54 protein-coding genes are annotated in these 57,671 nt (G+C 52.2%); 31 read left to right on the top strand and 23 right to left on the bottom strand.

Annotated features, from left to right (window positions below; translation table 11 throughout):
* Together ELY33_RS05100 and epmB are read right to left on the bottom strand one after the other, a co-directional pair.
* On the bottom strand, positions 1–251 hold a 251-nt coding region (locus ELY33_RS05100), incomplete at its 3' end, for a helix-turn-helix domain-containing protein (RefSeq protein WP_167470044.1).
* A gap of 249 nt (positions 252–500) precedes the next feature.
* Entirely contained in the window at positions 501–1,523 is a 1,023-nt protein-coding gene (gene epmB, locus ELY33_RS05105) for an EF-P beta-lysylation protein EpmB (protein WP_126944913.1), read from the bottom strand.
* A 119-nt stretch (positions 1,524–1,642) separates the two neighbouring features.
* Between epmB and efp the strand changes: the two genes are divergently transcribed.
* Positions 1,643–2,209, top strand: coding sequence for an elongation factor P (efp, locus tag ELY33_RS05110; RefSeq protein ID WP_009721928.1), 567 nt, complete (start codon positions 1,643–1,645; stop codon positions 2,207–2,209).
* Between the two features lie 165 nt (positions 2,210–2,374).
* Positions 2,375–3,355, top strand: a complete 981-nt coding sequence (epmA, locus tag ELY33_RS05115; RefSeq protein WP_126944915.1) for an EF-P lysine aminoacylase EpmA — start codon at positions 2,375–2,377, stop codon at positions 3,353–3,355.
* Positions 3,356–3,450: 95 nt separating this feature from the next.
* Here the strand turns inward: epmA and asd are convergent, their stop codons facing one another.
* Genes asd through rsgA form a run of 3 tightly spaced genes read right to left on the bottom strand, consistent with a single transcriptional unit; the run spans position 3,451 to position 6,197 of the window.
* Entirely contained in the window at positions 3,451–4,287 is an 837-nt protein-coding gene (gene asd / locus ELY33_RS05120; RefSeq protein WP_126944918.1) for an archaetidylserine decarboxylase, read from the bottom strand.
* Between the two features lie 10 nt (positions 4,288–4,297).
* Positions 4,298–5,140 carry a sulfurtransferase gene (locus ELY33_RS05125; protein ID WP_126944921.1) on the bottom strand — a complete coding sequence of 281 codons (843 nt, stop codon included), beginning with the start codon at positions 5,138–5,140 and terminating at the stop codon, positions 4,298–4,300.
* Positions 5,141–5,177: 37 nt separating this feature from the next.
* Positions 5,178–6,197 (bottom strand): small ribosomal subunit biogenesis GTPase RsgA, encoded by a 1,020-nt coding sequence (gene rsgA, locus ELY33_RS05130; protein WP_126944924.1) that lies wholly within the window; start codon positions 6,195–6,197, stop codon positions 5,178–5,180.
* A 146-nt stretch (positions 6,198–6,343) separates the two neighbouring features.
* Here rsgA and orn point away from each other — a divergent pair, with 146 nt between their 5' ends.
* Positions 6,344–6,937, top strand: a complete 594-nt coding sequence (gene orn / locus ELY33_RS05135) for an oligoribonuclease (RefSeq protein WP_126944927.1) — start codon at positions 6,344–6,346, stop codon at positions 6,935–6,937.
* A 7-nt stretch (positions 6,938–6,944) separates the two neighbouring features.
* On the opposite strand, the gene queG is transcribed toward orn, so the two are convergent.
* Positions 6,945–8,063 carry a tRNA epoxyqueuosine(34) reductase QueG gene (gene queG / locus ELY33_RS05140; protein ID WP_126944930.1) on the bottom strand — a complete coding sequence of 373 codons (1,119 nt, stop codon included), beginning with the start codon at positions 8,061–8,063 and terminating at the stop codon, positions 6,945–6,947.
* Between the two features lie 94 nt (positions 8,064–8,157).
* Between queG and ELY33_RS05145 the strand changes: the two genes are divergently transcribed.
* The 11 genes from ELY33_RS05145 (at position 8,158) to ELY33_RS05195 (ending at position 21,396) form a co-directional block, all read left to right on the top strand.
* The gene (locus ELY33_RS05145) at positions 8,158–9,651 is read left to right on the top strand and encodes an NAD(P)H-hydrate dehydratase (protein ID WP_126944932.1); all 1,494 of its coding nucleotides are present in this window, start codon (positions 8,158–8,160) and stop codon (positions 9,649–9,651) included.
* An 11-nt stretch (positions 9,652–9,662) separates the two neighbouring features.
* Positions 9,663–10,160, top strand: a complete 498-nt coding sequence (tsaE, locus tag ELY33_RS05150; protein WP_126944935.1) for a tRNA (adenosine(37)-N6)-threonylcarbamoyltransferase complex ATPase subunit type 1 TsaE — start codon at positions 9,663–9,665, stop codon at positions 10,158–10,160.
* Positions 10,151–11,668, top strand: coding sequence for an N-acetylmuramoyl-L-alanine amidase (locus ELY33_RS05155; RefSeq protein WP_126944937.1), 1,518 nt, complete (start codon positions 10,151–10,153; stop codon positions 11,666–11,668). The genes tsaE and ELY33_RS05155 overlap by 10 nt, the downstream gene beginning before the upstream one ends.
* Positions 11,669–11,690: 22 nt before the next feature.
* Positions 11,691–13,631: a DNA mismatch repair endonuclease MutL gene (mutL, locus tag ELY33_RS05160; protein ID WP_422822283.1), complete on the top strand. Its 1,941-nt coding sequence runs from the start codon at positions 11,691–11,693 to the stop codon at positions 13,629–13,631.
* Positions 13,632–13,692: 61 nt separating this feature from the next.
* On the top strand, positions 13,693–14,631 hold the full coding sequence (gene miaA / locus ELY33_RS05165; protein WP_126944940.1) for a tRNA (adenosine(37)-N6)-dimethylallyltransferase MiaA: 939 nt from the start codon (positions 13,693–13,695) through the stop codon (positions 14,629–14,631).
* A gap of 151 nt (positions 14,632–14,782) precedes the next feature.
* Entirely contained in the window at positions 14,783–15,031 is a 249-nt protein-coding gene (gene hfq / locus ELY33_RS05170) for an RNA chaperone Hfq (protein ID WP_030072211.1), read from the top strand.
* 40 nt (positions 15,032–15,071) lie between these two features.
* Positions 15,072–16,382 (top strand): ribosome rescue GTPase HflX, encoded by a 1,311-nt coding sequence (hflX, locus tag ELY33_RS05175; protein WP_126944943.1) that lies wholly within the window; start codon positions 15,072–15,074, stop codon positions 16,380–16,382.
* 164 nt (positions 16,383–16,546) lie between these two features.
* Positions 16,547–17,827 (top strand): FtsH protease activity modulator HflK, encoded by a 1,281-nt coding sequence (gene hflK / locus ELY33_RS05180; protein WP_126944946.1) that lies wholly within the window; start codon positions 16,547–16,549, stop codon positions 17,825–17,827.
* A complete protein-coding gene (gene hflC / locus ELY33_RS05185; RefSeq protein ID WP_126944949.1) occupies positions 17,828–18,712 on the top strand; it encodes a protease modulator HflC in 885 nt (294 codons plus the stop codon).
* 195 nt (positions 18,713–18,907) lie between these two features.
* On the top strand, positions 18,908–20,101 hold the full coding sequence (locus ELY33_RS05190) for an ATP phosphoribosyltransferase regulatory subunit (protein ID WP_126944952.1): 1,194 nt from the start codon (positions 18,908–18,910) through the stop codon (positions 20,099–20,101).
* Positions 20,101–21,396 (top strand): adenylosuccinate synthase, encoded by a 1,296-nt coding sequence (locus tag ELY33_RS05195; RefSeq protein ID WP_126944955.1) that lies wholly within the window; start codon positions 20,101–20,103, stop codon positions 21,394–21,396. The genes ELY33_RS05190 and ELY33_RS05195 overlap by 1 nt, the downstream gene beginning before the upstream one ends.
* 134 nt (positions 21,397–21,530) lie before the next feature.
* On the opposite strand, the gene cobO is transcribed toward ELY33_RS05195, so the two are convergent.
* Positions 21,531–22,130 carry a cob(I)yrinic acid a,c-diamide adenosyltransferase gene (gene cobO / locus ELY33_RS05200; RefSeq protein ID WP_126944958.1) on the bottom strand — a complete coding sequence of 200 codons (600 nt, stop codon included), beginning with the start codon at positions 22,128–22,130 and terminating at the stop codon, positions 21,531–21,533.
* Positions 22,131–22,344: 214 nt separating this feature from the next.
* On the opposite strand from cobO, the gene ELY33_RS05205 reads away from it, so the two are divergent.
* From ELY33_RS05205 to ELY33_RS05220, 4 genes are all read left to right on the top strand, one after another.
* Complete coding sequence (locus ELY33_RS05205; RefSeq protein ID WP_126944961.1) at positions 22,345–22,830, top strand: YajQ family cyclic di-GMP-binding protein; 486 nt, start codon at positions 22,345–22,347, stop codon at positions 22,828–22,830.
* Positions 22,831–22,998: 168 nt separating this feature from the next.
* Entirely contained in the window at positions 22,999–25,629 is a 2,631-nt protein-coding gene (gene pepN / locus ELY33_RS05210) for an aminopeptidase N (RefSeq protein WP_126944964.1), read from the top strand.
* Positions 25,630–25,668: 39 nt separating this feature from the next.
* The gene (gene yegS, locus ELY33_RS05215) at positions 25,669–26,628 is read left to right on the top strand and encodes a lipid kinase YegS (RefSeq protein ID WP_126944967.1); all 960 of its coding nucleotides are present in this window, start codon (positions 25,669–25,671) and stop codon (positions 26,626–26,628) included.
* Between the two features lie 38 nt (positions 26,629–26,666).
* Entirely contained in the window at positions 26,667–27,473 is an 807-nt protein-coding gene (locus tag ELY33_RS05220; protein ID WP_126944970.1) for a hypothetical protein, read from the top strand.
* Positions 27,474–27,543: 70 nt separating this feature from the next.
* Here ELY33_RS05220 and ELY33_RS05225 read toward each other — a convergent pair whose 3' ends face one another.
* The gene (locus ELY33_RS05225; RefSeq protein ID WP_126944973.1) at positions 27,544–27,747 is read right to left on the bottom strand and encodes a cold-shock protein; all 204 of its coding nucleotides are present in this window, start codon (positions 27,745–27,747) and stop codon (positions 27,544–27,546) included.
* Between the two features lie 134 nt (positions 27,748–27,881).
* Here ELY33_RS05225 and ELY33_RS05230 point away from each other — a divergent pair, with 134 nt between their 5' ends.
* Positions 27,882–28,538 carry a LysE family translocator gene (locus tag ELY33_RS05230; protein ID WP_126944976.1) on the top strand — a complete coding sequence of 219 codons (657 nt, stop codon included), beginning with the start codon at positions 27,882–27,884 and terminating at the stop codon, positions 28,536–28,538.
* Positions 28,539–28,569: 31 nt separating this feature from the next.
* Here the strand turns inward: ELY33_RS05230 and ELY33_RS05235 are convergent, their stop codons facing one another.
* Positions 28,570–30,522, bottom strand: a complete 1,953-nt coding sequence (locus tag ELY33_RS05235; RefSeq protein ID WP_126944979.1) for a transglycosylase SLT domain-containing protein — start codon at positions 30,520–30,522, stop codon at positions 28,570–28,572.
* Between the two features lie 110 nt (positions 30,523–30,632).
* Here ELY33_RS05235 and ELY33_RS05240 point away from each other — a divergent pair, with 110 nt between their 5' ends.
* The 4 genes from ELY33_RS05240 (at position 30,633) to sixA (ending at position 34,694) form a co-directional block, all read left to right on the top strand.
* Complete coding sequence (locus ELY33_RS05240; protein ID WP_126944982.1) at positions 30,633–30,980, top strand: YkvA family protein; 348 nt, start codon at positions 30,633–30,635, stop codon at positions 30,978–30,980.
* A 102-nt stretch (positions 30,981–31,082) separates the two neighbouring features.
* On the top strand, positions 31,083–32,987 hold the full coding sequence (gene htpG / locus ELY33_RS05245; RefSeq protein ID WP_126944985.1) for a molecular chaperone HtpG: 1,905 nt from the start codon (positions 31,083–31,085) through the stop codon (positions 32,985–32,987).
* Between the two features lie 146 nt (positions 32,988–33,133).
* Positions 33,134–34,219 carry an NAD(P)H-dependent glycerol-3-phosphate dehydrogenase gene (locus ELY33_RS05250; protein ID WP_126944988.1) on the top strand — a complete coding sequence of 362 codons (1,086 nt, stop codon included), beginning with the start codon at positions 33,134–33,136 and terminating at the stop codon, positions 34,217–34,219.
* Positions 34,212–34,694 (top strand): phosphohistidine phosphatase SixA, encoded by a 483-nt coding sequence (gene sixA / locus ELY33_RS05255; RefSeq protein ID WP_126944991.1) that lies wholly within the window; start codon positions 34,212–34,214, stop codon positions 34,692–34,694. The genes ELY33_RS05250 and sixA overlap by 8 nt, the downstream gene beginning before the upstream one ends.
* 67 nt (positions 34,695–34,761) lie before the next feature.
* On the opposite strand, the gene gatB is transcribed toward sixA, so the two are convergent.
* The 3 genes from gatB to gatC all read right to left on the bottom strand — a co-directional run bounded on the left by gatB (position 34,762) and on the right by gatC (position 38,032).
* Positions 34,762–36,216 (bottom strand): Asp-tRNA(Asn)/Glu-tRNA(Gln) amidotransferase subunit GatB, encoded by a 1,455-nt coding sequence (gene gatB / locus ELY33_RS05260; RefSeq protein ID WP_126944994.1) that lies wholly within the window; start codon positions 36,214–36,216, stop codon positions 34,762–34,764.
* On the bottom strand, positions 36,216–37,676 hold the full coding sequence (gene gatA / locus ELY33_RS05265) for an Asp-tRNA(Asn)/Glu-tRNA(Gln) amidotransferase subunit GatA (protein ID WP_126944997.1): 1,461 nt from the start codon (positions 37,674–37,676) through the stop codon (positions 36,216–36,218). The genes gatB and gatA overlap by 1 nt, the downstream gene beginning before the upstream one ends.
* A 68-nt stretch (positions 37,677–37,744) precedes the next feature.
* Positions 37,745–38,032, bottom strand: a complete 288-nt coding sequence (gene gatC / locus ELY33_RS05270; protein ID WP_126945000.1) for an Asp-tRNA(Asn)/Glu-tRNA(Gln) amidotransferase subunit GatC — start codon at positions 38,030–38,032, stop codon at positions 37,745–37,747.
* Positions 38,033–38,261: 229 nt separating this feature from the next.
* On the opposite strand from gatC, the gene ELY33_RS05275 reads away from it, so the two are divergent.
* From ELY33_RS05275 to tldD, 7 genes are all read left to right on the top strand, one after another.
* The gene (locus ELY33_RS05275) at positions 38,262–39,299 is read left to right on the top strand and encodes a rod shape-determining protein (RefSeq protein WP_126945003.1); all 1,038 of its coding nucleotides are present in this window, start codon (positions 38,262–38,264) and stop codon (positions 39,297–39,299) included.
* A gap of 23 nt (positions 39,300–39,322) precedes the next feature.
* Positions 39,323–40,261, top strand: a complete 939-nt coding sequence (gene mreC, locus ELY33_RS05280) for a rod shape-determining protein MreC (protein WP_126945006.1) — start codon at positions 39,323–39,325, stop codon at positions 40,259–40,261.
* The gene (gene mreD, locus ELY33_RS05285) at positions 40,261–40,749 is read left to right on the top strand and encodes a rod shape-determining protein MreD (RefSeq protein ID WP_126945009.1); all 489 of its coding nucleotides are present in this window, start codon (positions 40,261–40,263) and stop codon (positions 40,747–40,749) included. The genes mreC and mreD overlap by 1 nt, the downstream gene beginning before the upstream one ends.
* A gap of 78 nt (positions 40,750–40,827) precedes the next feature.
* On the top strand, positions 40,828–41,451 hold the full coding sequence (locus ELY33_RS05290; protein WP_126945012.1) for a Maf family protein: 624 nt from the start codon (positions 40,828–40,830) through the stop codon (positions 41,449–41,451).
* Between the two features lie 59 nt (positions 41,452–41,510).
* Positions 41,511–42,974 carry a ribonuclease G gene (gene rng / locus ELY33_RS05295; RefSeq protein ID WP_126945015.1) on the top strand — a complete coding sequence of 488 codons (1,464 nt, stop codon included), beginning with the start codon at positions 41,511–41,513 and terminating at the stop codon, positions 42,972–42,974.
* Between the two features lie 38 nt (positions 42,975–43,012).
* Positions 43,013–46,915, top strand: coding sequence for a YhdP family phospholipid transporter (locus ELY33_RS05300; RefSeq protein ID WP_126945018.1), 3,903 nt, complete (start codon positions 43,013–43,015; stop codon positions 46,913–46,915).
* A complete protein-coding gene (gene tldD / locus ELY33_RS05305; protein ID WP_126945021.1) occupies positions 46,915–48,369 on the top strand; it encodes a metalloprotease TldD in 1,455 nt (484 codons plus the stop codon). The genes ELY33_RS05300 and tldD overlap by 1 nt, the downstream gene beginning before the upstream one ends.
* A gap of 10 nt (positions 48,370–48,379) precedes the next feature.
* Here the strand turns inward: tldD and yjgA are convergent, their stop codons facing one another.
* Positions 48,380–48,901 (bottom strand): ribosome biogenesis factor YjgA, encoded by a 522-nt coding sequence (yjgA, locus tag ELY33_RS05310; RefSeq protein ID WP_126945024.1) that lies wholly within the window; start codon positions 48,899–48,901, stop codon positions 48,380–48,382.
* A gap of 97 nt (positions 48,902–48,998) precedes the next feature.
* On the opposite strand from yjgA, the gene pmbA reads away from it, so the two are divergent.
* Positions 48,999–50,339, top strand: a complete 1,341-nt coding sequence (gene pmbA, locus ELY33_RS05315; RefSeq protein ID WP_126945027.1) for a metalloprotease PmbA — start codon at positions 48,999–49,001, stop codon at positions 50,337–50,339.
* 46 nt (positions 50,340–50,385) lie between these two features.
* Here the strand turns inward: pmbA and ELY33_RS05320 are convergent, their stop codons facing one another.
* The 10 genes from ELY33_RS05320 to ELY33_RS05365 form a co-directional block, all read right to left on the bottom strand.
* Positions 50,386–50,655 carry an HPr family phosphocarrier protein gene (locus tag ELY33_RS05320; RefSeq protein ID WP_126945030.1) on the bottom strand — a complete coding sequence of 90 codons (270 nt, stop codon included), beginning with the start codon at positions 50,653–50,655 and terminating at the stop codon, positions 50,386–50,388.
* Positions 50,656–50,716: 61 nt separating this feature from the next.
* Positions 50,717–51,628, bottom strand: a complete 912-nt coding sequence (gene rapZ, locus ELY33_RS05325; RefSeq protein ID WP_126945032.1) for an RNase adapter RapZ — start codon at positions 51,626–51,628, stop codon at positions 50,717–50,719.
* Between the two features lie 75 nt (positions 51,629–51,703).
* On the bottom strand, positions 51,704–52,174 hold the full coding sequence (gene ptsN, locus ELY33_RS05330; protein WP_126945035.1) for a PTS IIA-like nitrogen regulatory protein PtsN: 471 nt from the start codon (positions 52,172–52,174) through the stop codon (positions 51,704–51,706).
* A 4-nt stretch (positions 52,175–52,178) separates the two neighbouring features.
* Positions 52,179–52,487 (bottom strand): ribosome hibernation-promoting factor, HPF/YfiA family, encoded by a 309-nt coding sequence (hpf, locus tag ELY33_RS05335; RefSeq protein ID WP_027335376.1) that lies wholly within the window; start codon positions 52,485–52,487, stop codon positions 52,179–52,181.
* Between the two features lie 98 nt (positions 52,488–52,585).
* Complete coding sequence (locus tag ELY33_RS05340) at positions 52,586–54,016, bottom strand: RNA polymerase factor sigma-54 (protein ID WP_126945037.1); 1,431 nt, start codon at positions 54,014–54,016, stop codon at positions 52,586–52,588.
* Between the two features lie 105 nt (positions 54,017–54,121).
* A complete protein-coding gene (lptB, locus tag ELY33_RS05345; protein WP_126945477.1) occupies positions 54,122–54,847 on the bottom strand; it encodes an LPS export ABC transporter ATP-binding protein in 726 nt (241 codons plus the stop codon).
* 79 nt (positions 54,848–54,926) lie between these two features.
* Entirely contained in the window at positions 54,927–55,430 is a 504-nt protein-coding gene (gene lptA / locus ELY33_RS05350) for a lipopolysaccharide transport periplasmic protein LptA (RefSeq protein WP_126945040.1), read from the bottom strand.
* The gene (gene lptC, locus ELY33_RS05355) at positions 55,427–56,011 is read right to left on the bottom strand and encodes an LPS export ABC transporter periplasmic protein LptC (protein WP_126945043.1); all 585 of its coding nucleotides are present in this window, start codon (positions 56,009–56,011) and stop codon (positions 55,427–55,429) included. Before lptC ends, lptA begins: the two co-directional genes overlap by 4 nt.
* Complete coding sequence (locus ELY33_RS05360) at positions 56,011–56,553, bottom strand: KdsC family phosphatase (RefSeq protein WP_126945046.1); 543 nt, start codon at positions 56,551–56,553, stop codon at positions 56,011–56,013. The genes lptC and ELY33_RS05360 overlap by 1 nt, the downstream gene beginning before the upstream one ends.
* Before the next feature lie 32 nt (positions 56,554–56,585).
* Entirely contained in the window at positions 56,586–57,572 is a 987-nt protein-coding gene (locus ELY33_RS05365) for a KpsF/GutQ family sugar-phosphate isomerase (protein WP_126945049.1), read from the bottom strand.
* Between the last annotated feature and the right edge of the window lie 99 nt (positions 57,573–57,671).

The following is a 57,671-nucleotide window of genomic DNA, read 5'->3' on the forward strand; positions in this document are numbered from 1 at the left end:
CGCAAGCACTGTTGCAGCGGCACCGAACTGACGTCGGCCAGAAAGGCCGTGTCCGGCTGCTTCTTTAACTGCGTTAAGAACGCGCNGGCGTCGTTATAGCCAACCTTTTCCTGGCGCTCGTAGAACGCATCGGTGCGGTAGCGTAGCACCGCATTCCAAACAAACCGCACGCACCCAAACGTCCGCGCCAGCAGGGCGGCCTGCTCGGGCGTTGGATAGAAGCGGTATTTGAAAGCGCGTTCGGTTTTCATATCTTACAAATTAGCCTAATTTATGTAAGAAAGCAATGCACAAGGCGTCCTGCGGACGCCGCGCTATTCATCGCCACCCAATGCAGTGGCTTGGATGGAGTATTCCGCGCTTGTCGATAAAGGGGTTGCGTTTTAAACGTTTTCGGAGCTGCTTTGGTTTCTCTTAGCCATGAATTGCAACCTGCTGGTGCGTTGTTAAACCCGGCGCACCAACATGAAATGTGAATATCAGCGACCAACCGAGTGAGCTCACAGCGGCGTCTTGCTGGCCTTGCCGGGTATCTCTCTGACGAGCCGAGGCATCAAGAAACCAGGCAAATGTTCAAGCAACTGTTTAACAAGCGCTTTGGCTTCATCATCGGGGACGTCAAAATGGGCGGCACCTTGTACTGGATCGACTACATGTAGGTAGTAAGGCAGCACCCCCGCTTCAAACAGGCGTTCAGACAGGGTGGCCAGCGTACTCACGCTATCGTTTATTCCACGCAGTAACACGCTTTGGTTCAGCAAGGTGGCACCCGCTTGTTTTAAGCGTGTACAGGCATCGATGACCGCTTGGTCGATCTCGTTTGGGTGGTTGATATGAAGCACCACCACTTTCTGCAAACGCGTCGCCGCTAGCCAGCCAAGAAACGCACTATCAATCCGGTCGGGGATCACTACGGGCAAACGGGTATGGATGCGCAGCCGCTTAAGGTGCGGAATGCCTTCAAGCTGTTCCACAAGCCAGGCTAGTTGCTTGTCGCTGGCGGCCAGCGGATCACCGCCAGAAAGAATCGCTTCGTGAAGGTTGGTGTCGGCACGCAGGTAATCTAGCGCTTCTTGCCACTGTGCCCTGGACGGCGAACTCTCGCTGTAGGGAAAATGGCGGCGAAAGCAGTAGCGGCAGTTGATTGCGCAAGCGGGACTGGCAATTAACAGCACGCGGCCAGCGTACTTATGAATGAGCCCTTTAACGGGTTGGTGTTCCGCTTCTTCAAGTGGGTCGGTGACGTAACCTTGCGGTGTCGAGGCTTCATCGATGACCGGAAGTACTTGGCGGAGCAGCGGGTCATTGGGGTCGTTGGGTACAATGCGCGTAAGATAGGCGTCGGGAACACAGATCTCAAACAGCTGATGCCCAGTGGCAGCACCAGGTAACCAGCTTTCGTCCAAGCTCAAGCGCTTGCACAAGGTAGCCGGGTCGCGAATCGCTTGGGAAAGCTGCCGCTGCCATGAAGCGGAAGCCTGGGTAGACGGGCGCTTATCAGCGATAATAATGTTCTCCTGCAAAAAAGCCCTCCTTCGGGTTATCATGCGCGCACTTATTAAACGACGCTTACTACGACATTATCAACGGCGAGGCATAGCTTCGCGCATTACGTTACTGAAATAAAACACTGAGAGGCATCATGGCGAACTATTCTACCAATGAATTCAAGGGCGGTTTGAAAGTAATGCTCGACGGCGACCCTTGCTCGATCGTCGAAAACGAGCTGGTTAAGCCGGGTAAGGGGCAGGCATTTAATCGCGTTAAGCTACGTAACTTGATGACGGGCCGCGTTGGTGAGCGTACTTTCAAATCCGGTGACTCGCTGGAAGGTGCCGATGTCATGGATTTGGAGATGGAGTATCTCTACACCGACGGTGATATGTGGCATTTCATGAAGACCGATGGTTCCTTCGAGCAGTATGCCGTAGAAAAGAAAGCGTTGGGCGATACTGAAAAATGGCTCAAGGAACAGGTGCCTTACATTATTACTTTGTGGAACGATAAGGCGATATCCGTTACGCCGCCTAATTTTATTGAACTAGAAGTGGTTGAGACCGACCCAGGTTTGAAAGGCGATACTGCCCAAGGTGGTTCAAAGCCTGCAACGCTGTCGTCGGGTGCTGTTGTTCGCGTGCCGTTGTTTATCAACCAGGGTGAAGTGCTGAAAATTGATACGCGTTCTGGCGACTATGTTTCTAGGGCATAAGCGTTTCTTGAGCGTAAATGTTTCTAGGGCATAAGCGATTCTCGGTTTTAAGCGTAGCTTGAGTGACCGGTGGTTAGTTAGCCGTGCAGTATCTATTTTATAAAGCCACGAGGTAGCCATGCGTGGCTTTATAATATTGGAGAGACGTTTTCAGGAGAGACGTTAATGACGGCTAACTGGCAGCCAACGGCAAGCATTGAAACGTTGCGCGAGCGTGCACGTTTAATCGCTGGAGTACGTGCCTTTTTCGCTGCGCGTGGTGTGTTGGAGGTGGAGACACCGGTTTTAGGGCAGGGTGGAAGCACCGATGTGCACCTCATCTCGCTCTTTAGTATGGCGCGTACTGATAAAGGCCAGCGTAAACTGTGGCTGCAAACGTCGCCAGAATTTCATATGAAGCGCCTGCTGGCCGCAGGCAGCGGGCCAATCTTTCAACTCGCTAAAAGTTTCCGCGATGGTGAAATTGGCAGTCGACATAATATCGAATTCACCATGCTCGAGTGGTACCGCCCTGGATATAGCTTGGCACAGCTGATTGATGAGACGACCACGCTGGTGGCCAGCGTACTGCCTAGCTTTGTAGGCCCAGTGGTTCACTATCGCTACCGAGAGCTGTTTCATACTTATTTGGCACTTGACCCCTTTACGACGTCTATTGACACATTACGGGTTTTGGCTGCAGAGCGTGGCCAAATGTCTGCGTACGCGTTAGCGGATGAGGGGCGTGATACCTGTCTGGACCTATTAATGAGCATGGTGATTGAGCCAATGCTTGGTAAAAACGAACTAAGCGTTGTTGTGGATTATCCCGCCAGCCAGGCGGCTCTGGCGCGTCGCCATCAAGATGCCGACGGCGAGTGGGTCGCCTCTCGCTTCGAGCTTTATCTCAACGGTATTGAGCTGGCAAATGGCTATGACGAGCTGATTGATGCTGAGGAGCAGCGACTGCGTTTCAGTGAAGACAATGCCGACCGTCGCCGTTTAGGTCTGCCAGAAGTGGATTGTGATGAGCAACTGCTCGCCGCGCTGCATCATGGGATGCCGGAAAGCGCAGGGGTGGCGCTGGGCTTAGATCGTCTTATCCAACTGGCGCTGGGAAAAACACGCCTTGAAGAGGTGCTTACCTTTTCAACACCTAATTGCTGAGAAACCTCTGATTAACGATTGCGCTCGTTACGTTTGCCAGAGGTTTGCTTCTAACAATCACCGTTAGTTTGAGACGTGTGCGTTGGAGTTTGGATTTAAGGTGTTGAGCCGAGCGTTTGGCCCATCTGTACCTTGGCGCCTAGCGGGTTGTCTTCGAAAGCCACCGGCTTGGCAAAACACATCACGACCGTTGAGCCAAGCTTGAAACGGCCCATTTCAGCGCCTTTTTCAAGCGTGATGGGTTGTCCGAAGCGCATGCGCTGAGGGTGGCCCGACAGCGGCGTCACTTGGCCTGCCCAAACAGTTTCGATTGCTGCGACGATCATCGCACCTACCAATACCATGGCCATTGGGCCGTGCTCAGTATCAAAAATACACACCAAGCGTTCGTTGCGGGCAAATAGCCCTGGCACGTGGTTAGCGGTTGCCTGATTGACCGAGAAAAGCCGCCCTGGCACGTAGATCATCTCGCGTAACGTACCTGAATTCGGCATGTGTACGCGGTGGTAATCACGAGGGGAGAGGTAAATCGTCGCAAAACTGCCGCCCATAAATTCTTCGGCTAGCGCACTGTCGCCACCTAGCAGGGTTTGGGCAGAAAATGTATGGCCTTTTGCTTGTACTAACTGGCCTGCCTGTAAACGACCGAATTGTGACAATGTGCCATCAGCTGGGCTTAGCAGGCCTTCACCCAACGGGCGGGCATTGGCTTTTAACGCCCGCGTAAAGAAGTCGTTGAACGTTGCGTAAGCAGTGGGGTCCGGTTCCAGCGCTTGACTCATATCCACGTCAAAACGTTTGATAAACGTCTTAATCAACTTGTCTTTCACCGACGGGGTATCGCACTGGGCGAGTTTGCCGATTAAACGCGAAAGCGCATGGTGAGGCAGCGGGTATTGAATGAGGGAAAACGCTTTTTGGGAAAGGGTCACAGTAATATCTTCACTTCTCAATCGGTGTGTCGTCGCGGTTGCCCCATTCGCCCCAAGAGCCTGCATAGCCACGTATATTAAAGCCTAGCGCTTTGCCGACTAACCACGTGAAGCTGCTGCGATGATGGCTCTGGCAATGAGTGGCAATTTCCATTTCTGGCGTTAGGCCGAGCGCGCCTAGTTCGGTCATTAGCTCAGCATAATCGCGGATACGAAGTGCGCGGCTGCGGTCCATGGCGTCAAGCCAGTCCATATTGACCGCGCCGGGGATATGGCCAAGGTGCTTGTTGTTGCCTTTGTCACCATCAAATTCACCTTTGGATCGGGCATCCCACACAGCGAACTGTTTATCCTTGAGCTTTTGTTTGATTTCGTCGCAAGTAATTAGGGCATGCGGATTAAGAATTTCAGCTCGATATTCGCTTGATGTTGGGGCGGTAGGTTCGGTGCTTTCTTCTAAGCCGGCGTCCCTCCAGGCATGGATCCCGCCATTTAAGTAGGAATAACGCGTGTGGCCGATCAGCTCCAGTGTCCATAACAGCCTTGCCGCCCAACCACCGCCTTCATCATCATAAGCAACGACGTGAGTATCGCGGGTGAGGCCAAGTGCGCTGAACAGCTGCGAGAGAAATTCAGTGCTGGGCACATCATTGGGCACCGGTCCTTCGCCACGCATTAGGTAACGGAAATCAAGGTAAATAGCGCCCGGCACATGACCTTGGCGATAGCTATCACCATTGGCGGGTACATCGATAATCAGCAGTTGCGGATCATCCAGGTGCTCGTGAAGCTGCTCTGGTTCAACAACTAGTGGCAGTAGATTGGTTTCCGACGAGTGGCTGGTGGTGCTCATTTAAAGCTCCCTATTCCTAGACATTAACGTCATAAAATTAAGCAGTTAGGCTATCGAGAATGCGTCGATAGCTGGCAAAACGTTCTGGATGAATCTTGCCTGCCTCTACTGCTTCGAGTAAAGCACAGCCCGGTTCGTTTCTGTGACGACAATCTCGGAATCGGCAGTGGCCAATAAACGGATGAAACTCAATAAACCCATCGGTGACTTCCTGTTCATCAAGGTGGATCAGGCCAAATTCACGAATACCTGGCGAATCAATCAGCTCGCCGTCAGTCACTTCATCACTGCTCATCGCATAAAGTCGAGCGGTGGTAGTGGTGTGAGTACCCTTACGTGAGTCTTCTGACAATGCGCCAATTCGTAAGGTTTCATCGGGTAGCAGTAGATCAATCAGGGACGATTTGCCAACGCCGCTTTGGCCGACAAACACCGATGTTCTCCCTTCAAGCTGCTGGCGTAGTTCATCTAGGCCAGCTTCATGAGCAGTGGTGGTTCGAACCACGGTGTAGCCCAAGGACCGATAGCGCTCTAACAATTGCCCCAACTTACCACCGTCTGCTGGCAGCAAGTCGGTTTTATTGAGCACAAGCACGGGCGCAATGCCCGTGGCTTCAGCAGCAACTAAATATCGATCAATTAAATTGGGGTGAGGAGCGGGTTCAACCGCAAATACGATCAGTAATTGATCGATATTGGCTGCTACTGGTTTAAGCTGGCCCCGCGGATCTGGTCGCTTGAGCACGCTATCGCGCTCTTCGCGGGCCACCACCACGCCGGAACCCTCTTGACCAGCTCGCCAAATTACCCGGTCACCGGTAACTAAACCATCGAGGTTGGCACGAAGATGGCAGCGCACGGGTGTGCCGTCCGCATCGCGTACTTCTAATGTCCGCCCGAAATGAGCCATTACCCGGCCCGGTTGTTCGTCACCATATTCGCCAGCAGCAAGTTTTTCTGCGTCTTTCACATCGCGCTTTTCAGCACGTTGAGCACGTTCTGCCTGGACTTTATCGACTCGCCACTGTTGCTGGCGACTTAATTTACGTTTGCTCATGACCACCTGATGCTCGGTACAATAGTGGCATTGTACTCACCTGGGCAGTCTACTGTCCCGTGTTGGGTGCTGGTTAAGGCAATATAAGCCACACTTTTACTCTAATCGCCGTATTAAGTGGCGGTAATGGATGAGGAATGAATGTAATGAGCGAACAAACTGTTGATAACGCCACACCGCGAGATGATTTGTTGGTATGGATAGATTTGGAAATGACCGGCCTTGACCCTAATAAAGAGCGCATCATAGAGGTGGCAACACTGATTACCGATGCTGATTTGAACGTAGTGGCGGAAGGGCCGGTGATTGCTGTGAAACAGCCCGATAGCCAGTTAGCACAAATGGACGATTGGAACCAAAAAACCCATGGTGAAAGCGGGCTGGTTGCTCGTGTCAAAGCGAGTACCGCGACTACCGCTGATGCCGAGCAGCAAACGCTCGATTTTCTGCGCAGTTATGTGGTTGCTGGGTCATCGCCTATGTGTGGCAATAGTATTCACCAGGATCGGCGTTTTTTAGAGCGTGAAATGCCGGCCCTGTGGGCATTTTTCCATTACCGTAATTTGGATGTGTCGTCGGTTAAGGAGTTGGCAAAGCGTTGGAACCCGGGCGCGTTAGCAGGATTTAAAAAGCAAAATGTCCACTTAGCGATGGATGATATTAAGGAGTCGATTGCTGAGTTGGCTCATTATCGCAGCACGTTTTTGCGCCTTGAGACGGCAAAAGATGAAGAGGAATAGGCTTCCTTTATTCCGAGATAAGCGAAGTTTCAATGCGTGCTTCCTGCTTAAGGCGCTGTTCAGCCAGTGCCCAAGCAACGTGCTCACGCACTAAGCTACTTGGGTAGGCTCTTCGTGACCACAAGGCTGCCTCAACGGCGCGACTCCAGGGAGCATTGCCCAGGCCAATGGCGAGATTGCGCAGCCAGCGTTCGTAGCCAATGCGCCGAATAGGACTGCCTGCAGTTTTGTCCAGAAACTCGTCTTCGCCCCAGGCAAACAGGTGAATAAGTTCAGCGCGGTCAAGGTCATGGCGCGGCGCAAAGTCATCTTCCTGGGTAATGCGGGTGAAGCGGGTGAAAGGGCACACCAGCTGGCAGTCGTCGCAACCGTAGATACGATTACCCATGGCGCGGCGAAACTCAGTCGGTATCGCGCCATGTAGTTCAATGGTGAGATAAGAAATGCATTTGCGAGAGTCGACGACCTTATCGTCTACAATGGCGCCGGTTGGGCAGGCGGTGCGGCAAGCGCTACAACTGCCACAGTGCTCCTGAGTAAACGGCTCGTCAACAGGAAGCGGCAGGTCGGTATACAGCTCGCCGAGGAAAAAAAGCGACCCAGCCTTGGGATTAAGCAACATGGCATTTTTACCAAACCAGCCAAGGCCTGCTTTTTGCGCTAGGGCGCGCTCCATCACGGGGGCAGAGTCTACAAATGCGCGATAACCAAAGGCGCCAACTTCTTGCTCAATATTTTTAGCTAGCTGCGCCAACCGCTTGCGCATTAATTTATGATAGTCGCGTCCTAGCGCGTAGCGTGAAACATAGGCGCGACTAGGTTGACCAAGTACTTTGGTGCTTTCTACTTCTGCAGGTAGATAATCCATGCGCACGCTGATGACTCGTTGGGTGCCAGGTTCGAGTTCTTCAGGGCGAGTGCGTTTGGTGCCATGTTTCGCCATAAAGCCCATGTCACCGTGGTAGCCGTTTTCCAGCCAGGCATCCAGATAGGTTTCATGCACCGCTAGCTGGGTGTCTGTAATGCCTACTTGCTGAAAACCTAGCTCCCGGCCCCAGGTCTTGATTAGGCTCGCAAGGCGCGTTAGGTCATCATCAGACAGTGAAAAGGTGGTGAAACTTTGCATGGTAAATCAACAGTAGCGCGTTAAGCGCGCTATGCTAACGCATAATTGGTAATCAACACACTAGCGCCCATCGTAACCAGATTAAGGAGAGATCGTGCCCACGTTAAGTACTTCCTCGCTACGCCCCCTTTATACGGCAGCTCAAGTGCGTGAGCTTGATCGGCGGACGATTGCTGGCGGCATTGAAAGTTTTGCCTTAATGCAGCGTGCGGCCTCTAGTGCATGGCATAGCTTCCGCTCCCGCTGGCCGCAAGCACGAAGTGTAACGGTGCTATGCGGCAGCGGTAATAACGGCGGTGATGGTCACGTGCTCGCGGCGTTGGCCATGCAGTCTGGGCTTAAAGTGCAGCGTATCTCACTTAGGCCCTTAGACGCGTTGACGGGGGATGTTGCGCGTGCGGCTGAGCTAGCGTCGGCAGCGGGCGTTGGCCTGGATGAGTGGCAGCCAAACACCACGCTGGTTGGCGAGGTAATCGTTGATGCTTTGCTGGGTACCGGGTTGTCAGGTGATGTTACCGGAGAAATAAAGCAGCTGATGGAGGCGATTAATGCGTCGCATCAGCCTGTGTTAGCGCTGGATATTCCCTCTGGGATCTCAGCTGATACAGGAGCTGTCATGGGGCTAGCCGTTGATGCTGCCTGCACAGTGACGTTTATAGGCGATAAAATTGGCCTTCATACTGGTGACGCGCCTGCGTATACCGGTGAAATTGACTTTCGTCCGCTGGGTGTTAAGGCGCAGGCATTTTTTGATATACCGCCAAGCGCATGGCGTTTGGACGATGGCCTTCTTGAGGAGTTTTTTGCGCCGCGCTCTCGCATTAGCCATAAAGGAGAGCTGGGGCATGTAGTGGTAATGGGGGGCGCGCCGGGGTTTGGTGGAGCGGCATTGCTTGCTTCTCAAGCGGCCGCCCGCTTAGGTGCCGGTAAAGTTAGCTTGGCAACGGCCGCCGAGCATGTGACTGCAAGTTTGATGCGCTGCCCTGAAGTAATGGCTCATGGTCTTCGCGGAGGTGCCGATGCAGGCCAGCTAACTTCCCAGGCGGATGTGATTGTCGTTGGGCCGGGGTTGGGGCAGGGGGCTTGGGGACAGGCGATATTGCAGAGCGCTTTGCAAACAGATGTGCCACTTATTGTTGATGCGGATGCGCTAAACCTATTAGCCAGTCGCTGGCCCGATGTACGTCGTGATAATTGGGTATTAACTCCTCACCCAGGTGAGGCAGCTCGGTTGTTGGGCTGCTCAGTTGCGGATATTCAAGCTGACCGCCCGGCGGCAGCCCGAGCCTTGCAGCGGGCGCGCGGCGGCGTGGTGATTTTAAAGGGTGCGGGTAGTTTAGTGGCTGGCCCTAGCGGGTTGGTTATATGCCCTTATGGCAACCCCGGCATGGCCAGTGGTGGTATGGGTGATGTGCTTAGCGGCATGCTAGGCACGCTGGTGGCTCAGAGCGACAATATAGAGCGTGGCGCATGGCTTGGGGTAATGGTGCATGCTCAGGCAGGCGATGAAGCGGCTAAAACAACGGGTGAACGTGGCCTGCTGGCAAGTGATCTGGCATCCTATGCACGAGTCTTAATTAACCCGTGAAGGCGGCCTACATGCAAGTGCAATTGAATGATGAAATGGCCCACGTTGCCTTCGGTGAGGCATTGGGGCAAGCGCTGCAAGGTCACGGGCGTGTTTATTTAGAGGGCGACTTAGGCGCAGGAAAGACAACATTAACCCGCGGCATATTGCGAGCCTACGGCTATCAAGGGGCGGTTAAAAGCCCTACTTACACGTTGGTAGAGCCCTATGAGCTGGGAGCGCAGCGAATTTATCATTTAGATCTGTATCGCTTAGCAGACCCAGAAGAGCTTGAGTTTATCGGCGGGCGAGATGTGCTTGCCGATGAAGCACTCTGTTTAATTGAGTGGCCGAGCCGAGGAGAAGGTTGGCTCCCCGCCCCTGATTTGCGAGTGGCGCTGGAAGTGATGGATTCTGGGCGTTTGGTTACGCTAAGCGCAGAAACGGACTTGGGTGAACGGGTGATCAGCGAGATGGTGAGTAAGTGTGGCAGTGAACAGCTTGAAAGTGGTGTCATTCAATGGCTATAAAAAGCGCACTAAACTACCTGGCACGCAACGTGTCCCTTGGCTGTGTTCTTGTGGTGGCTAGCGCTTCATCTCTGCAGGCGGCGACGGTAGAGAGTATGCGGCTATGGTCAGCTCCAGATCATGCGCGTTTGGTGTTTGATCTTACGGCAGCTGCGAACGCGAATGTGTTTTCACTTGAGAACCCGTCGCGGTTGGTGATTGACCTTGATGAAAGTCACTTAGATACCGATGTGTCTACGCTACCGCTGGACGGTAGTGCCATAGTTGAAGTGCGAACAGGTATTAGAGACGGCGGTGGTCTTCGCGTTGTTCTAGAGCTGAATCGTGAAATATCTCCGCGTCATTTTTCATTGCCGCCAAACGATCAGTATGGCCATCGTTTGGTTGTCGATCTTGAGTACCCGGGCGAAAGTGCGGTTGAAAACCCTATTGATCCCATCGAAGCGATGATTCGTGATCAAGAGATACTCGCTCAACGGGCAAACACGCAGGCCCAAGCTCAGGCTCAGGTACAGGCAGAAGTCCCGTCTCAGCCTCAAGAGCAGGTGGCCTACGAGGCACCACCGCCTCAGCCGCAGCGACCTGTCGAGGTTCAGCCCGCCCAACCGCATCCGCAGCGAGATATTATTATCGCGATTGATGCAGGGCATGGTGGGGAAGACCCAGGCGCGATTGGACCAGCAGGAACTCGAGAAAAAGACGTTGTATTGGAAATTTCTCGACGCTTGGCGGCAGAGGTAAATGGTACCCATGGCTTTAAAGCAATACTCATCAGGGATGGTGATTACTATTTGGGCCTTCGCCAGCGTACCCAGCTAGCTCGGGATCAGAAGGCTGATTTTTTTGTATCGATACATGCGGATGCCTTTACGAGTCCGAGGCCCCAGGGAAGCTCTGTTTATGCGCTTTCCCAGCGAGGTGCAACGTCTGAAACGGCCCAATGGCTTGCGGATAGCGAAAATCGCTCTGACCTGATTGGCGGCGTCGATGGCAACCTTTCCCTGCGCGACAAAGATCAAGTGCTGCGAGGTGTGTTGCTAGACCTCACGATGACGGCAACATTGAACGATTCGTTGTCTATCGGAGGGCAAGTGCTGGATCAATTAGGTCGCATCAATCGCCTTCATAAATCTCGCGTTGAGCAGGCTGGCTTTATGGTGCTGAAATCGCCGGATATTCCGTCACTACTTATTGAAGTTGGCTTTATCTCTAACCCTGATGAAGAGCGCCGCCTGCGCGACCCGGTTCATCAGCGTGGGTTGTCAGCGGCCATCTTTAACGGGTTGCGTGATCACTTTGAACGTAATCCGCCGCCAGCGAGCCTATTGGCCTGGCAGCGCGATAATCAGCGTCGCCCGAGCGGTAACGAATACCGTATCCAGTCGGGTGATACGCTGTCAGCTATTGCAGTACGCCATGGCGTGCCGGTGAACCAGCTTAAGCAAGCCAATGACATTAACGGTGACGTTATCCGAGTCGGTCAGGTGCTACGCATTCCACGTTCATGATCATAAGTTTCAGAGGTGACGGTTGTCTGAATTGATCTCTTCGCCAGCGCGTATTCATGTGCTTGACCCCCGGTTGGCGAACCAAATCGCCGCGGGGGAAGTTGTCGAGCGCCCTTCATCAGTGACCAAGGAGTTAATTGAGAACGCCATTGATGCTGGCAGTCAGCGAATTGAAATAGAGATAGAGCAAGGCGGTGCTAGGCTGATTAAAGTGCGGGATGATGGTATTGGCATTGGCGAACACGATCTGCCTTTGGCTCTTGCGCGCCACGCGACCAGTAAAATCAATAGCCTCGAAGATTTAGAAGGCGTGAGTTCACTGGGGTTTCGTGGCGAAGCATTGGCCTCGATTAGTTCTGTCTCCCGACTGGAGCTCATCTCTAATGCTGAAGAAGACCCTCGCCAAGGATGGAGAGTGGTTGCCGAGGGGCGGGGTATGGACGCGCGGGTAACGCCTGCGCCACACCCCCGCGGTACCAGTGTCGCAGTGCGGGATCTGTTTTTTAATACCCCTGCGCGGCGCAAATTTTTACGCACCGAAAAAACAGAGTTTGCCCATGTCGAAGAGGCTTTTCGCCGCCAGGCCTTGTCACGTTACGACATAGCCTGGGTGCTTCGACATAACCAGAAAGTGGTTCATCAATTACCACCAGGTGTGACGCCAGCTGCACGCGAGCGGCGCATCGCTTCTCTGTTGGGTAAAAACTTTATTGAGCATGCCCGCTACATTGAGCGAGAGGCGGGTGGGTTGCGTATCAGTGGTTGGGTCGGCTTGCCCACGCATTCACGCTCCCAGGCGGATCAGCAATACTTTTTTGTTAATGGTCGCGTCGTTCGCGACCGTTTAGTGGCTCATGCCGTTCGTCAGGCTTATCGGGACGTGTTGTATAACGGTCGCCACCCAGTGTTTGTGCTTTACCTGGAGCTCGACCCAGATGTTGTCGACGTCAACGTACACCCCACCAAGCATGAAGTACGGTTTCGTGATGGACGCATGGTGCATGACTTTCTTTACTCTAGCTTGCACCACTGTCTCGCTTCTTCTAAGCCTGATGAAGTAGCGCAGAGCACGTCTCATGAGCATGAAGGTGGTGCAGCCGGCGACACAGCTGATGCCACGGGCAATGCCGGTGAGGCCGAGGTACAAACGCCAGCGCCTCGCTGGCAACAGCAGGGCATGGCACTATCTGAATCCCCCGAGCGTCATCCTGGGGCAGAGCGAGTTCGTCGCTTTATGCAGGGCTACCAAGCGCTGCACCCAGATCATGAAGAATCACTGTTAACGCCGCAGCCGAGTGCGCCAAGCATCAGCGCATCAAAAGCAACAGAAGTGCGCGAAGCGCCGCTGGCAATGCCCGAGTATGATGCGACCACGGCGCCTCCGCTGGGCTTTGCGCTAGGGCAATTGCACGGTGTTTATATTTTGGCGCAAAACGCGCAGGGGTTGGTGCTGGTCGACATGCACGCCGCTCACGAGCGAATAGTTTATGAACGCATGAAAAATCAATTGGCTGCAGCGAATGGGATTGATACGCAACCGTTGCTGGTGCCCGTCTCCCTAGCGGCAAGCCGCGCTGAAGTGGCAACAGCGGAAAGCGAGCGCGACGCGATTTTAAAGCTTGGCGTTGAGCTAGATGTGGCGGGCCCTGAAACGTTGCTAGTGCGACAATTGCCAGCGCTCCTAGCCCAGGCAGATCCAGACGCTCTGATACGTCAAATGCTTGAAGAGCTGTCACGGTTCGGGCGAACCCACCAGGTAGAAGCGCGTATTCATGAGCTGCTATCGACCATGGCGTGCCATGGTAGTGTCCGAGCAAATAGGCGCTTAACCATTGATGAAATGAATGCCCTGCTGCGAGATATGGAGCGGACAGAGCGAAGCGATCAGTGCAACCATGGCCGCCCAACCTGGACGCAAATGAGCATGAAGGCACTCGACCGCTTGTTCTTGCGTGGTCAATAGCTGCGCGGTCAATAGCTGCGCGGTCTGTTAGTAAAAATAACGAAGGGAGTGCTGAGAACAGATGGTTGACACACGCCCCTGGGCGATCTTTTTAATGGGACCTACAGCAGCCGGTAAAACAGACACGGCGATGGCCCTTCATGAACGGCTAGGGCATGAGTTGATTAGCGTAGATTCCGCGATGGTATATCGCGGAATGGATATTGGTAGTGCCAAACCAAGTGCTGCGGAGCTTGCACGTGCACCGCATCGGCTTATTGATATTCGCGATCCGTCTGAGCCGTATTCGGCGGCTGATTTTCGTGAAGATGCGCTGCATGAGATGCGGCAAATCAGCGCGGCAGGCGGCGTGCCATTATTGGTCGGTGGGACGATGCTCTATTTCAAGCGTCTGGCAGAAGGCGTTGCTAACTTGCCTGCTGCCGATGCCACCGTACGCCAGCAGTTGGAAGCTATTAAGCAGAATGAAGGGTTAGCTGCGCTGCATCGAATGTTGGCTGAGGTAGATAGTGTTTCAGCGCAACGAATTCATCCCAATGATCCACAGCGCTTGATGCGTGCGCTTGAAGTGTATTATGTAAGTGGGCGTCCTATGAGCGAGCTATGGGCGGAACAGCAGCCTGAAATCTTTCCCTGGCGTGTGATGTCGATAGCGTTAGCACCAAGTGATCGCCAATGGCTACACAGCCGCATTGCTTTGCGCTTTAAAACAATGTTGGCTGAGGGCTTGATAGATGAAGTTGCCGCCCTCAAAAAACGTCCTGATATTCATTTTGACTTGCCAGCGATGAAGAGTGTTGGCTATCGTCAAGTATGGGAATATTTAGACAGTAAATACGACGAAAATGAATTAATTGAGCGTGGCGTGATAGCAACTCGGCAGCTCGCTAAGCGACAGCTTACGTGGCTAAGGAGTTGGCCATCGCTTATGTGGGTAGATTCGCAGCAGCCCGACGTGTTGGATAAGGTGCTGAAATTCGTGCGTGAAAGCAGTGCTTAGCGTAAGATAGTTAGTTCGTAAGCAAGTGTTTTCGAGTGGCTGGCTGGCTCTTTTGACAGCCCCAGGCCTTTCGGGCAACAAGATTGCGGCGCAGCACCAGTAGGGCGCGCCATTTATAACCAACCCCAACGACAGTTTTAGGGAGAGCAACATGTCCAAAGGGCAGTCCCTTCAAGACCCGTACCTGAACATTTTGCGCAAGGAGCGCATTCCGGTCTCTATTTTTCTGGTTAACGGCATTAAATTGCAGGGCCAGATTGAATCATTTGACCAGTTTGTCATTCTATTGCGCAATACCGTCAGTCAGATGGTTTATAAACACGCTATTTCTACGGTAGTGCCTTCGCGCAACGTGCGCTTGCCGGTACAAGATCCAGCCGCGCCTGACGCGGACATCTAACACCGCTGGATAGATAGCTAGAGAGTCCACGAGGTATTGATTGTTTTTTGAGCGCCCAGATGCCGGTGAAACGGCAGTTCTTGTTCACGTCGATTTTCATGACGAGCAAGCACGTGAAGACCCGGGTGAGTTCTTAGAGCTCGTGCGCTCTGCTGGCGCAGAGCCCGCGACATTACTCACCGCTAGCCGACAGCGTCCTGATTCCCGAACGTTTATCGGGTCAGGCAAGTTGGAGGAGTTGCGAGCATTGCTCGCGGCTCACCAAGCAGAACTGGTGATCTTCAACCACAGCTTAAGTCCCTCCCAAGAGCGCAATCTTGAGCATGAACTCAAGTGTCGAGTCCTTGACCGCACTGGTTTAATACTCGATATCTTCGCGCAACGGGCACGCACCCATGAGGGTAAGTTGCAGGTGGAGCTTGCCCAGCTTGAATATATGTCCACTCGTCTAGTACGCGGTTGGACCCACTTAGAACGCCAAAAGGGTGGCATCGGTTTACGCGGCCCTGGCGAAACGCAGCTAGAAACCGACCGTCGTTTGTTACGCGGGCGCATCAAGTCTATTCATAAGCGGCTGGATAAAGTACGCAGCCAACGTGATCAAAACCGTCGCGCTCGCTCGCGGGCTGAAATCCATAGCGTTTCATTAGTTGGCTACACCAATGCTGGTAAATCGACGCTGTTTAATGCGCTTACCAATGCCAAGGTTTATGCGGCTGACCAGCTATTTGCCACGCTTGACCCCACACTTCGTCGTCTTGAAATTGAAGACGTTGGCCCTGTTGTTATAGCCGATACGGTAGGCTTTATTCGCCATTTGCCACACAAATTGGTTGAAGCTTTCCGGGCGACGCTTCAGGAGGCCGCAGAAGCATCTCTACTGGTACATGTAATTGATGCTGCTGACCCTGATCGTGATGTTAACGTCGAACAAGTTGATCGTGTGCTTAAAGAGATAGGCGCTGATAGCGTGCCGGTTCTCAAAGTCATGAATAAAATCGACCGGTTAGACAGTGCGCCGCGCATTGAGCGCGACGGCCAGGGTGTGCCTGATGTTGTGTGGCTTTCTGCTCAACAGGGGCAGGGTCTTGATTTGCTTCATGAGGCGCTAACCGAGCGTTTAGCAAATGATGTTATCGGCTTTTCACTTACCCTATTTCCGGAACAGGGTAAACTTCGTGCTGGCCTGCATGAGTTGAATGCTGTTCGTAACGAATACTTTGATGAGCAAGGGCAGTCTGTTTTAGACGTGCGTTTGCCCAGACGCGACTTTAACCAGTTGATGGCTCAGCTTGGTGAGCGTGCCAATACCTACTTGCCTGTTGCATTACGCGAAATTGACGAATGGTAACCAATCGGACGCCGTGCGCATGTAGATCTGAGTATATGTAAGCCTAGATGTGTGTAACGTTCGGTAGAAGTATGGTACAAGATTTATATAGCAACAATATTAAAAGCACCGGCCTTGCTAACGGCAAGTCTAAGTGCAGGTGAACACCTTAGTGGAGAAGAAGTATGGCCTGGAATGAGCCCGGTGGTGGCAACCAGCACGACCCCTGGAGCGGTGGTGGCCGACGTGGTAACAACGACGGTGATCGCGGCGGAAATAATGGTGGAGGCAACAATGGTGGAGGTAACAATGGTGGCAAGAATCAAGGTCCTCCCGATCTCGACGAAGCACTAAAGAAATTCCAAGACAAGTTAAACGGAATGCTTGGTGGTGGTAGCAAAAAAGGCAATGGCGGTAACGGGAGTGGTAAAAGCGGCGGTGGTAAACCGCGTAACTCTTTTGCGCTTCCGGGGCTGCTTGTTATTGTTGCTTTAGCCATTTGGGCAGCGTCTGGTTTTTACTTGGTAGACCAGTCTGAACGCGGTGTTGTGCTGCGTTTTGGTGAGTATCAAGGCATCGTAGATCCTGGTCTACAGTGGAATCCACCGCTAATTGACGATGTTCGTATGGTGAATGTGACCCGTGTTAGGTCAGTTTCACAAACGCAGTCCATGCTGACGCGGGACGAAAACATTGTTGAAGTGGAAATTTCTGCTCAGTATCAAGTGGCCAACCCGCGAGACTTTGTATTGAACCTACGCGATCCCGAACTCTCTATCGAGAATGCGTTAGATTCAGCTTTACGTCACGTTGTTGGCGGCACTGACATGATTGATATTTTAACCTCTGGTCGTGAGATTCTTGGTAGCTCTGTGTCAAGCCGACTCCAATCCTATTTGGATGCCTATGGTGCCGGTATTCGTCTACAGACCATTAACATTGAGTCAACCTCAGCGCCAGCGCCGGTTATCGATGCGTTCGATGATGTTATTCGCGCCCGGGAAGATCGTCAGCGTACGATCAACGAAGGCATGGCTTATGCCAATGCCATTATCCCAGCCGCACAAGGTCAAGCGCAGCGTGTAGTTGAGCAGGGCCAAGGTTATCGAGAATCGGTTGTTGCTGAAGCGCAAGGTCAGGCTAACCGTTTTAACTCGCTGTTAACTGAGTACCGCAACGCGCCAGATATTATGCGTGAGCGTATGTACTTGGATGCGATCGAAGAAGTCTTTGGCAATACCTCCAAAGTTTTACTGGATGTAAGCGAAAATGCTCCCTTGATGTACTTGCCGTTGGATCAAATACGCGGCGCAAGCTCGAATAGTGGAAACACTTCTTCCAGTAATACCACTAATAGCAGTAGCGGTGAGTCAATCGATCCGCGAGCGTTGGATTCAATGCGGGGAAACCAAGGTAGTTCCCCATCCTCGTCATCCAGTAGTCCCATTCGCAGGGAGGGCCGCTAAATGATTAATAATCGATCCCTGCTAATCGTAGGTGGCTTGGCCGCTGTGGCTTGGCTAGCTAGTAATAGCTTGTATGTAGTGGATGAAACCGAGCGGGCTGTGAAACTCCGCTTTGGTGAAGTCATCGAAGAAAATATTCAGCCAGGGCTGCACGTCAAAGTCCCGATCGCACAAACGATCCGCAAGTTTGATACGCGTCTGCTGACACTTGACACTGACACCAGCCGTTACCTGACGCTTGAGCAGAAAGCGGTGATCGTTGACTCATATGTCAAATGGCAGGTGATCAATCCTACGCGTTACTACGAGGCGACAGCGGGCGACGAGTTAATGGCGATACGCCTGATTCAACCCCGTGTAGATGAAAGCTTACGTAATGAGTTTGGTCGCTTGAACCTTCAGGAAATTATCGCTGAACGACGCGATGACCTGATGACTGGGCCGACTGCTGACCTTGATTCGTTGATGCGTGAAGAGTTGGGTGTCGCTATTCGTGATATCCGTATCAAGCGTATCGACTTGCCAGAAGACGTTTCAGCAGCGGTATTCGAGCGGATGCGTTCAGAACGTGAGCGTGAAGCCCGTGAATGGCGTGCGCAAGGCCAGGAAGAAGCTGAGCGTATTCGCGCTAATGCGGATCGTCGTCGCCAAGTATTGCTTGCCCAGGCCAACGAGCGTTCTGAAACGCTGCGCGGTGAAGGTGACGCAGAAGCTGCCAGGATATTCTCTCAGGCCTATGGCCAGGATCAGGAATTCTTCGCCTTCTGGCGCAGCTTAAACGCCTATCGTGAAAGCTTTGCAAGTGATAACAATATGTTGGTTCTTGAGCCAGATAGCGATTTCTTCCGCTATCTGCGCAGTCCAACTCCTGTCAGCGCTGAGTAGTTGATTGTGCCCAGTCTCGCTAGGTTATGAAGGCCTAGCGGGGTTCATCTGGCGCGCAAACGTGATAGACTTAATTAACCGGGCGTCGCCCGGTTTTTTTGTGGCCCTTATTTCGCTAGCGCTTGCCTATGAACGCTAAAAACGCGTCATAATGTAGCTAGTTTTGGGCCTTCATTGTCTCGCAGGATTGTTCACATGACCATCGCTGACCGCTGGCTGTTGCCCGACGGCATGGATGAGGTGCTGCCGCCTCAGGCAAGCCGCATGGAAGAGCTGCGCCGTGCGCTGCTTGATCTCTACCATTGCTGGGGCTACGACCAAGTAATGCCACCACCGGTGGAGTTTTTAGACTCCTTGCTTACCGGTACCGGTACCGATCTAGATCTTCAGACGTTTAAAATAACTGACCAGCTAACGGGCCGAATGATGGGGGCATCTGCTGATGTGACACCTCAGGTGGCACGTATGGATGCTCACTCGCTAAAGCGCCAAGGGCCGGTTCGGTTGTGTTACTGCACGAATGTGCTGCGTGCCAAAGCCGACCAGCATCAGGGGGGGCGCAGCCCTGTGCAGGTCGGGGTCGAGTTGTTTGGTCACGCTGGTTTAGAGGCAGACGGTGAAATTATTCATTTGGCACTGGCCAGCTTAAAAGCAGCGGGTGCTGATGAAATTCATTTGGCGCTGGGTCACATTGGCATTTATCGTGGCCTAGTTGAGGCAGCCGCGCTTAGCGATGAGCAAGAGCGGGCGCTGTTTGAAGCACTGGCACTGAAGTCCCCTGGCCAATTAGCTGAGCTGGTTCATCGCAGTGTCAGTGATCCCGCTCTGGCCGATATGTTAATGGCGCTTGGTGAGCTGCACGGTGATGCAAGTGTATTAAGGCAAGCTCGAGAACGTTTTGCCGGTGCACCTGCACCGGTGATGGCGGCACTTGACCAGTTAGAAGCGCTTTATAAAGGTGTGTTGGCGCGTTTTGATGTTTCGCTTTATTTTGATTTGGCGGAGTTGCGTGGTTATCAGTACCACACCGGTATGATGTTTGCTGCCTATGTGCCTGGCTATGGTCATGCATTAGCCAAAGGCGGACGCTACGATGACACTGGCCGCGCTTTTGGTCGTGCACGACCGGCGACTGGTTTCTCTATGGACTTGAAACAATTAGCTACGCTGGCGTTAGTGTCACCCAGCCGGGGTGCTGTTTGGGCGCCTGCCCAAGAAGAAGAGTCGCTTAACGCTGCTATTGCCAAGCTGCGTGAGCAGGGGGAACGGGTGATACAAGCGCTGCCTGAGCAGCGTACTGGGCCGGCGGAACACAGTTGTGACCGCCGTCTTGAGTTTATTGACGGTCGTTGGCAGACAACGGCCCTGACACAAGAGACGAGTACATAATGGGTAAGAATGTCGTAGTCCTGGGTACCCAGTGGGGTGATGAAGGTAAAGGCAAGATTGTTGACCTGCTCACCGAGTCAGCTTCAGCAGTGGTGCGCTTTCAAGGCGGTCATAACGCAGGCCATACGTTGGTTATTGACGGTGTGAAAACCGTTCTTCACCTGATTCCCTCCGGTGTGCTGCGTCCAGGGAAAACCTGTGTGATCGGCAATGGCGTTGTGTTATCGCCTGAAGCACTGATGAAAGAGATCCGTGAGCTTGAAGAAAAGGGTGTGCCGGTACGTGAGCGCCTGCGTTTGTCACCCGCTTGCCCGTTGATCCTGCCCTACCATGTGCGTTTGGATCAAGCGCGCGAGAAAGCGCGCGGTATTGCTAAGATCGGTACCACTGGCCGTGGCATCGGGCCTGCTTACGAGGATAAGGTTGCACGCCGTGGTTTACGTTTAGGCGATATGCTTCACCGCGAGCGGTTTGCCTCGAAGCTTGGTGAGGTACTGGACTACCACAACTTCGTACTGGTCAACTATCACGGTGAACCTCCAGTCGACTTCCAGGAAGTATTGGATACAGCGATGCAGATGGCCGAAGAGCTACGGCCAATGGTCACCGACACTGTCAGTATGGTCCACGATCTTCGCAAAGCCGGTGAGAACATTCTATTTGAAGGTGCTCAAGGCTCGCTGTTGGATATTGATCACGGTACTTACCCCTACGTCACTAGTTCCAATACCACGGCTGGCGGAACGGCTACCGGCTCAGGTGTTGGCCCGCTTTACCTAGATTACGTATTGGGTATCACCAAGGCTTACACTACTCGCGTTGGCTCTGGCCCATTCCCGACAGAGTTGTTTGACGACCATGGCCGTCATCTAGCCGAGCGTGGACATGAGTTCGGTGCAACCACTGGCCGCCCGCGCCGTTGTGGCTGGTTTGATGCCGTAGCGTTGCGTCATGCGGTACAGATCAACTCGGTCTCTGGTATCTGCTTAACTAAGCTTGATGTTCTAGATGGCCTGGAAAATATCCGTGTCTGCGTGGGCTATCGCAGTAAAGATGGCGATGTTTTGGATAATCCAGTGGATTCAGAAGGCTATGAAGCAGTTGAGCCGCTTTACCAGGATCTACCAGGCTGGAAAGAATCTACCTTGGGTGTTAAACGGGTTGAAGATTTGCCGGCTAACGCACGTGCTTACATTAGCTTCTTAGAAGAGCAGGTAGGTATCAGCATCGACATTATTTCAACAGGCCCTGACCGTGTTGAGACTATTGTGTTGCGTAACCCGTTTGACGGCTAAACCTGCATGTTTAGTTAGACCATGCCAGTGTAAGTGGATGGCTGAAAAAAACTAGGTGGCTAAAAAAAGAGGGGCGATCAATTCGCCCCTCTTTTTATTTCGAATTCCTTAGCGAACGAACCATCATATCGGCACTAAAAATCGATACCGCGACGTGCCTGCAGGCCATTGTTAAAAGCGTGTCTCACTTCTTGCATCTCTGTCACGGTATCCGCCATTGCCATCAAGTCGCGATGAGCATTGCGTCCGGTAATAATCACCGTTTGTTCTTGCGGGCGGTTGCTAAGTGCTTGCTTAACCGTATCAATATCTAAGTAACCGAACTTCAACATGTAGGTGATTTCATCCAGTACCACTAAATAGGTGTCTGGATCTGCAAGCATTTTCTCAGCCTCCTGCCATACTTCTTGGCAAGCCTGGGTGTCAGCGTCGCGGTTCTGAGTGTCCCAGGTAAAGCCTGTGGCCATGATGGCAACGCTGAGATTTGAGTCTTCTTCCAATCGATTGCGTTCACCGCACTCCCATAATCCCTTAATAAATTGTACGACACCGACTTTGTAACCATAGCCAAGGGAACGGGTGACAGTACCCCATGCAGCGGTGGTTTTACCCTTACCATTTCCCGTATTTATCAGTAATAGCCCACGCTGTTCGGTAGCGTTAGCAACTTTCTCATCAACGCGGGCTTTTAGTTTTTCCATCGACGCTTTGTGACGTGCATCGCGATCGTTCATGGTAAGTATCCATCGGCAGGGAGTTAATTCAGTAGCGACTAGGGTAATCCATCCAGCAACAATTTAACATTACTAAGATTAGTTCTTGTATAGCTAGTTATAGGTGTTGTCCAGGTTTTTGGGCCGCCGTGTCGAGACACATTATGTAAGAAATTGGCCGGTTGGGGGCTAGCTGCTCTAGAATAGTGGGTCATGTCTTACTAGGAATCATGTCATGCCCTCATTTGATATTGTGTCAGAGTTTGATCAGCACGAAGCGTCCAATGCTGTCGACCAAGCAAACCGTGAAGTGCAGTCACGCTTTGATTTTAAAGGTGTCGACGCCAGCTTCGCGCTTGAAGGAGAGAAAGTTCAGCTTGAAGCTGAGGTTGATTTCCAGTTAAAGCAAATGATTGATGTGTTGCGCAGTCGACTGATCGCACGAGGTATCGATGCCCGCTGTATGGATATTCAAGACCCCATGTTGTCGGGTGTGAAGGCCCGTCAGGAAGTCGTTCTAAAGCAAGGGCTTGACCAGGCAGAAGCCAAAGATGTGGTGAAGCGTATCAAAGCCAGTAAGCTGAAGGTACAGGCTCAAATTCAAGGCGAAAAAGTGCGCGTTACGGGTAAGAAGCGCGATGATCTACAAAGCGTGATGGCGCTATTACGTGGCGAAGAGGGCCCCGAACTACCGCTACAGTTCGATAACTTCCGTGATTAATTTTCTCCGATTAACCGTAATAGGAAATTGACAGCAGTAGGAAATTAACAGCAGTAGGAAATTAACAGCAGTAGGAAATTAACAGCAGTAGGAAATTGACAGTAATGAATGGCGCAGCGTGCATCGCTGCCTCATTAAATAATTTATAAGCTCAAGGAGTCACGCACTATGTCTGATCCGCAGCCGGTTTATTTAAGCGACTATCAGCCGCCCGCCTATCAAGTTACCCATACCGAGCTGACGTTTGATCTTGACCCTGCCGCAACCCGTGTTAAAGCACATCTGCAAATAGAGCGTCATCCAGGTGCTGATGCAAAGGCGCCGTTAGTGCTTAACGGAGAGCATCTAACGCTGATATCACTGGCCATAGATGGCAACCTTCTGTCTGAGGCTGCGTATCAGCTAACAGATGAGGCGCTGCGTATAGCAGATGTGCCAGAGGCGTTTACCCTGGAAAGTGAGGTAGAGCTTGCTCCCAGCAGCAACACCGCATTAGAAGGGCTTTACCAATCTAACGGCATGTATTGCACCCAGTGCGAAGCAGAAGGCTTTCGGCGGATTACTTACTACCCCGATCGTCCTGATGTGATGGCCACCTTTAAAGTAACGGTGATTGGTAACGCCACCAGTGAACCAGTGCTACTTTCCAATGGCAATCCTGTTGATCAGGGTGCGCTGGAAAATGGCCGCCACTTTGCGACGTGGGAAGATCCCCATCCGAAACCCTGCTATCTATTTGCTTTAGTCGCTGGTGACTTGCATAAGGTGGAAGATTATTTCGAGACCACGAGCGGTCGCAATGTGACGCTACAACTCTGGGTAGAGCAAGAAAACTTAGATAAGACCGAGCATGCGATGGCCTCTCTCAAGCGCGCCATGATATGGGACGAGCAGACTTACGGTCGTGAATACGATCTTGATCTGTTTATGATTGTGGCGGTGAATGACTTTAATATGGGGGCAATGGAAAACAAAGGGCTTAATATATTTAATTCCGCTGCGGTACTCACTCATCCGAATACCGCGACAGATGCCGCCTTTCAAAATGTGGAAGGTATCGTTGCCCATGAATACTTCCACAACTGGTCGGGCAATCGAGTGACCTGCCGTGACTGGTTCCAGCTCTCTTTAAAAGAAGGGTTTACCGTATTTCGCGACCAGTGTTTTTCCGCGGATACCAACTCGGCCCCCGTTAAGCGCATCCAAGACGTCTCGTTTTTCCGCACGGCTCAGTTTGCCGAAGACGCTGGGCCTACGGCGCACCCGATTCGGCCAGACCACTTTATTGAGATCACCAACTTCTACACCCTGACAATTTACGAAAAAGGCGCAGAAGTTGTCCGCATGCTGCGTAATTTGCTGGGTTGGGAAGACTTCCGTCGTGGTTCCGATCTTTATTTTGAGCGTTTTGATGGGCAGGCAGTGACCATCGAAGACTTTGTTGGCTGCATGGCTGAGGTGTCCGGTGCGGACCTTAGCCAATTTATGCGGTGGTACTCTCAGGCCGGCACCCCCGAAATTGATGCGCACGGCGAATACGATTACGCTCACGGAGAATATTGCCTTACCCTGCGTCAGCGTACCCCCGCGACCCCCGGACAATCAGATAAATTGCCGCTGCACATTCCCGTGCGCATGGGGCTGGTGGGAACTAAGTCGGGGCAGGACCTGACATTAACAATGTCAGGTGAGAAGCTTGGTAAAGACGCTGTCATTCATCTCACTGAAGATGAACAGACGTTTATCTTTACTGATGTTGCTGAAGCGCCTGTTCCTTCACTACTGCGCGATTTCTCCGCGCCCGTAAAACTTCACTTTCCCTATTCACGGGAAGACCTTGCGTTTTTGCTGACTCATGACAGCGATGGGTTTAATCGTTGGGATGCGGGACAGCGGCTTGCTATGCTGGCGTTAGACGATCTGATCGCGGCGCATCGTAATGGTGTTGAAAAGGTCATGGACAGCCGTGTTGTTGAAGCATTTAGAACACTGCTTACTGGTTCTATGAGCGACAAAGCAGTGCTTGCTGAAATGCTGACCCTACCCTCTGAAGCCTATGTTGCCGAGCAGCAGCCTATTGTTGATGTGGATGCGATACACGCCGCCCGGGAATTTGTGCGTCAGTCGTTAGCCGTTGCGCTGCGTGATGAATTTGTCGCCGTGTATAAAGCGAACCAGAGCGAAGCGCCCTACGCGCCGACGCCTGAGCAGATTGCCCAGCGTAGCCTCAAGAACGTTGCATTAACCTATTTAATGTCGATTGAGGACAATGAGGGTATTGAGCTTAGCGAAATCCAGTTCGCAGCAGAACATAACATGACGGATGTTCGGCATGCGCTCACCTTATTGGTACATAGCGATCGTGATGATATTGCATCACCTGCATTGAAAACCTTTGGTGAAAAATGGGCACACGACCCATTGGTCATGGATCAGTGGTTTACCATCCAGGTATCTCGCCCCCAGTCAGACGTCCTAGAACGTGTTCAATATCTAATGCAGCATCCTGCATTTTCAATTAAAAATCCTAATAAAGTGCGCGCGCTGATAGGTGCATTCGCTCAGAATCGGGTTAATTTCCACCGCTTAGACGGTAAGGGGTACGCGCTGTTAGCCGATGTGGTGATTGAGCTAAATCGCCTAAACCCTGAAATAGCCGCAAGGCTAGTAACACCGTTAACGCGTTGGAAGCGTTTCGATGAAGAGCGTCAACAGTTAATGCGCGATGAGCTCGTACGTATTAAGCGGGAACCACTGTCGTCCAATGTATTCGAAGTTGTTGAGAAAGCGCTGGCATAAGGTATGCCAGCGAATTAACCATGGATAGGGAATGCGCCGGTGACAGACACACAGCAGCACTATTTACTGGTTATTAATGGTAAGTCTGCCGGTAATCCGGCGCTACGCGACGCGGTTGAAGAGCAGCGTAAGACAGGGATGTCGATAACCGTCCGTTCGACCTGGGAAGGGGGCGATGCCGTTGAGTTTGCTGCCCAGGCAGTCGAGCTGGGTGCTACGCGGGTCATTGCCTGTGGTGGTGATGGCACTGTTAATGAGGTGGTTAACGGGCTTATGCGGATTGCTCATGACCAGCGCCCTGCATTAGGCATTGTGCCGTTGGGCAGTGCCAATGATTTTGCTACCTCCCTTGGCTTACCGCTAGAACCAGGGCCTGCACTCGAGGCCGCAGGGCGTTTATCTCCCTCACCGATTGATGTGATCAGAATGACCGCTCTGTTAGGCTCGGAAGAAGTGGTTAGCTATTACGTCAACATGACAACCTGCGGTTTTGGCGCTGAAATTACCTCATCAACACCCAAAACACTGAAACGCATGTTAGGCGGCGGCGCGTATTCCCTGATGGGGGCTTTAAAAGCATGGCGGCACCGTAGCTATCGCGGCACGTTGCACTGGGGAGACCAGGAGCAAGAAGCGTCGCTTTTACTTCTTGCGTTGGGCAATGGTCGCCAATCCGGTGGGGGGCAAGTGTTAGCGCCAAAAGCAAAGCTCGACGATGGTCGTTTGGATGTGTTGTTGGTCAAGGATTTTTCATCAGCAGCAGAGTTGCCGACGTTACTGAATGAACTACAGCAGTTTCCAGCAGAAGGGCGCTATGTGCGCTATTTTACTTCCACCCAGCTGTCGGTGACGACTCAGCCAGATGATGAGCCTTGGCCATTAACCTTAGACGGAGAGGCGCGTCGCTATGAGCGGTTTTGCGTCGAAGTAGTGCCGCTTGCCTTGAAAGTGCTGCTACCGAAAGGATGTTCACTGCTGACGGCCAATGATCGCCAGTAATCGTTTTTACTTTGAATCACTGTTAAGGAGAAAATCCAATGGTAAATCGCTTTTGGATGCCGCTACTGGCCAGCCTCGCGCTCCTGCTAAGCGCTTGTGGCGATGCTCAGGAAGATACTACGACTGCAAGTGAGGAGAGCACTTCTAGCAGTGACGCTGACGCCCAGCAGGTGCCTTCAGCTGCAGACGACAGCGAAGCGACGGATAGAGCGGCGAGTAATGATGATATCGACGATGATATTGAGTCGCGTCAAGCGGCAGAAGAGCTTGAAGAAGCAGAAGCGTTGAGAGAGGACGGTGCTGACGAACCGGCAGTGCCGTTCAATAACGAAGACGTGCAGGCAGGTGAAGACACTCTTGCAGCGGACCCAGAAGATGCGCTCGATGAAGCGAGTGCCATGCCTGGTGAAACTACCCGTTCAGATGTAGACGACGTTATTGCTGAAACCGAGCGCCGCTTTGAAGAAGCCCAGCGTCGCTTAGATGAACAATTTCAAGAAATAGAGCAGCAGGTACCAACTTTGGAGCCGATGGAGGGCGACGCACTAACGCCGAGTTGGGAAACGGAGTCCAGCTTGCCCGGCACGTCTGACTTGGATGAAAATTTAGAAGCTACCGATGTGGATGCGCTCATCGAAGACACTGAGCGTCGTTTTGAAGAAGCGCAAAAACGCCTGGAAGAGCAGTTTGAGGCTATCGAGCGTGAACAGCCGATCAGTGAAAGTATCAACAGCAATGAAAGTTTGAACAGTAATGAAAGCGTGAACGGTAATGAAAGCGTGGACGGTAATGAAAGCGTGGATAGTGTTAGTGCAGAGCAGGAAGCTGAGCGTGCTCAGGAGTAATGGGCTTGCATTATCAGTAGATACAAATAAGGCCCGCTGCTTGAACGGGCCTTGTTTCATTCCTCCGACGTTAGACCGGACGAATACTAGAAGCCTGAAGGCCTTTTTTACCCTGCGTTACCTCAAAGCTGACTTTTTGACCGTCTTGCAAGGTCTTAAAGCCTTCAGCTTGAATTTCGGAGAAGTGGGCAAACAGATCGTCACCGCCATCATCAGGAGAGATGAAGCCGTAACCTTTGGTTTCGTTGAACCACTTGACAGTGCCAGTCGCCATCGTCCATATCCTTAACATGCTTAATGATTGAGCAAGCATCCACTATGAATACCTACAAAACCAATGTAGAAGCAAATAATTCAGACGTCCAGTTGCGGTGTTAAGATTTTTTAACTTTTTGTGGGCTTGTTCTTATGATGCAAATCAGCTTTGTCGATGCACAGTTTGTCTCGTTTCTAGTGGCGATAACGCTGCTATCAATAAGCCCAGGAGTTGATACGCTGTTAGTTATCCGCAATACCGCCCGCGGTGGCGTTAGAGATGGTATTGCCACAAGTATTGCTATTTGCTGCGGACTGTTTGTCCACGCAACGATCTCCGCCTTGGGTATTTCGCTCATATTGCTGCAGTCAGCTTGGGCATTTCATATGCTCAAGTTGGTGGGGGCGGCTTATTTGATTTGGCTAGGTATTTCCAGCCTGCTGGCGGCGCGTCGTGGCACTCCCTTGCCTGTACGAGGCGTTATGCAAAGTGGGTCGCCCGTGCCGTTTTGGCAACCTATCAAAGAGGGGTTGCTTTCCAATGTGTTGAACCCAAAAACCGTGGTGTTCTACATGGCATTTTTACCCCAATTTATTTCGCCTGCTGACCCAGCGCTGCTGAAATCGCTATGGCTTGCAGGGGTTCATTTTTTGATTGCCAATATCTGGCAAATAGGCGTGGTATTAATGGTGGGTGGGGCAAGCAAATGGCTAGCCAGTGCTCGTTTTGCACAAACGTTAAATGCCGCTACCGGCGTAGTGCTGGTGATGTTTGGCGTTCGTTTGGCGTTAGAACAACGCCCGGTTTAACCGGGCGCTAAGTCACTGGGGATTATCGAATTTATCGATTTACAAGCAGCGCCCGATCGTAGCGAACGGCCTGCTCGCGCTCACTAAGAAGCGAGACGCCTTCACTATTGCCGCCGTTCGCTAGGCTTTCAAAAATAACCCGATAACTCAACACGGCTTGTACATAATCTCGAGTCTCTCGGAAAGGAATGCTTTCTACAAAAAGATCAAATGCTTCCATGCTGTTGCTGCCAAGCCATTGATCCACCCGGCCTGGTCCTGCGTTATAAGCGGCAGTGGCGGCCAACCGATTGCCTTGATAGCGTTCTAGCTTGTCACGCAAGTAAGTGCTGCCCAACCGAATATTAAGTTCAGGCTCCAAAACGCCGTAGGGCCCTGGGTCATTTATCCCGAGTTGACGGCTAACCTGGCTGGCAGTCCCTGGCATTAACTGCATTAATCCACGGGCACCGGCAGGCGAAAGGGCGACTGGGTTATAAGCGCTTTCACGACGGGTGATGGCCATTAGTAAATAAGGATCGACCCCGGTTACGCGGCCCCAATGTAAAAAACTGTCCCGATAAGCTGCAGGAAAACGCCAGTCCAGCGCGTCCCACATTTCAGCCGCAATCGTGGTTTGTACCAAACGCGCATGCCATTGCTGGTGAGCGGCGTAATCGGCGAGCGCTCGTGCCTGGTAAGGCGTGCCATTCTGTACTGCATGTAGCCACTCGCTGTTGGCTAATCCATCTTCTCCGATACGCAAGAGGGCTTCAGCGCGCTGAACAACCGGCAGGCGTGCTGTTTGTGCTCTGGTAGCTTCGTCGAAATGGTTGCGCTCTAAGTTTAGCTGGTAGGGTTGGTTGAGTTTTTCTGCAGCAGCAAAGCCATAAAAACTACGGTCGGTGGCCGCTTGCTGGTAACGCGCTATCGCTGTTTCGCGATTGCCCAGTTGTTCATTTGCTCTTGCTAGCCAGTACTGCCAGCGGCTATTTTCCTGCTGGCTGCTAGGCATTTCGGCGATCCAGTGCACGACATCGGTCCACTGTCTTTTAGCCAGTGCATCGCGAACGCGCAGCTCTAAAACGCGCTCGCTATTCAGCGAGGGCAGCACGCTGTCGACCCAGTTCAGAGTGCCTGGAACGTTGCGCACAAGCGCATAAAACGCGAGTTCTTCTTCAATTGCTTGGCGGTCAGTATTGGCCAAGTTGAGGCGTGGCCCAATGGTTTGCCAAGTGGAGAAAGCAGCAGGTGTGTTTTCTCGCGTGTAGCGTTGCATTGCAGCTTTGTAAAACGCCGCTGTGGCAGCACACTGGGGGCCAAGACAGGTAGGCGCTGAGGCAAGTGCGCTTGATGAGTTATTGACAGTGTCGGCTGTATTCACTGCTGTTTGCCACTGACTATTCAGCAACCCGCTCAGATAGCTGCTTAAGCGCTCTTCACCCGCTTGCCAAGCGAGCATTTTACGCTCCCAAATTGCCGTGGCATCGATGGTGCCATCCGCGCGAAGGCGATTAAACAGGGAATCGCAGGCATCAGGCTGAGAGCTACCCACGCGCCATAGCTCAAGCCCCGCTCCACGCGCTTCATTAGGTGCCCTATCCAAGAGAGCGGTGTAGTAGTAACACTGACGAGCAGTACCCGCTGGCGCGCCATCAGCAACGGCGAGTAGGTTGCCAAACCGTCCCGCGTAGCCATACTTTTCTATCGCTTGACCACGCATCCATTCTGATAGCGGTGAATCCGCATGGCGTTCGATAAACTGCAGCACTTGACTGGGTGCTGCATTAGGCAGTTGGCTACGTAGACGATGGTAGTCAACGTAGCCGCTGAGGATATGTCCTTCAATTGAACGGTCATTGATCTGATGCCACTGCTGTTGGCGTGCAGCTTCAAGTGCTTCGCGCATCGCTGCGTCAGAGGTTGCCCAGGAGGCTGTTGGTATACTGATGAATACCGCCGCACATAGGCTGCGAAACGTTAAACGAAATGGCGAAGCTTGCATGGCACTCCCTCTTGCTTGCGAATAGTTTCTAGCCAGTATCTTGCTAAGATAATGAACTAAATGTGGCGACAAAGTTCTGACCATGTTGATACCAGGAGGATTCAATAAACATGGCACGAATGTCTACGTGGTGGCTGTTTCGCCGACTCAAAACCCGTGTATGGGCTGTGAAACGCATTGGTCGTGCGCTAAAACTTTTTTTGCCTATGACGCGTGACGTGCTGAAGGGTAATTTTCGCCCTATTCCTTGGTCGGCATTTGGTCTGATGGCACTAGCGCTTGCTTATCTTGTCATGCCTTTTGATTTTATTCCCGATTTTCTGGTAATGATTGGCATAGTTGATGATGTTTTGATTGTGGGTTGGCTGCTCAATCGCGTCGATGATCAGCTGTCAGAATATCGCCATTGGAAATATCCAGAGAAAACGCCAGCAGCTTCTTCTCACTCACCTTCTTGAAATCCCACCGCTTATCCCCATATTGAGATCACAACCTTTTTCGCTCTTGCCCGCCAGTGGGCAGGAGTGCCAAGCAAAACGTGATTAATGAGGGCTAAGCGCATGACAACGGCGACCCACGAAGAAACCCTTGGCTTTCAAACGGAAGTTAAGCAACTCTTGAACTTAATGATTAACTCCCTGTATTCCAATCGGGAGATTTTCTTACGCGAGCTGATTTCTAACTCAGCTGATGCCTGTGACAAGCTGCGTTATGCCGCGCTTGATAACGATGCGCTTTATGAGGGTGACAGCGAGCTGCGTATCGAAATTGAGCACGATCGTGAGGCTAACACCATTACGCTACGCGATAATGGAATTGGCATGAATCGTGAGGATGTTATCGCGAACCTGGGCACTATCGCGCGTTCAGGCACCGCAGAGTTTCTTAAGCAACTCTCCGGCGAGCAACAAAAAGACGCCAAGCTGATTGGTCAGTTCGGGGTAGGTTTTTACTCTGGATTTATCGTTGCTGATGAAGTGGCTGTGCGTACCCGCAAGGCCGGCACTGACGCCTCCGAAGGGGTCGAGTGGCGCTCGAAAGGTGAGGGTGAATTCACCGTTGCTGATATTGAACGTGATACTCACGGCACTGAAATCACGCTGCATCTTAAAGACGATGCCAAAGAGTTCGCTGACGACTACCGCCTGCAAAGCCTAGTACGCAAATACTCCGACCATATTGAAGTGCCGGTGCGTATGCCGAAAGTTGAAACGGCGAAGGACGACGAAGGCAACGATATTGAAGGCAGTGAAATTACCACGTGGGAAACGGTCAACGAAGCGACCGCGTTATGGGCGCGTCCGAAAAGTGATGTTTCTGAGGACGAGTACAAAGCATTTTATAAGCACGTTGCTCACGATTTTAGTGACCCGCTGACCTGGAGCCACAATAAGGTCGAAGGCAAGCTGGAATATACCAGCCTGCTTTACGTACCGGGCCGTGCACCGTTCGACATGTTTGACCGTGATGGCGCAAGGGGCATTAAGCTCTATGTTCAGCGTGTGTTCATTATGGACGACGCGGAACAGTTCCTGCCCCTGTACCTGCGTTTTATCAAGGGCGTATTAGACACCCGTGATCTCTCTCTGAACGTCTCTCGTGAATTGCTTCAGCAAGACCCTAAAGTTGATAAGATCAAAGGTGCGTTGACTAAGCGCGCACTGGATATGCTCAAGAAGCTGGCTAAAGACAATGAGCAGTACCAAACCTTCTGGAACACGTTCGGCAGCGTGCTAAAAGAGGGGCCTGGTGAAGATGCCGCCAATCGCGAAAAGATTGCTGGCCTGCTGCGTTTTGCTTCAACGCATACCGATACTGCCGCCCAGGAGAGTTCTCTGGCCGGCTACGTTGAGCGCATGAAGGAAGGCCAGAAGAAAATTTACTACGTGGTAGCCGACAGCTTTAATGCGGCAAAAAATAGCCCGCACCTAGAGATCTTCCGTAAGAAAGGTATTGAGGTACTGTTGTTATCAGACCGTGTTGATGAGTGGCTAATGAGCCATCTTACTGAGTTTGAAGGTAAATCCTTTGCCGATGTGGCCAAAGGTGAATTAGATCTTGGCGATGTGGAAGATGAGGAAGAGAAGAAAGCCCAGGCAGAAACGGCTAAAGCCAAAGAAGACCTAGTTAAGCGCGTGAAGGAAGCGTTGAGCGATGGTGTACAGGAAGTGAAAATTACCCACCGCCTAACCGATTCACCTGCCTGTGTGGTGCTTCCTGAGCATGAAATGGGCTATCAGATGCGTCGGATTATGGAAGCTGCAGGCCAACCAATGCCTGAGGTGAAGCCAATTCTGGAACTGAATCCCGATCATGCCCTGGTGGCGCGTTTGGAAAATGCTGAAGGCGATCTATTTGGCCAGTTAGCTCACATTTTACTGGATCAAGCGATCATCGCTGAAGGGGGGCATCTTGACGACCCCGCTGCCTATGTTAAGCGGCTTAATAGTGTCTTAACGGCATAGTGTCTTAACGACTATATTAACGGCGTAATGATCCAGTCGTTGGATGATGCGGCCCGCTTGGATATCCAAGCGGGCCGCTTGTTTTAATAGAGATGATGGTAAAGTGTAAGTATTAAACGCACGAGACCAATGATCAGGATATCGTCATGGCTGATGAACAGCAGATGAATGTTGCGGTGCTGGGGGGCGGAAGTTTTGGTACCGCTCTGGCGAGTATTGCCGCAGATAATGGCGCAAAGGTGCGCCAATGGATGCGCGATGAAGCGTTGGTGACGCAAATAAACCAAGAGCATCGTAATGGGCGCTACCTGCCACATTACGTGATTAATTCCGCTGTTGTTGCATCCACAGATTTTCAAACAGTACTTGAAGGCGCTGAGTTAGTATTGATTGCCATTCCTTCCAAGGCATTTCGCAGCGTTGTCCAGGCTGCCAAACCCTGGTTAACCCCAGAGCAAATTCTGGTCAGCACCACTAAAGGTATCGAGCAGGATAGCTTTCTGCTGATGAGTCAGGTGCTTGAGCAGGAAACAGGGTTTCCCCATATTGGCGTGATAGCGGGGCCTAACTTAGCGTCCGAAATCGCCGATAAACAGCTGACTGCTACCGTTATTGCTAGCGCCGATGCGCTTACCAGAACGCGGGTACAGCAAGCGTTAGGCTGTCGCTATTTTCGCGTTTATGCCAGCAATGATCGTCATGGCGTCGAGTTGGGTGGGGCACTTAAGAACATCTACGCGATAGCGGCAGGCATGGCAGCAGCGCTGGGAATGGGGGAAAACACGCGAAGCATGCTGATGACGCGGGCACTTGCTGAAATGAGCCGTTTTGCCGTCGCGCAGGGCGCTAACCCGATGACGTTTTTGGGCTTAGCTGGCGTCGGTGATTTAATCGTTACCTGCTCCTCGAACCTATCCCGCAACTATCGGGTTGGCTTCGCCATGGGGGAAGGGCGAGGCCTTGATGAGGCGGTGTCGGCACTCGGCCAAGTGGCGGAAGGGGTAAATACGGTCAAGCTTGTTTGCGCTAAAGCGCGTGAAATGGGCGTTTATATGCCGCTGGCTGAGGGCTTAGATCGCGTGCTATTTGAAGGAGTTCCAGCTCAGGAGATGGCGCGTACCCTGATGATGGGTGAGCAAAGCAGTGATGTGGAGTTTATTTTACCTCGCGAAGCCGTTCAGCAGGCCCATCGTGACCAAGCTCCTCACAACAGGGGAGGCAAGCATGCCTGATGTGCTGATCATGCGGCACGGCGAGGCCGCGTCGGGCTTTCCTGATCAGGCGCGCCGATTAACTCCTCGCGGTGAGCTGGAAACTGAGAAAATGGCGCGTTGGCTGGCGCAGCGTGTTGAGCGAGGCGAGCTAGCGTTGCCAGCACTGTATGCAAGCCCTTATGTACGTGCCCAGCAAACCGCCCAGCGGATCTGCGATGCCTTAGGCGTGTCGCTAAACACCCTGTCGTTTATAACACCGGAAGATCCGCCTGTTGAAGTCAGTGAGTGGTTGCTAAATCGTTCGGAAGTTACCCCGATTATGTTGGTCAGCCATATGCCACTAGTGGGTGAGCTGGCGGGGTTGTTAGTAGAGGGCGCTCCGAGCCAGGGGATTGGTTTTCCTACCGCGGCTATTGCAGAGTTGGAGGCTGACGTGTGGGCCTCTGGTTGTGCTCAGCTAAAACGCTTTACTCAACCAAGTCAGCTGTTTTAGCGTTTTGAAGGGCAAAAAAAGCGGCTGCCTTGGCAGCCGCTTTGACGTTGATGTTAGTTAGTCGACGTTACAGCAGAGCGTCCAGCTTCTCTTTAAGCAAGCCATTTACCTGCTGCGGATTTGCCGTACCACGAGACGCCTTCATGACTTGGCCAACGAAGTAGCCAATCATTTTGCCGCGCTTATCTGGCTCGGAGTCGCGATACTGAGCAACTTGAGCAGGGCTTTCTGCGATTACCTGATCAATCATCACTTCGATTGCACCGGTATCGGTTACCTGCTTCAGACCTTTCGCATCGATGACGGCATCGGCGCTATCGCCTTGGCCATTCCATAGCGCTTGGAAGACTTGCTTAGCGGCCTTGCCGTTAATGGTGTCATCCAGCACGCGATTAATCAGTTCGCCGAGCTGGCGCGCGGAAACAGGGCTGTTCTGAATGCTCAGATTTTCACGATTCAGCGCACCTGAAAGCTCACCTTGTACCCAGTTGGCAGCTTGTTTAGCATCACCGCACACCTGCTGTACTTCTTCGAAAAACTCAGCCATTTCTCGGCTGGCAGACAGCACATGAGCATCATAGGCTGACAGGCCCAGTTCAGCCTGGAAACGCGCACGCTTGTCGGCGGGAAGCTCTGGCAGCTGGCTGCGAAGGTGATCAAGATAGGCTTGATCCAGTACCACAGGTAATAGATCTGGGCAGGGGAAGTAGCGATAGTCGTTGGCTTCTTCCTTGGTACGCATACTCCGCGTTTCATCGCGTTCTGGATCAAACAGGCGGGTTTCCTGCACGACCTTGCCACCGTCTTCAATTAGCTCAATCTGGCGCTCAACTTCAAAGGCAATGGCGCGCTCAACAAAGCGGAATGAGTTAACGTTCTTAATTTCCGCTCGCGTACCGAAAGCTTCTTGGCCCTTGGGACGCACTGAAACGTTAACATCACAGCGCATTGAGCCTTCCGCCATGTTGCCGTCGGAAATGCCTAAATACGTCACAATAGAGTGAATCGCTTTGAGGTACGCAGCGGCCTCTTTTGCGCTGCGCATATCCGGCTCGGAGACGATTTCCAGCAGCGGTGTGCCGGCCCGGTTAAGGTCGATGCCTGTCATGCCGTGGAAGTCTTCGTGTAGAGACTTGCCTGCATCTTCCTCAAGATGGGCATGATGAATACGAATACGCTTGGTCGATTCGTCATCCAACGTGATTTCGACATCTCCCGCGCCTACGATCGGATGATACATCTGGCTGGTTTGGTAGCCCTTGGGCAAATCCGGATAGAAGTAGTTTTTTCGGTCGAACACCGATACTTCAGGAATATCCGCATGAACCGCAAGCCCAAACTGAACAGCCATGGCGACGGCTTGCTCATTCAGCACAGGTAGAACGCCGGGTAAGCCAAGGTCAACAGCACAGGCTTGGGTGTTGGGTTCAGCGCCAAAGGCGGTGGAGGCGCCGGAGAAAATTTTTGAACGAGTCGCGAGCTGAACGTGAACTTCCAGCCCAATCACGGTTTCCCATTGCATTAGGCAATCTCCTCGGCAAAAGCAGGGCGTTGTAGGTGCCAATCAGTGGCTTGCTGGAACTGGTGTGCCACGTTTAGCAGTTGCGCTTCTGCAAAGTGGGTGCCCAGAATTTGCAGGCCGACTGGGCGACCATTGGAAAAGCCTGCAGGGACACTAATGCCAGGAATGCCGGCTAAGTTGACAGCAATGGTGTAAATATCTTGAAGATACATAGACACCGGATCTTTCTTAGCACCAAGATCGAACGCGGGCGTTGGCGATGCTGGCCCCATCAGTACGTCTACATCTTCAAAGGCGTCCAGAAAGTCCTGTCGAATTAACCGACGGACTTTTTGTGCCTTGGTGTAGTAGGCGTCAAAGAAGCCTTCAGAAAGGGTGTGCGTGCCAATTAAAATGCGCCGTTTCACCTCATCCCCGAAGCCTTCCGCACGAGACCGGGTATAGAGATCAATAAGGTCAGCCGGTGCATCGCAGCGGTGCCCAAAACGTACGCCATCATAGCGGGAGAGGTTTGAGGATGCCTCGGCGGGGGCGATAACGTAATAAGCGGGTATCGCATAGTGGGTATGCGGCAGGCTTACTTCGCGTACGGTCGCCCCAAGTGATTCATAAACTTTTACCGCCTCAAGAACAGCTTTTTCGACGTCAGCATCTAAGCCATCGCCAAAGTACTCTTTTGGTAGGCCGATTTTTAGCCCGGAAAGAGGTGCGTTGAGCGTTTCGGTGTAGTCGGGAACGCCGCGGGACACGCTAGTGGAATCGCGGACGTCATGCCCAGCAATCACATTAAGTAAATGCGCGCAGTCCTCAGCGCTTTTCGCCATTGGGCCAGCCTGATCGAGGCTAGACGCATAGGCAATAATGCCATAGCGAGAAACGCGGCCATACGTAGGCTTCAAGCCGGTGATGCCACAAAAAGCCGCTGGCTGGCGAATAGAGCCGCCGGTATCCGTGCCCATTGCTGCAGGTACAAGGCCCGCTGCAACGGCTGCGGCGCTGCCACCTGAACTGCCGCCGGGAACCGCAGTAAGGTCCCAGGGATTTTTTACCGCACCAAAATAGCTACTTTCATTGGAAGAGCCCATCGCGAACTCATCCATGTTAGTTTTGCCCAAGCTAATGGTGCCTGCCGCGTTGAGTTTTTCTACCACGGTGGCGCTGTAGGGCGCGATAAAATTATCAAGCATTTTCGAGCCGCAACTGGTCTTAATCCCTTGAGTACAAAAGATATCTTTCAGTGCGAATGGAATGCCTGTTAGCTTGCCAGCCTTGCCTGCTGCACGAGCATTGTCGGCAGCCTCTGCCTGATTAAGTGCTTGCTCGGCGGTGACAGTAATAAAGCTATTGAGCGTGCCGTCAGCTTTCTCAATACGCTGTAAAAAGTGTGAAGTCAGCTCTCGGCTGGAAAGTTCACCGCTTTTCAGGGCGGCGGCAAGCTGCGTTACGGTTTTATCATGCATGACCCGGAAGCTCCGTTCGGGGGCGAATAGAAAGAGCAGAAAATAGTGGCCTGTGCGTGGTAATCTAGCTACTCCACCACGCGGGGGACGAGATATAGGCCGTTTTCTACTGCCGGAGCACAGCGCTGGAAAGCGTCGCGCTGGTTGATTTCCGTGACTTCATCGGCTCGTAGGCGTTGCGTGGCATCAAGCGGGTGCGCAAGCGGCGCAACACCTTCGGTGTCCAAGCTTTGTAGCTGGTCGACCATGTCCAGGATGCGGCTTAGATCGTCGACAAAGCCACTGGCTTGGTCATCGCTAACGGCGAGTCGGGCCAAGTGTGCGGCCCGGCGCACATGAGATTCTTCAAGCGCCATGATCGAATTTTCCTCGCAAACGTGATGGAACATATTCCGTATTCAGCGGTATACATACGGTCATCTTAAATTCGTCTTGTGTAACAGACGTAGAAAATAGCCGCAAAATGTACCACATATTGGCCCTAACGGGCAGCATTAGGCACGACTCGTGCTTGCTGCCAAGGGGTTGCAGTGATACCGTTTGCATCCGCACAGGGTTCCCGGTCTGCACTAGGTAACAACATCCATGTTCAAACGTTTGAGGGGGCTGTTTTCCAGCGATCTATCGATCGACTTGGGTACGGCCAACACACTGATTTATGTACGCGGTCGTGGCATCGTACTCGATGAACCGTCCGTAGTCGCTATCCGCCAGTCTGGCAACATGCGCAGCGTGGCATCGGTTGGCACCGATGCCAAACGCATGCTCGGTCGCACGCCAGGCAATATTACCGCCATCCGCCCGATGAAAGATGGTGTTATTGCCGATTTCACCGTGACTGAGCAGATGCTTCAACACTTTATTCGTAAAGTGCATCAAAGCACCTTCTTAACGCCCAGCCCACGTGTTTTGGTGTGTGTTCCCTGCATGTCAACGCAGGTTGAACGGCGCGCGATTCGCGAGTCGGCGGAAGGTGCTGGCGCCCGCGAAGTTTTTTTGATCGAAGAGCCAATGGCCGCCGCCATTGGTGCAGGTCTTCCGGTTGATGAGGCGCAGGGCTCAATGGTGGTTGATATCGGTGGTGGTACTACCGAAATTGCCATTATTTCGCTTAACGGTGTGGTTTATTCAGAATCTATTCGTGTTGGTGGTGATCGTTTTGATGAGGCCATCACCGCGTATGTGCGCCGTCACTACGGCAGCCTGATTGGTGAAGCCACCGCCGAGCGAATCAAAGAAGAAATTGGTTGCGCTTATCCGGGCGGCGAGCTGCGCGAAATTGATGTGCGTGGTCGTAACTTGGCAGAAGGCATACCGCGTAGCTTCACGTTGAACTCACATGAGATTCTTGAAGCACTTCAAGAAACCTTGGGCTCCATTGTGGCAGCGGTTAAAAGTGCTCTTGAGCAATCACCACCGGAACTTGCTTCCGATATCGCCGAACGCGGCTTGGTGCTTACCGGTGGTGGGGCGCTGTTGCGTGATCTCGATAAACTGATCGCTGAAGAGACAGGCTTGCCGGTGATTGTGGCCGAAGATCCGCTCACCTGTGTGGCTCGCGGTGGCGGCAAAGCGCTGGAAATGATTGATCAGCATACTTTCGAGTTGCTGTCGAGCGACTGATCGTAGCGGTTTATTGCGGGGGATTGCCTATTAAACCGCTATTTTCGCACGCCTCATTGCCAGGATATCGGCTGTTCTTCTGTGTGCTGTTGGCTGGCATTTTAATGTTTGCTGATCAGCGCTTCACCCGCATGGAAGCTGTGCGCGCCCAAATGACGATGATTGTTGCCCCCATTCAGTGGGTCGTCAGTTTGCCTAGCGACTTGCTTAACTGGGGGGCTCTTGCGCTTTCCGATCAACAGGCGCTTGTCGATGAAAACCGACGCCTGCGTGAGCAAATTTTAACGCTTTCGCATCGGGGTCAACGGTTGGCAAACCTGACGGCAGAGAACGCAGAATTACGCAATCTTCTGAAAGCGGCTCAACGCAGAGATATTCCTTATATAACCGCTGAGCTATTGTCACTTGATAATGATCCTTTTAGTCATCAGATGGTGGTTGATCGGGGGCATCGAAATGGTGCCTATGTCGGTCAGCCGGTCATTGATGCTTATGGCTTAGTGGGGCAAGTGACTGCTGTGTCTGCGTATTCGAGCCGCGTTCTTTTGTTGGCTGATGCTAGTCACGCATTGCCTGTTCAGGTAAACCGCAATGGCCTGCGGTTTATTGTTCAGGGGGCAGGTCGATACGGGAGCGTGAATGTTTTACATGTGCCAGATACCGCAGATATACGTGAAGGTGATCTGTTAACGACGTCCGGGCTGGCAGGGCGCTTCCCACCAGGCCACCCTGTTGCTAGGGTTACTAATGTTTACCACGACCCAGGCCAGCCTTTTGCACAAGTGACCGCAGAGCCTTCTGCGCAGCTACAGCGTTCACGACACTTTCTATTGCTGTTCCCGCCGCCCCGTGAGGAATTAGAAGATACCATTTGGCGGGAGGATATGGATATTTCAGCCGCTGCATTGCACGCTGCCCAGCGTATTGGTTTGCAGCAAGATGCTGCACAAGAGGTGCAGTAATGGCCAAAACGCCTGCAGTCTCGCTTATCTTCGTATGGTTTACGCTTGTACTTGCGTTGTGTTTACAAGTCATGCCTTTAGCAGAGGGGTGGCAGGTATATCGTCCTGAGTGGATAGGGCTAATGCTGATTTACTGGTGCATGCGAACGCCGGACAGAGTTGGTGTTTTCCATGGATTTGTTATTGGTATTTTGATGGATTTGATTGAAGGAACCGCGCTAGGGCAGCATGCTCTAATATTATCGCTGTTGGCTTTTTTGTGTGCCTTGGTTTATCCCCGCTTTCGCGCCTATTCTCTTGTACAGCAATCTGTTCTGGTGTTGGTCTTACTAGGTTTGGTGCAGTTGATTGAGCAGTGGTTACGCACACTGACAGGTGATTTTTCGATTCACTTGTCCTTTTTAATTCCATCACTGATCAGCGCTGTTTTGTGGCCTTGGTGGTCTACCATGCTCAAAGCACTCGAGCAGCGTTTAGCCAGGGTGTGATGGACTATTTTTTAGTCCGCAAAGGCTCAGAGAGTCAACAAGCCGTTGAGGAATTAACAAGCTGCCGGAGCTGCTGTTATGGATGTTTCACTTTCTGCTGTCGCCGCTAAGTCGCCGCCTTCATTATGCCTCGCCTCGGCATCGCCCAGACGCAAGGCGTTGTTAGCATCGATCGGTGTGAAAGTGAAGGTAATGCCGAGTGATGTAGATGAAACACCGCTAGAGGGGGAATCCGCACAAGCTTATGTGAAGCGTTTGGCTATTGCTAAAGCGCAAGCGGCTGTTCCAAAAACAATGCTTCCTGTACTGGGTTCAGACACGGCGGTCGTCGTTGATAATCAAATACTGGGCAAGCCCATTGATGAGTATGATGCGGCCATTATGCTTAGGAAATTGTCGGGGCGTTGTCATAATGTATTAACTGCGGTCGCTGTCACTGGCCCCAAGGGTGTACTCTCTTGTTGTGTAACAACGGTCGTTAAGATGCGCGAAATAAGTCATCAAGAAATAGCTGATTATTGGCAAACCGGTGAGCCAGTCGACAAAGCTGGAGGATATGCCATTCAAGGTTTAGCCGCCGTGTTTGTTGAAGAAATTAAAGGCAGTCACTCAGCCGTCGTGGGGTTGCCACTGTATGAAACAACACGCTTGTTGTGCCAGCAAGGGGTGCCAATTTGGTCGGGCTGCTATCAGCATAGATAACCGCCATTTCACCGCATGCTGTGCTGACAAGGATATTGTGACTCAATAAGGAATTTTGCATGAGCGGTGAAGTCCTCATTAATTTAACGCCAATGGAGACCCGCGTTGCGCTGGTGGAAAATGGTGTCTTACAGGAGGCACTCATTGAACGCTCACGTAGGCGTGGAATTGTAGGCAATATCTACAAAGGCAAAATAGTGCGCGTGCTGCCTGGTATGCAGGCTGCTTTTGTTGATATTGGCCTTGAGCGCGCAGCGTTTATTCATGCCCATGAAGTCATGCCGCCGGGTACGCCTCACGATGAGCAACAGACCATTGGTCAGTTACTGCATGAAGGCCAGGCGCTTGTCGTTCAGGTGACCAAAGACCCTATCGGCAGCAAGGGTGCCAGGCTCACTACCCATCTTTCGATACCTTCTCGTTATCTTGTCTATATGCCTGATTCTCCCCATCATGGTGTATCCCAGCGCATTGAAGATGAGCGAGAGCGGGAGCGATTGAAAGCGCTGCTGGATAAGGGAATCGATGAGCAGACCATTGAGGTGACCGGTGGTTTTATCGTGCGCACAGCTGCAGAGGGCGTCGGTGATGAAGAGCTGGCTAGCGATATGTACTTTTTGCTGCGGATCTGGCGCAAGGTAAGTGAGCGTAAAATAACGGCTGCATCGCCGAGTGTGATTTACGATGACCTGCCTTTGTTTATGCGTACATTGCGTGATGTGATGCGTGATGATATTGAAAAAGTTCGCATCGATTCCCGTGAGAACTTTGTCAAACTGGTCGAATTTGCTGAAGAGTTTATGCCCGATGCGGTAGACCGTATCGAGTATTATCCAGGCGAACGACCTATCTTTGACTTATACAGCGTTGAAGACGAAATTCAAAAAGCATTGGCTCGTAAAGTCCAGTTGAAATCCGGTGGCTATCTGGTCATCGATCCGACAGAAGCAATGACCACGATTGATGTTAATACCGGTGGTTATGTTGGCCATCGTAATCTTGAAGAGACAATTTTTAAAACGAACCTGGAAGCGGCGACCGCGATTGCTCGTCAGCTTAGGCTGCGCAACCTTGGCGGCATCATCATTATCGACTTTATCGATATGATAGATGTGGAGCATCAACGTCAAGTGTTACGCGTGCTTGAGAAAGCATTAGAGCGTGATCATGCTAAGACGAAGTGTACTGGGGTAACCGAGCTCGGCTTAGTGCAGTTGACCCGTAAGCGCACGCGGGAAAGCCTGGAACAAACCCTGTGCGAGGCATGCTCAACATGCAGTGGTCGCGGTACGTTGAAAACCCCTGAAACTGTTTGCTACGAGATCTTTCGCGAGATATTGCGAGAAGAGCGTGCCTACAGTGCTGAAACCTACATGGTGCTTGCTTCTCAGCCGGTGGTTGACAGGCTCTTGGACGAAGAGTCTGCTGCGGTTGCTGATCTGGAAACGTTTATTAATAAAACCATTCGTTTTCAGGTAGAGCAACACTACTCTCAAGAACAGTACGACATCGTACTAATGTAATGAAAGCGCTACGGTCATTATCGCGATGGTGCCTAGTAGTGATTGCATCGCTACTAGGAAGCCTTGCTGTTTTTCTGCTGTTGGCACGTTTACTAATTAGCCAATCCAGCCTGTTAACACCGAAAATAGAAGCGTTGCTCGAAGCTCGAATAGGGGTGCCCGTTAGCATAGAGCACTTATCGCTGTCGTTGGCTCGTAACGACCTTGTTTTGCGACTGGAAGGTGTGAATTCTGCAGCGCCTGGCGGGCAGTCATTGGTATCTCTTGAAAGCGCACATTTACGGCTTGATGGTTGGGCGACATTAAAAAGCGTTGCTCCTGTGTTTAATGATGCGCGCATTACTGGCCTCGAATTTCATTTATATCAGCAGGGCGATGCTGCCTGGGGCTGGCCAGCACCGGCAGAGCTACCCATTGTTATGTCCGAGGAGCCAACCGTTGATTTAGAGGCGCTGGACGCTTGGGCCGGTCTTATTCTTCGTCAGCGTTTGTGGGTGGATAACACTCAGCTGGTGCTGCATGGAAGTCAGCAATCCGTCACTTTGCACGCGCCTACCTTACTGCTCAATGGCGATGAACGGCGCACGCGCCTAGAAGGTGCCGTCATGATCTTAGCGTCACAGGACGAGGATTCTCAAAGGTCTGAATCTCAAAGGTCTGAATCTAAACGGGTAGAATCTCGTCACAATGTGGCTCAAGAAAATCAGGCTCCAGAAGCACTGCCAGCGATTGCGATGAACGTTGAGATGCAGCCGGGAAAACAGGGGTTCCGTGATTTTTCAGCGGCACTTCAATTGGATATGCAGTTGGATCATTTAGTGGCATTAGCCGCTGTTTTACGCTCCGATAGTATGCCTTCCCTAGAGCAAGCAGGCGGTGAAGTGACGTTGTGGGGACGCTGGCATGCTGGACGCTTAGATGAGGCACGCCTAGATGTCAATATTCCACAGTTGACCCTGCGCCATGAGATTCAATACGCCATCCTTCAAAATATTCAGGCTAATGGCCTTTGGCAACGAAACGGTGAAGGCGGTGAAGCATGGCTTAGTGGCAATGCTGAAAACGTTGAGTGGGCGCGCCCTGAAGGTGGAAGGGGTGGCCCAGCCTTGCCACGGCATTGGTACTTGTCCCACCAGCCTGATTTCTGGGAGGTGCGCACCAGCGCTTTTGAGTTAGCCTCCTTGGCTGCTTGGCGCGACTATATTTTACTGCCTGAGTCGCTTACCCGAGTGTTACAAACGCTATCACCTCGTGGTCAGGTCCAAGGTTTGCGTTTAGGTCAGCATGAAGGGCGCTGGGGCGTTGATGCGGCGTTAACCAACGTAGAGGTGATGCCTTGGAAGCAAGCGCCTGGAGGTGGGCCGTTAGATGCTTGGGTACAGGCAAGGGATTTCCGCGGCAGGGTAACGTTTAACAGTGCTGGAAGTAGCTCGCTTAATTTTCCTGAACTGTTTGAATCACCTATGCAGTTAAGCCACGCAGAGGGCGTTGTAGAGTGGGTGTATGACGGCCCAAGCACTATGATTAGCGGAAGAGATCTGCACTTAGATTGGGATGGTGCCCAAGTGAGCGGGGGGTTTGGCCTCATTGCGAGTGAACAAGGTGGCCAGTTCGGGCTTGATATTGCCTTTGCAAATGTCGATGCGGTTAACAAGCCACTCTCTCAGTGGCTGCCCATTAAAGCACTTGAGCCTAAACTTCGTGAGTGGTTGCTCACCGACATAGGCGGTAATGTTCCCCAGGGCTCGCTCAAACTTAGCGTTCCCTTTACGGGCAAAGAGACGGGAGTAGTTAATCAGCCTGCAGATCAGATTTCCTCCACGCTAGCACTTTCTGTCACTCAAGGCAGACTCCCTATTGCACCCGAATGGCCGCTGATTGAAGAGATTGAGGGCAGACTAATTTGGAAAGATCAGGTTTTAGAGGCGAATATTCAGCGTGCTGTAAGTCAGGGTATCGATGTTTCTGATGGGGTGCTAACAATGGCCGATGAGACGCTTAATCTGTCGAGCAGTCTCAGCAGTGATAGCGATTCGCTATTAGCGTTTCTTCAAGCAATACCAGAGATGGATACAGCCCTGTTTAATGGTATTCATGCAGAAGGCCGCGTTGAAGGTGATATCGCCTTATCGTTGCCCCTGAGCGCGCCAGAGACATTACAGCTAGAAATTAATGCGCGTCCAAATTTCAAAACGCTGGCTTTTCAGCCCGTGGATATCCCGCTAGAAAATCTTCAGGGAGAGGTGACGTGGCAGCAGCACGGTGAAAAAAACGCCTTACTTGGTCTTATCACGGGGCAAGTGTCAGGCAGTTCTATCGAAGCGGATATCAATGTTCCAGATGGCGGTATTGCCCTGCGCGGTAATAGTGAAATCGCCGACTTATTTCAATTGGCTAACATTCCCGCTGAACAGGCTCGCCAGCTGTTTGAGGGGCGTACTCAGTGGCGTGGGCAGATTAACTTACAGCCATCACCGTCGATAGTCCTTGAAAGCCGTTTGCTTGGAGTTATAAGTAGATTACCAGCGCCGTTTAGTAAAGCCGCTGAACAGTCATGGCCGTGGCGGTTACACGCTGATCTTGACAGTGGTCGTTTGGTAACGCAGTTAGCCAATATCATTAATGCCCGTGTACAACTGGGTAATGATGAAATAACGGGTGTGGTTTCTCTAGGCAGTGCTGCCGCACCCAGTAACTGGCCAACGCAACCAGGCTGGCGAGTGGTCGCGCAGGTTGATGAATTGCCTCTCGACGACTGGCAAGCGGCGTTGTTTCCTTTGATGCAAGCATCGGCCCCAGCGAGCAGTGACAAAGGAAGTACGCCGATATCAGTGATGCTTAGTACACCTTGTGTACATTTCCGTGATGCGTGTTTTGGTCAGTTAGAAGCGACAGGCAGCGTTGAAGGAAAGCGTGTGGCCATGCAGTTAAGCGGTGATCTTGTTTCAGGTCGAGTGGATTATCAGCCAGATAGCGCGTTGCCGCTTGATATTGCCATCTCGTCGCTGGAAGTCGATCGATTATTCGATATGCCTGCCGCAGCACATGATAGTAGTGCGCCAACGCCTAATTCCTGGATGGATGCTGTTGAAACCCAGCACGCTACAACGAGTGCGATACCTGAATGGCTTAACCAGCTGCCCGATGGCAGACTCCGACTAGCAGATATTAGCATTGGCGAAGGGCGTTTTGGACCGTTAACGGCTTATTGGCAAACCCAGGATCAACGCTTTACCCTTTCCCCCGTCGGATTGACGCTAGGGCAGCTTTCTGCCCGCGGAGAATTGGTATGGGAAGGTAATGCCATCAATAGCCATACGCGTGCTGATGTCTCGATACAAGGCGGTGATGTGGGCACTGCGTTAGAGCGCCTAGGTCAACCAGTCGCTATGCGAAGTCGAACCACCGATGTCAGCACCGCGCTGACCTGGCCAGGTGCTCCCTGGCAGTTTGAATTAAGTCGGGCTGAAGGCAATATTCGAACCGACGTGCGTGACGGCCGCTTTGTTACGCTGGAATCTACCCCGGCTCGCTTAGTTGGCCTACTTAATTTTGACAATATATTGCGCCGATTGCGTTTCGACTTTTCTGACGTGACAGGGCAGGGAACTGCGTTTGATCGGGTACATGGCACGGCAGATGTCGCCGCCGGTCAACTCTTGCTGCGCGGACCACTGACCATCGAAGCACCGTCTACCACGCTAACCCTGACGGGGAGCGTTAATTTGATACAACGTGAACTTGATCAGCGACTAGGCGTCACACTACCTATTAGCCAAAGCTTGCCTATCGCAGCCATTGCCATAGGAGCTCCCATTGTGGGTGGCGCTCTTTTTATAGCTGACCAGCTTTTTGGTAACGCGCTGGATCAAGCGACAACTATTCATTATCGCGTGCGAGGTCCGTGGACGTCGCCGCAGATTACTCTAGAAGGCCCTTGATGACCGCACATAAAAGCGATGTAGATACCGCTGTTTCCATATTATTGACACCGGGTGGCCTGGATTTGGATGCCCTTGATACAGGGCTCTCGTATGCCATGGGCGGTGGGATTGATTATGCGGACCTTTACTTTCAGCGTACCTGGCAAGAGGGCTGGGTACTGGAAGATGGCGAAGTAAAAGAAGCTAGCTATAACATCGATGGTGGTGTTGGTGTGCGCTCCCTAGCGGGTGAGAAAACAGGGTTTGCCTACTCCAATCAAATTACTGCAGATGCACTCATGGATACTGGCCGCACGGCGTCGGGCATCGTGCGAAGTGGCAAGCAACTACCAGGCCAGCCGATCGTGGCTGTTAGTGCTGCGGGCCGTTATGCAGGTATTGACCCATTAGCGGGGCTTACGGCCGACGAAAAAGTGGCGATGTTGAAAGAAGCCGACCGCATAGCGCGCGCCGCTGACCCTTCAATTAGCCAAGTCAGTGCCTCCTTGTCAGGCACTTATGAAGTGGTGCTAGTACGTTCCAGCGATGGCACGTTAGCGGCAGATATCCGCCCATTAGTGCGTTTCAACGTGAGTGTCATTGCGGCCAAAAATGGCCGTCGCGAGCGTGGTAGCGCTGGGGGTGGCGGCCGTTACTCAATGTCCAGACTGCGAGATGAAAACGTAGCAGCGCGTTATGCGAAAGAGGCTGTGCGTCAAGCCTTGGTAAATCTAGAGGCGGTGGATGCTCCCGCAGGCCAAATGCCCGTCGTTCTAGGCGCTGGCTGGCCCGGTATTCTGCTTCATGAAGCAGTGGGCCACGGGCTAGAAGGTGATTTTAATCGCAAGGGAAGCTCAGCCTTTGCTGGGCGCATGGGTAAACGCGTTGCGGCAAAGGGGGTAACGGTTGTCGATGATGCTACCGTTGCAGATTGCCGTGGTTCACTAAGCGTGGACGATGAAGGTACGCCGGGGCAGTACACACCGCTGATCGAAGACGGTATTTTAACCGGCTACATGCAAGACAAGCTTAACGCACGGTTAATGAATATGGCGCCAACCGGCAATGCCCGGCGGGAATCTTTTGCTCATTTGCCGATGCCGCGCATGACCAATACCGTTATGTTGGCAGGCCAAGATGAACCTACCGATATCATTAAAAGCGTCAAGCGCGGTATTTACGCGGTTAGCTTCGGTGGTGGTCAGGTTGATATTACATCAGGCAAATTCGTGTTTTCAGCTAGCGAAGCCTATCTCATCGAAGATGGTAAAATTACTGCACCTGTTAAAGGGGCTACCTTGATTGGCAACGGCCCTGAAGCCATGGGGCGTGTTTCAATGATTGGCCACGACATGGAAATGGATACAGGGATTGGTGTGTGCGGTAAAGAGGGGCAGGGTGTGCCAGTAGGCGTCGGTCAGCCCACCCTTAAGCTGGATGAGCTGACCGTTGGCGGTACCCAGTCTTCGTGATAGAGAGCGATTAGAGCGCCAGTGTATCGCGTAAGTGTTTAAACAACTTGCGCGAGCTGGTCGGCGGTTTGCTTTGCTCACGCTCTTTGCGCGCATTCCGCACTAGTTGACGTATTGCTTGACGATCCGCGTTCGGGTATTCCGCCATAAATAAATCAACAGCGCTGTCACCTTCCTCAACTAACCGGTCGCGCCATTTTTCTAGGCGGTGAAAGGCATGATCGCGCTGCTCTTTTTCTTGTTCGATGGCGTCGAAAACACCCTCTATAGCAGTAAGGTCTTCTTTGCGGATAAGCTTGCCCACATATTGCATATGACGACGTCGGCCTTCATGAGAGCGGATGCGCGAGGTCTCTTCTATAGCACGCAGCATATCATCAGAGAGCGGAAATTTCGCACGCTCCGCGGGCTTCATAGCGATGAGCGTTTCGCCAAGCGCCTGAAGGGCATGCATTTCCCGCTTAAGTTGAGACTTACTGGGGCGCTCTTCTTGTTCATCAATATCGAAGGGCTCGGGGCGTTGCTTAGGCATACTAGAACTCACTAATTAGTTTCGTTTGCAGCATTATATCAGGCTGCGACCACAACATTGATTCGCCAATGCGATTCTGGCGAATAAGGAGGCCAATATGGCACAAGCATTTGATGCAGCGGCCCAGCAGTTGCTGTTAACGCAGCGCGCTGAAGAAGCGCTGGCGCTAGCAAAAAAATTAGGCGCAGATGCTGCGGAAGTAGGCGCCAGTGTGGATCAAGGCCTTGGGGTCAGCGTACGGCTTGGGGAAGTAGAAACGGTCGAGCTGTCACGTGACCAGGGGATTGCCATTACGCTTTATGTCGGTCAGCGTAAGGGCAGTGCTTCATCTACCGATGCCAGCAGCGCGTCAATTAAAGCGACCGTAGAGAAAGCGTTGGCCATTGCCCGCTATACGGGTGAGGACCCCGCCTCAGGATTAGCAGATGCGGCGCTGATGGCAACCGATTTCCCTGATCTCAAAGTGCACTATCCATGGGCGCTGACGACTGACGAAGCAATTGATCTGGCGTTGGCGTGTGAAAAAGCCGGTCGTGACGTAGCGGGGATACATCAGTCGGAAGGTGCTTCGTTGTCCAGTGGCGAGGGTGTGCGTGTTTACGCTAACAGCCACGGCTTTTTGGGTACCCAGAAGGGCAGCAGTCATTCGCTTTCGTGCATGCTGATTGCGCAAGATGAGAAGGGCATGCAGCGTGATTATGATTATACCTCGGCCCGTAATCCCGCCATGCTTCGCGACCCTGCAGAAGTGGGTCGCGAGGCAGCATCACGTACACTGCGACGTTTAGGTGCTCAACGGCCGCCAACAGGCACCTTTCCTGTGCTATTTGATCCTTCGCTCTCAAGCGGCTTGGTAGGCCACTTAATGGGGGCGTTAGCAGGTGGAGCACTTTATCGCGAAGCTTCTTTCTTGTGTGACCGTTTAGGCAGCCCGTTATTCCCAAGCTGGTTTGGGCTGGAAGAGCGGCCGATGGAAGTGGGCGCGACGGCTAGCTCGCCGTTTGATGCGGAGGGCGTTCAAACTCGCAATAACCGCTTTATCGAGCAGGGTAATGTGGCTAGCTATATGTTGTCTGCTTACAGTGCGCGGCGCTTAGGGATGCAGTCAACAGGCAATGCAGGTGGCGCACGCAATTTACGCTTGTTAGCACCGTTAACGCCTCGAGATGATTTGCTAAAGCAGATGGGGCGTGGCATCTGGGTGACTGAGCTGATGGGGCAGGGGGTTAACGGCGTGACGGGCGACTATTCGCGAGGCGCTGCAGGCTTCTGGGTAGAAAATGGCGAAGTACAGCACCCCATTGAGGAATTCACCATTGCCAGTAATTTGAATAACATGTTTGCAGGCTTGGTAGCTGTTGGTGATGACATCGATACCCGTGGCAGTATTCACACGGGTAGTTGGTTAATCGACGCAATGACCGTCGCTGGTAGCTGATAGCGTCCGGCAATTGCTTACTGACGTGAGTGATCGTCGTTCCAGGTTAGTGATCTTCGTCGAAACGTGCGTCGAACAGTGCTTCAATAGCCGCTAGTGCTTGTTCGGCGTCGTCGCCTTCAGCATGGACTCTTAGTTCAGTGCCACAGGGAGCGGCCAGCATCAATAGCGACATAATGTTGGCCGCATCTGCCATTTGCTGTTGTTTGTAGACGTGAATGCTCGCCGAAAACTGTTGGCTACACGTGACGAGTTTGGTCGCTGCACGTGCGTGAAGGCCGCGCTGATTAGTGAGTGTTAACGTTCTTTCTGGCACTCTGGTTCCTTTTTGCCGAGTGGGGTCGTGAAGAGTAGGCGGTGGTTAGTCGCTATGCTTATTACGCACTCGTTGACGGCGAAGATTTGGAGGGCGGCTGTTCACTTAGGGTGTACTGCAGTCCTAACTCACGATGGCGGAGTTGAACTTCTCCCGTTTGTTTAACCAGCTTTTGCGCCAACTGTTCCACCATATAGACGGAACGGTGCTGTCCACCGGTACAGCCAATGGCAATGGTCATATAGCTGCGTTGGCTATTTTGATAGGCAGGTAGCCACTTTTCCAACCATGTCTGGATATCATTGCTCATGTCTTCTACAACGGGATAGCCCTGCAGAAATGCAATAATATTAGCGTCACGACCGTTGTATTGGCGCAGCGTTGGATCCCAGTAAGGGTTTGGTAAGCAACGCACATCAAAGACCAAATCAGCGTCAAGCGGTACCCCACGTTTATAGCCGAATGATTCGAACGTCAGGGTTAATCTATCTTCACGCTGTTGGGCAACTTGGTCAGTTATCCGGCCTCGCAGATCGTGCACCGATAGACGGGATGTGTCGATTATGAGATCAGCAAGATCGCGGATGTCGAGCAGTGTCTCTTCTTCTTTATTAATCGCTTCCTCAAGCGTCATATCGCTACCACGTGTCAGTGGATGACGGCGTCGGGTCGCTGAGTAGCGCTCAAGAAGTATTCGGGCATCGGTAGTTAAATAAATAACTTGAAAATGAATGCTTTTTTGACGCAAAGCCTCAAGCATCGCGGGCAGTTGCTGAAGCGCTACCGGTAAATTGCGCGCATCAATACTGACCGCCAGTTGCGTGCGTTCACTTTGCTCACGCAACTCATCCACCAGGGAGCCGAGTAACATCGCGGGCAGATTGTCGATGGCATAATAGCCAAGATCTTCTAACGCTTGTAAGGCGATAGATTTACCGGACCCTGAACGGCCGCTAATGATCACCAGTTGCATAGAGTTTCTCTTGGCATGCTAGTAAGAAATGGAGGAAAACGTTGAGCAAGCGGGCAATGCTTAATGATGGACCATTTAGGAAACCGGTTGTTCGCGAATTCTTGCTGTAATAAGGTCTAAAAGCTCACGTTGGCTGGCTGCTTTTCGAAGCTGCTGACGTGTGTCAACGCTGTTCATGATGGATGCCACTTGGCCTAGTAACGCTAAATGTGTGTCGTCAGCCTCTTCAGGTACTAAAAGGATGAACACGAGATCGACGGGATCACCATCAATAGCATCGAAATCCACAGGCTCAGCAAGCTTTAGAAAGCTAGCAATAGGTGAGCTGCAGTGAGGGCTACGTGCGTGAGGAATAGCAACGCCGTTGCCTATACCAGTGCTGCCCAAGCGCTCACGACCAATCAGGCGGCTGAAGACTTCTTGGCTATCTAGGCTAGGTGTGTTTTGCGCAATAAAGGTGCTGAAAAATTCAAGCACCCTTTTTTTGCTGCCCCCGGCGACGTCGTAAAGTACGCGCTCCGGGGGAAGAATAGTTTCCAACGTCATTGAATTAACGCACGCCTGCGCCTTGGGCGCGAGCTTGTGCTTTTTCCTTGTGTTTAACGAGTTGACGATCAATTTTGTCCGCTAGCGCATCAATCGCAGCGTACATGTCATTGTCCAATGCTTCTGCATGTAAATCGGCTCCTGCAGCATGCAGTGTGCAGGCAGCTTGCTGACGCTCCTTTTCAACAGATAAGGTCACTTGTACGGTAGTGATGTTGTCGTAATGACGCTCAACGCGTTCTAGCTTCTCATTTACATAGTCACGCAAGGCGTCAGTCAGTTCTACGTGATGACCAGTGATATTTACTTGCATTGACGTGCTCCTTATCTGTCGGACTGTCTTTCGATTGTAACCCTTTTTGCGCTATTGCAAAGCCCTTAGACAGACTTTGTCTCGTAAGCGCTGTTTTATTAACGTAAACGGCGCCGTTCACTTGAAGAGGGAATCCCTATCGATTCGCGATATTTGGCCACTGTCCGCCTAGCGACAGTGATGCCTCCCTCTTCCAATAGTGACACAAGTCGGCTATCTGAGAGCGGTTTGCCGGAAGGTTCGTCCTGCACCAGTTTTTTGATCCGAGCCCGGATAGCGGTGCTGGAATGGCTGTCACCGCCGTCCTGGCCACTCACTTGGCTGGAAAAGAAGTATTTGAGTTCGAATACGCCGCGTGGGGTATGAATATATTTCTGGGTAGTGACCCTGGAAATAGTGGATTCATGCATTTCGACGGCCTCTGCAATGTCCGCTAGAATCAGCGGCTTCATAGCTTCTTCTCCGCGCTCCAGAAAGCCTATTTGACGAGCTATGATTTCTCGACCAACCCGCAGTAGCGTATCGTTACGGCTTGAAAGGCTTTTGATGAGCCAGCGAGCCTCCTGGAGATGGTCTTTTAAAAATTGGTTATCTTGGCTTTTGTCAGCCCGTTTGATGAGGCTCGCGTAGTCAGGTTGAATGCGCAGCCGTGGCAGTGCCTCTGGGTTTAGTTCTAGGTGCCATCCCTCGTTGTCGTGGCGCACCACGAGGTCTGGCGTCACATAGCTATCATCGGTGTCTCCAAAGGCGCTTCCAGGGCGAGGATCAAGGCTGCGGATTAAGTGGATAACGTCATCAAGCTGATCTTCGTCCAGACTCAACCGTCGCTTCAATAAGCGCACATCGTCTTTACCCAGCGCTTCAAGAAATTGGCGCACTAGGCGTTTGGCTGGCATAAGCAACGGTGTGTCGTCGGGGAGTGATGCCAGCTGCAGCATTAAGCATTCACGAAGATCGCGAGCAAATACGCCGGTGGGCTCAAATTGTTGAAGTCGAAGTAGGGTCGTTTCAACTTCACGCTGGCTAAGGCCGTCATGCCCTTGAGCTTTAAGTCCTTCGCGTATGTCGTTGAGAGGCTGAGTTAGATAGCCGTTGGCATCCAATGCGTCAATGAGGCTTTCAGCGATGGCATGGTCGCGAGACGAAAAGTCTGTCATGGCCAGTTGCCAAAGCAGATGACTATGCAGACTTTGGCCAGTGGCTTGACGCTCAAAGTCTGGCCCTTCGCTGCTAGCGCCATAGCTACCTATATCTTGATTACCTATATCTTGGTAAGTGTCTGACCAGTCGCTATCGGTCGAGAGTTCGTTAGGAATGCTTTCAGACCATTCAGCTTCCTGGGGTTCACTAACAGCCTGTTCACCGAACTCATCTTCCTGCTCAAGCATTGGATTGGCATCAAGTGCTTGCTGAATTTCTTGACGGAGGTCCAGCGTTGACAGCTGTAGCAAGGCAATAGCCTGCTGCAGCTGAGGTGTCATGGTCAGCTGTGTACCGATACGCAATTGAAGAGAAGCTTTCATGACCATCTGAGAACCACTCGTTAACCAGAAAGCTCCACCCTATTGTGTGTTGTGGCTTGGTGCAAGTGCAATAACTATGCCACCAGTACTATTTTTTCTGCAGGTGACTGTTTACAGGCGAAAATCAGCCCCTAGATAAACGTCTCTTACCCGTTGGTTGTTGAGAATTTCCTGGGGTGGGCCGCTGGCAATAATATGACCATCGCCTACGATATAGGCAATATCGCAAATATCCAGTGTCTCTCGGACGTTATGGTCAGTAATCAATACACCAATATGGCGTTTTTTGAGTGCCCGAATGATCGTTTTAATGTCACCCACTGAGATTGGATCAACGCCGGCAAATGGCTCATCAAGTAAAATAAAAGCAGGCTCTGTCGCGAGGGAGCGGGCAATCTCAACACGCCTACGCTCTCCGCCTGAGAGACTCATACCTAAATTGTCACGAATGTGAGTGATGTGAAAATCTTCTAGTAGCGACTCAAGGCGTTGCTCACGGGCGCTACGGTCGAGTTCCTTGCGGGTTTCCAAAATTGCCATGATGTTGTCGGCAACGGACAGTTTGCGAAAGATAGAGGCTTCCTGAGGCAAGTAGCCAATACCGGCTATCGCACGTTCATGCATGGGGGCATGCGTTAAATCAAGCCCGTCAATGCCTACTTTTCCCGCATCAGACTTCACCAAGCCGACAATCATATAAAACGACGTCGTTTTGCCTGCACCGTTGGGTCCTAGCAAGCCCGCCACGCTGCCTTGGGAGATCTCTAGGTTAATATCCTTAACCACGCGGCGGCGTTTATAGCTTTTGGCTAGGTGATGGGCATAAAGTGTTCTTATTGGCGCTACTTCGGGGGTTGGCTCTGACGCTTTGGTGTGAGGTGCTGGCTCTACGCTGTTTGTCGCCACGGGGCACTCCCTATTGTTCCGGCTGAAGAGTCATACGAATGCGCTGTGGTTCACCACCACTAACATCAGAACGCGCCTGAACCACCCCTTGATCCATAAAGTACTCTAATCGTCCGCCCTGAAAACGATCCGCTTGTTGGATAAGCTCAGCTTGGTCAATCAGTTCGACCCGGCGCTCGGCAACATGATAAATGATGCGCTTTGCCCAGCCTTCCATCGGACTTGCCTGGTCTTCGAGCTGGTTGCGTATATAGGCTCGTCCACCGGTAGCAACAGCGCGCGATAGCTCGCCAGCGTCGTTACGCTGAATCTCTACGCGATCACCACGTAGCTGCATATTGCCTTGCCGAATATCGACGTTGCCGGAATATACGGCGGTGCCTGCTCGTTGATCGAGATCTAAACGGTCGGCTTCAACTTCTACGGGGGCTTGGTTTTGCGCCATGGCCGGTAGCGCTGCCACCGAGATGGGTAGTGCAATGGCGAAGAGTGCCGTGCGAATGAGAGTGTTCATCGCGACTCCTGCTGGGAACGGGTGGTAGGCGGATGAACGCCGCGCACATTGTTGGTTAAGCGGATCTGGCTATCGTCCAGCCATACATCCATACGTGAAGCCTCAATGCGCTGGGGCGGTTGCTGAAGTATGGTCTCGGCATCGCTCCAAGCATGACGGGTGATGCCATCATAGTGTAATAATTCTGTATTCAGCTGCCAGCCCTCATCGGGAGCATGTAGTTGGGCTGAGCCAGCCAGAGTGAGTGCCTGCGTGTCAGTATTGAGAGTGCCGGTTTCCGCCGTAGCCCGCCATTGGCGCTCTTCGCTATCGAAGAGTATTGCCTTAGGTAAGATGACGTCGGTCATCGCCGTTTGTGGGGTATGCACTAAACGGGGCGTTGTCAGTGACTGTTGGATGGCACCTGTTTCACCAAACAGCGTGATTTCTGCGTTTTCTAATACATGGCCAGGCTCTTGAGCGCGTGCTTCAGGATCAATTGCTTGGTCTTGAGGGCCGCGTGGATCTAGCCACACAAGTAAGCCACCTAAGGCAAGTACCATGGTGGTTACCCATGCGCGTTTTTTAACCCAAAAGCGCATTACGAGTTGCCGTGTAGATACGTATCTAAGACAGCGTCCCAATGACCCTGAGACATCAATAATGTGTCGCAAATTTCACGTACAGCCCCATGGCCGCCAAGCCGGTCAGTTATCCAGTCGGCATGGACATGCATATAATCAGGTGCATTAGGAACAGTGATGCCGACACCAGAGCGCTTTATAGGGGCAAGGTCGGGTAGATCATCACCACAATAGGCAACTTGCTCTAGCGTGATATCGAGGCGTTGGCAAAGCGCGCGTAGCGTGTTGAGTTTGTCCTCGCACCCTTGATAAACATGGGTAATCCCCAGCGATGCTGCGCGCTGGCTGACCATGGGAGAATCACGCCCGGTAATTAAGGCAACATGAATGCCAACGCGCTTCAATAACTTTAAGCCATGACCGTCTTGAGTATGAAATGCTTTGATTTCGATACCGTCAGCTTGAAAGTAGAGGCGGCCATCAGTAAGTACGCCGTCGACATCAATGGCAAGCAGTTTTACGCGGCGAATTCGGTCTTGTAGAGCGTCAGGTAGAGCCATGAAGCCTCCATGTTGTAAGTGTTTAGTAACAATTAAATAACGCCACTGGCAAGCAAGTCATGCATGTGAAGTGCACCAATGGGGCGCTGCTGATCATCCACAACCGCCAATGCGGTGATTCGACTATCTTCCATGATGCGTACCGCCTCAGCCGCCAGTACATCTGGGCCGATACGTTTTCCAGGTCGCGTCATAACGTCATCAACTAATACGTTACGTAAGTCATGGAACTGATCCAACGTTCGGCGTAAGTCGCCGTCGGTATAAACACCGGCAAGACGGCCTTCGCTATCGACTACGCAAGTAAAGCCCAACCCTTGGCGAGTAATTTCTAAGAGTGCATCTCGTAGTGGGCTGCCTAATGTCACCTGAGGAAGACGAGACCCGTTGTGCATCAAGTCTTTTACACGCAAAAGTAAACGTTTACCAAGGCTTCCGCCAGGATGTGAAAGCGCAAAATCTTCAGCAGTGAAGCCACGCGCTTCCAGCAATGCCACGGCTAGAGCATCACCTAATGCAAGGGCTGCAGTGGTTGAGCTAGTCGGTGCTAAGTCGAGTGGGCAGGCTTCACGTTCAACGCCACTGTTGAGGTGAGCGTCAGCGTGCTTAGCCAACGTTGAACCAGGGCGACCGGTCATGCTTACAAGCGGTGTGCCTAAACGCTTTAAAAGTGGAAGCAGTGCCGTGACCTCGGCGGTTTCACCTGAGTTCGAAAGGGCGAGTACAACATCCGCGCGGGTGATCATACCAAGGTCGCCATGACTGGCTTCTCCAGGGTGTACAAAAAAGGCAGGCGTGCCAGTGCTTGCCAGTGTTGCGGCCAGCTTACCCGCAATGTGGCCGGACTTGCCCATACCGGTTACGACCACGCGTCCGTGACAGGCAAGGATAAGCTCACAGGCATGGTCAAAGCTTTCATCAAGCTTTGCTTGAAGCCCCCCAATTGCGGCCTGCTCAATTTGCAACGTGCGCAGCGCACTTTCACGCAGTGGGCTAGGTGTCGATAGTGGCTGGCGCATGAGAAGGTCTCTCTTTCGTAAGCGGTCAAAAGTAGACCGTCAAGAATAACATCTTGGCACGGTTTTTAGGTAAAGCGCGTACCTAGCTCTTAAAGGTTG

It is taken from the genome of Vreelandella andesensis (assembly GCF_003989795.1).
Lineage (GTDB): Bacteria > Pseudomonadota > Gammaproteobacteria > Pseudomonadales > Halomonadaceae > Vreelandella > Vreelandella andesensis.

Excerpts from the sequence above, each read along its gene's own strand:
- ptsN (WP_126945035.1), bottom strand. The coding sequence starts at position 52,174 with ATGACGTTGGAAACTATTCTTCCCCCGGAGCGCGTACTTTACGACGTC.
- pmbA (WP_126945027.1), top strand. The coding sequence starts at position 48,999 with ATGGCACAAGCATTTGATGCAGCGGCCCAGCAGTTGCTGTTAACGCAG.
- ELY33_RS05225 (WP_126944973.1), bottom strand. The coding sequence starts at position 27,747 with ATGGCGACTGGCACTGTCAAGTGGTTCAACGAAACCAAAGGTTACGGC.
- epmA (WP_126944915.1), top strand. The coding sequence starts at position 2,375 with ATGACGGCTAACTGGCAGCCAACGGCAAGCATTGAAACGTTGCGCGAG.
- rapZ (WP_126945032.1), bottom strand. The coding sequence starts at position 51,628 with ATGCAACTGGTGATCATTAGCGGCCGTTCAGGGTCCGGTAAATCTATC.
- ELY33_RS05155 (WP_126944937.1), top strand. The coding sequence starts at position 10,151 with ATGGCTATAAAAAGCGCACTAAACTACCTGGCACGCAACGTGTCCCTT.
- tldD (WP_126945021.1), top strand. The coding sequence starts at position 46,915 with ATGACCGCACATAAAAGCGATGTAGATACCGCTGTTTCCATATTATTG.
- yjgA (WP_126945024.1), bottom strand. The coding sequence starts at position 48,901 with ATGCCTAAGCAACGCCCCGAGCCCTTCGATATTGATGAACAAGAAGAG.
- gatC (WP_126945000.1), bottom strand. The coding sequence starts at position 38,032 with ATGGCGCTTGAAGAATCTCATGTGCGCCGGGCCGCACACTTGGCCCGA.
- gatB (WP_126944994.1), bottom strand. The coding sequence starts at position 36,216 with ATGCAATGGGAAACCGTGATTGGGCTGGAAGTTCACGTTCAGCTCGCG.
- hfq (WP_030072211.1), top strand. The coding sequence starts at position 14,783 with ATGTCCAAAGGGCAGTCCCTTCAAGACCCGTACCTGAACATTTTGCGC.
- hflC (WP_126944949.1), top strand. The coding sequence starts at position 17,828 with ATGATTAATAATCGATCCCTGCTAATCGTAGGTGGCTTGGCCGCTGTG.
- miaA (WP_126944940.1), top strand. The coding sequence starts at position 13,693 with ATGGTTGACACACGCCCCTGGGCGATCTTTTTAATGGGACCTACAGCA.
- ELY33_RS05235 (WP_126944979.1), bottom strand. The coding sequence starts at position 30,522 with ATGCAAGCTTCGCCATTTCGTTTAACGTTTCGCAGCCTATGTGCGGCG.
- rng (WP_126945015.1), top strand. The coding sequence starts at position 41,511 with ATGAGCGGTGAAGTCCTCATTAATTTAACGCCAATGGAGACCCGCGTT.
- ELY33_RS05275 (WP_126945003.1), top strand. The coding sequence starts at position 38,262 with ATGTTCAAACGTTTGAGGGGGCTGTTTTCCAGCGATCTATCGATCGAC.
- sixA (WP_126944991.1), top strand. The coding sequence starts at position 34,212 with ATGCCTGATGTGCTGATCATGCGGCACGGCGAGGCCGCGTCGGGCTTT.
- lptA (WP_126945040.1), bottom strand. The coding sequence starts at position 55,430 with ATGAACACTCTCATTCGCACGGCACTCTTCGCCATTGCACTACCCATC.
- ELY33_RS05190 (WP_126944952.1), top strand. The coding sequence starts at position 18,908 with ATGACCATCGCTGACCGCTGGCTGTTGCCCGACGGCATGGATGAGGTG.
- efp (WP_009721928.1), top strand. The coding sequence starts at position 1,643 with ATGGCGAACTATTCTACCAATGAATTCAAGGGCGGTTTGAAAGTAATG.
- gatA (WP_126944997.1), bottom strand. The coding sequence starts at position 37,676 with ATGCATGATAAAACCGTAACGCAGCTTGCCGCCGCCCTGAAAAGCGGT.
- ELY33_RS05205 (WP_126944961.1), top strand. The coding sequence starts at position 22,345 with ATGCCCTCATTTGATATTGTGTCAGAGTTTGATCAGCACGAAGCGTCC.
- ELY33_RS05240 (WP_126944982.1), top strand. The coding sequence starts at position 30,633 with ATGGCACGAATGTCTACGTGGTGGCTGTTTCGCCGACTCAAAACCCGT.
- hpf (WP_027335376.1), bottom strand. The coding sequence starts at position 52,487 with ATGCAAGTAAATATCACTGGTCATCACGTAGAACTGACTGACGCCTTG.
- orn (WP_126944927.1), top strand. The coding sequence starts at position 6,344 with ATGAGCGAACAAACTGTTGATAACGCCACACCGCGAGATGATTTGTTG.
- htpG (WP_126944985.1), top strand. The coding sequence starts at position 31,083 with ATGACAACGGCGACCCACGAAGAAACCCTTGGCTTTCAAACGGAAGTT.
- rsgA (WP_126944924.1), bottom strand. The coding sequence starts at position 6,197 with ATGAGCAAACGTAAATTAAGTCGCCAGCAACAGTGGCGAGTCGATAAA.
- pepN (WP_126944964.1), top strand. The coding sequence starts at position 22,999 with ATGTCTGATCCGCAGCCGGTTTATTTAAGCGACTATCAGCCGCCCGCC.
- ELY33_RS05250 (WP_126944988.1), top strand. The coding sequence starts at position 33,134 with ATGGCTGATGAACAGCAGATGAATGTTGCGGTGCTGGGGGGCGGAAGT.
- ELY33_RS05365 (WP_126945049.1), bottom strand. The coding sequence starts at position 57,572 with ATGCGCCAGCCACTATCGACACCTAGCCCACTGCGTGAAAGTGCGCTG.
- tsaE (WP_126944935.1), top strand. The coding sequence starts at position 9,663 with ATGCAAGTGCAATTGAATGATGAAATGGCCCACGTTGCCTTCGGTGAG.
- mreD (WP_126945009.1), top strand. The coding sequence starts at position 40,261 with ATGGCCAAAACGCCTGCAGTCTCGCTTATCTTCGTATGGTTTACGCTT.
- ELY33_RS05230 (WP_126944976.1), top strand. The coding sequence starts at position 27,882 with ATGATGCAAATCAGCTTTGTCGATGCACAGTTTGTCTCGTTTCTAGTG.
- lptC (WP_126945043.1), bottom strand. The coding sequence starts at position 56,011 with ATGCGCTTTTGGGTTAAAAAACGCGCATGGGTAACCACCATGGTACTT.
- queG (WP_126944930.1), bottom strand. The coding sequence starts at position 8,063 with ATGCAAAGTTTCACCACCTTTTCACTGTCTGATGATGACCTAACGCGC.
- ELY33_RS05360 (WP_126945046.1), bottom strand. The coding sequence starts at position 56,553 with ATGGCTCTACCTGACGCTCTACAAGACCGAATTCGCCGCGTAAAACTG.
- cobO (WP_126944958.1), bottom strand. The coding sequence starts at position 22,130 with ATGAACGATCGCGATGCACGTCACAAAGCGTCGATGGAAAAACTAAAA.
- ELY33_RS05125 (WP_126944921.1), bottom strand. The coding sequence starts at position 5,140 with ATGAGCACCACCAGCCACTCGTCGGAAACCAATCTACTGCCACTAGTT.
- ELY33_RS05220 (WP_126944970.1), top strand. The coding sequence starts at position 26,667 with ATGGTAAATCGCTTTTGGATGCCGCTACTGGCCAGCCTCGCGCTCCTG.
- ELY33_RS05195 (WP_126944955.1), top strand. The coding sequence starts at position 20,101 with ATGGGTAAGAATGTCGTAGTCCTGGGTACCCAGTGGGGTGATGAAGGT.
- ELY33_RS05340 (WP_126945037.1), bottom strand. The coding sequence starts at position 54,016 with ATGGTCATGAAAGCTTCTCTTCAATTGCGTATCGGTACACAGCTGACC.
- ELY33_RS05290 (WP_126945012.1), top strand. The coding sequence starts at position 40,828 with ATGGATGTTTCACTTTCTGCTGTCGCCGCTAAGTCGCCGCCTTCATTA.
- hflK (WP_126944946.1), top strand. The coding sequence starts at position 16,547 with ATGGCCTGGAATGAGCCCGGTGGTGGCAACCAGCACGACCCCTGGAGC.